This window comes from Pseudomonas sp. GW822-FHT04C11 (genome assembly GCF_058800905.1).
The window spans coordinates 57,672-113,810 of the sequence record NZ_JBXAMS010000005.1; the positions used below are offsets into that span (position 1 = coordinate 57,672).

The following is a 56,139-nucleotide window of genomic DNA, read 5'->3' on the forward strand; positions in this document are numbered from 1 at the left end:
TGCCCGGCTGGCCCGAGCGCCTGCGCATCGAGGTGAGGGATTATTCGCACGACGGCACCTTGCGCGACAGCATTGGCCAGGCCGACGCGCCGATCCTCAGAACGCTGGTGCTTGCTGATGACTTCACCTACCAGGTGCACGAGAACAAAAAACCATCCGGCGACTTTTATCACGCCATCCTTCTGGCGTTGCCGGATGCAGATCGCACGGCATTGGGCTTCACCCTCGACGACGGTGAGGCCCTCAAACAGCGCATCGCCGAACACGCTGCGGACCAACCGACGTTACGCACCCTGCTCGCAAAACACCCTCATCGAAAACCGTTCTACGACCCGACAACCATGCGCCTGCCGGGTGGCACGCAGGGTTACAGTCGCAACAACCGCACGACGCCAACCCTCAACGACAGGGTTCGCGAGGTTTACCCCAGCCTTTCAGCGGAAGAACTCGAGCCCATGGTCCTGGCACTACAGCGTCATCCCGACGGCGCTCGCGTAGAGCTCTCACGCCTGGCCAACGAGCTCGAACAACTGCATCGGGACCTGGGAACCTGGGTAACCGATACGCCCACCGCCCACCCCGAAACCAGGGTTGCGCTCAGCGATCTGGAGCAACAGGTCGCACAACACAATCGCCGGTTACTGGCCCAGGAAATCCAGCGTAGCTGGCGCCGACAATCCGATCGGGACTTTGACGCCCCAGATGGCACCGGCCGGTATGTGCTCAGGTTCGCAGAACCATTACTCGGTGATCTGCCGACACTGACTGCCGATTTCAGTCATGTGTCACTGCTGTCTCTGGAGGGCAGTCGTGCGGCACATGGCCTCCACGGATTTCTGCAGAACTTCAAAGGTCTGCACCGTCTCGATTTGCGCCGTTTCTCCCTGACCACCCTCCCCGACGCCATTACCCGAATGCCCAACCTCGACGCACTGGTGCTCAGTGATTGCGGCATCCAGCTCGACGCTGTCACCTGGTCGAAACTGTCTTCATTGAACAAACTGGTCATGCTGGATCTGTTCAACAATCCGTTCAGTGCGGTGCCCAGCGTCGAATCGATGCCCGAACTCGTTCACCTTGACCTGAGCCATACCGGCCTGACCGACATTCCCGCCGGCATCATGCACCACCCCAAGCTCGACACCGCCAGACTTTCCGGCAACAGGATCAGCGAACTGCCTCGCGAATTATTCGACAGTCCGGCGTACCAAAAACACAGCGTGTTTCTTACGCATAACCCACTCTCCGAGAATGCGCGACAACGGATCAAGCGCCACTACGTCGACTCCCTCTTTGACCTGGGGGTCTCTGCCCCTGAGGCGGATATCGAACGAGTCAGGGCGCTGTACCCGAATCTGGAGGTCGAGCAGGCGAGCGACTTTGTGTACGAGTTGCCCGGCACACTGAAAGACGGTCGACTTGAACTGGCAAGCCTGGAAGCAGAGCTCAGTCGGCTCAGCACTGACTTGTCTGCCTGGACGGCCGATCTGCCGGCCCGACATCCGCTGACCGGTGAACCTTTCAATGCACAGCAACAGCTCATCGAGCACTCGAGTCGCGACGAGTTCAAGCAATTGCTGGAACAGTGCTGGCGACATGAAACCGATCTGGATGATTTTAATGAGGCGCTTGAGCCCACGTTTGAACTCGTCATCCCCCTCCTCATCAATGGAGAGCTGCCGACCCTGAGCGCCGACTTCAGCCATGTGACGTCACTGGAGATACTGAGCGCCGATGGCATAACCCGCATCGGAAGTTTTCTGGAGTCCTTTCCCAAGCTCAAAAGCCTCAGGCTTCGCGACTGCAACCTGGGCAACATTCCCGATGCCGTGTTCAAGATGGGGCAACTGCGGTCGTTGTCGTTTCCGGAATGCCGCATCAGTCTGTCAGCGGAATCGGTAAGCGCGCTGGCGGGCATGGAACAGCTCGATTATCTCGATCTGGCCCGCAATCCTCTGGGGCGAACGCCTGACCTCAGCCAGATGACAGGGCTGGCGACCGTGCTGCTGAATGAAACCGGCATCACCGAAATTCCGCACGGCCTGCTGCAAATGACAGAGCTGGACTGGGCCGACCTCAGTGACAACGCCATCACCGAAGTTCCCAGCGATGTATTGGAACTGCCGGTGGAGCTCGCTGAAAACATCACGTTAAGAGGCAATCAATTTTCCGAGGAGAGCCTGTTACGGCTGATCGGTTTCTTCGAACGGACGGGCACCGACTTCGGCGTGCAAGAGGTGATCGATCGAGGTGAAATGGAGGTTTCGTCCACTGACGGCACCGAGATCGACGAGTAAAGCAGCCTTCAGCTCAGGGCGTGGCGTGCCTGATCACCCACGCTCCGACGGCACCGAAGACAATTCGAACGGGCTGCTGCTGCGCCGCTGGTTACGATCTTCCCGCGGCGTGGCGCCGAAGAAGTTGCGGTAGGCGCTGGAGAAATGCGGTCCCGAAGAGAAGCCACACGACAGGCCGATCTGGATGATCGACTTGCTGGTTTGCATCAACATCTGCCGGGCCTTGTTCAGGCGCAATTCCAGGTAGTACTGGCTCGGCACGCGGTTGAGGTACTGCTTGAAAATCCGCTCCAACTGCCGACGGGACACGCACACATGCTGGGCGATTTCGTCGGTGGTCAGCGGCTCTTCGATATTGGCTTCCATCAGCAACACGGCTTGCGTGAGCTTCGGATGGCTGGAGCCAAGGCGATTCTGCAACGGAATGCGCTGACGCTCACCGCCTTCACGAATGCGCTCGACCACCAGCTCTTCGGACACCGCACCGGCCAGTTCAGCGCCGTGGTCACGGGCCAGCACCGCCAGCAACAGATCGAGCACCGACATCCCGCCGCACGCGGTCAGGCGATCACGATCCCAGTCGAACAGATGGCTGGTAGCGATGACCTTGGGGAAACGCTCGGCGAAATCATCCTGCCAGCGCCAATGCACCGCTGCACGATAGCCATCGAGCAAACCGAGCTGGGCCAACGGATAGACACCGGCCGACAGACCGCCAATCACACAACCGGCACGCACCAGTTGCTTGAGCGCGCTGCTGAGCGCTGGCGCCAGCGTCGTCGGTGGCTCATCGGCCAGCAGGAACAGCTTCTGGAAGTTTTCCAGCTTGCCGGTCCACGCCTCACCCGGCAATTGCCAAGCCCCTTCGGCAGGCGTTTCGGCCTGCAGGAACGAGAGTTCGTAAACAACCTCCGGATGCACGCGCTGAGCAACACGCAAGGCCTCCTCGGCCAGCGCCAGCGTCAAGGCTTTAGTGCTGGGCCAAATCAGGAAACCAATTCGATGGGCAGTCATGGCGGGCAGTCCGAAACGAAAACAGTGTTAAAGCCAAAGGCGGCTGCAACCAAATTAGACCATCTGGCGCGCGGTGCGCAGCATGACCTAATTTGGTGCGTAACGGGAGCGATTACTTCAGGCTACCCGAGAGGAATTGTTGCAGACGTTCGGACTGTGGATTGACCAGCACTTCACGCGGGTTACCGCTTTCTTCAACCACGCCTTTGTGCAGGAACACCAACTGGTTCGACACTTCACGGGCAAAGCCCATTTCGTGCGTCACCACGACCATGGTCCGACCTTCCTGGGCCAGCGCCTGCATCACTTTCAACACGTCGCCCACCAGCTCCGGGTCGAGTGCCGAGGTCGGTTCGTCGAACAGCATCACCTCAGGTTCCATCGCCAACGCACGGGCAATCGCCACACGCTGCTGCTCACCGCCGGACATATGGCCAGGGTAGGCATCTTTACGATGGGACACGCCGACCTTGGCCAGATACAGCTCGGCCTTTTCACGGGCTTCGGCCTTGGACATGCCGAGGACGTGAACCGGCGCCTCCATGATGTTTTCCATCGCGGTCATGTGCGACCACAGATTGAAATGCTGGAACACCATCGACAACCGCGAACGCATGCGTTGCAGTTGCTTCGGGTCGGCGGCTTTCAGCGCGCCGTCCTTGTTCGCCACCAGTTTCAGCTCTTCGTTGTTGAGCAGAATCTTGCCGGCGTGCGGTTGCTCAAGCAGGTTGATGCAACGCAGGAAAGTACTTTTGCCGGAGCCACTGGAACCGATGATGCTGATCACATCGCCGGCCGCCGCTTTCAGGGACACGCCCTTGAGCACTTCGTGACTGCCATAGCGTTTATGCAGGTCTTGGACTTCAAGTTTGTACATGCTGTCGGTTCTCACAAAAACAGTCAGTCAGTGGTTTCAGTGCTTGCGCGGGGCGAGGTAGCCCAGCCAGCGGTGCTCGGCCATCTTGAACAGGCGCACCAGAATGAACGTCATGCACAGGTAGAACACGCCTGCGGTGATGTAGGCTTCGAACGGCAAGTAGTACTGAGCGTTCACGGTACGCGCGGCACCGGTGATGTCGATCAAGGTCACGATGGACGCCAGACTGGTGGTCTGCAGCATCATGATCACTTCGTTGCTGTACTGCGGCAGCGCCCGGCGCAGGGCCGACGGCAGCAGGATGCGTTTGTACATCTTGAAGCGCGACATGCCCATGGCCTTGGCCGCCTCGATCTCACCGTTTGGCGTAGCGCGCAGGCTGCCGGCGATGATTTCAGCGGTGTAGGCGCTGGTGTTGATCGCGAAGGCCAGGCACGCACAGAACGTCGCGCTGGACAGCCACGGCCAGAGGAAGCTTTCACGGACCGCTTCGAACTGCGCCAGACCGTAGTAGATCAAGAACAGCTGCACCAGCATCGGCGTACCGCGGATCACGTAGGTGTAGAGCCAGGCCGACATGTTGACGATCGGCTGCTTGGAAACCCGCATCAAGCCCAGCGGCAACGCGGCCAGCAAACCGAACAGCAGCGACAGCGCGAGCAGTTTGAGGGTGGTGACCAGGCCGCCGAAGTACAGCGGCAAGGCCTCCCAAATGACGTTGTAGTCGAAGATCATAGATCAGCCGCCCTTACGCCTACCGAGTAGCGCTTCTCAAGGTGACGCAATGCCAGCAACGAGACACTGGTGATCACCAGGTACATCGCGGCCACTGCGAGGAAGAAGGTGAAAGGCTCGCGGGTGGCATCTGCCGCCTGCTTGGCCTTGAACATCATGTCTTGCAGACCGACCACCGAAATCAGCGCAGTCGCCTTGGTCAACACCAGCCAGTTATTGGTAAAGCCCGGAATCGCCAGGCGAATCATCTGTGGCACCAATACCCGAAAAAACACCTGAAAACTGCTCATGCCGTACGCCGCACCGGCTTCTGCCTGGCCTTTGGGGATCGCCATGAAGGCCCCACGGAAGGTTTCCGACAGGTACGCACCGAAGATGAAACCCAGGGTGCCGATACCGGCGACCAACGGGTTCAGGTCGATGTAGTCGTCATAGCCGAGCAATGGCGCAACACGGTTGAGCAAGTCCTGACCGCCGTAGAAAATCAGCAGGATCAGCACCAGATCGGGAATCCCGCGGATCACCGTGGAATACAGATCGCCCAGCCTGGCCAGCCAGCGTATCGGCGACAGGCGCAATGCGACCCCGATCAGACCCAGAACAATGGCCAAGGCCATGGACGACAAGGCGAGCTGAAGCGTCAGCCATGCGCCATCGAGGATGACAGCCCCGTAGCCTTTCAACATGATTCAGGTCCTCGAAAGTTGGGATGAAAAAATGGCGCAAACCTCAGAGATCCTGTTGCTTGCGCCATTTCGGACTGACAGCTGCGACTATTTACTTACCGTAAATATCGAAGTTGAAGTACTTGTCCTGGATTTGCTTGTACTTGCCATTCGCACGAATGGCGACGATGGCGGCGTTGATCTTGTCCAGCTCAGCCTTGTCGCCTTTACGCACGGCAATACCAATGCCGTCGCCGAAGTATTTCTCGTCGGTGAAGGCCGGGCCGACAAACGCGAAGCCCTTGCCCGAGTCGGTTTTCAGGAAGCCGTCATCCAGCAGGGTGGCGTCGGCCACGGTGCCATCGAGGCGACCGGCAGCCACGTCCAGGTAGATTTCGTTCTGCGAGCCGTACGGCTTGATTTCAGCACCCAGCGGTTTCAGGACTTCTTCGGCGAAACGGTTGTGGATCGAACCGCGTTGCACGCCGATTTTCTTGCCCTTGAGCTCGGCCAGGTTGTCGCTGACCTGCGTTCCGGCCTTCATGACCAGACGTGCCGGGGTGTTGTAGTACTTGTTGGTGAAGTCCACGGACTTCTTGCGGTCGTCAGTGATCGACATGGACGACAGGATCGCGTCGATCTTGCGCACTTTGAGTGCCGGGATCAGACCGTCGAACTCTTGCTCGACCCAAACGCACTTGACCTTCATCTCTTCGCACAGGGCGTTGCCGATGTCGTAGTCGAAACCGACGATGCTGCCGTCCGGTGCTTTGGATGCGAACGGAGGGTATGCCGCCTCGATACCAATTTTCAGAGGCTTTTCATCGGCGAACGTCGGCAGGGACAGCACGGACAGTGCCAGGGCGCCAAGAAGCACGAGTTTCTTCATCTTAGGACTCCATCGGTATAGGGCGAAAACGGCAGAGTGAGCGACAGCCCAATATGCGAATGGGTGGAAATTGAAAGCGGCGCTGCGTCGTAGGATTGTTGCGTTGAGTTCAGCTCTGATTTCAACGCAGGCAACGGCGAGCGAGTGATCGGCATTCTAACGACAGGCCCGAAGCCGATATTTCTTCAATGCGACAACAAATTACAGAAGCACTGAGAAACCCGACCAAGCACATTGACAGCCCTGCAAATTCATGCAAGAGCAAAAGACAGTGAACCGATCTATGCTGCAAATTGCGGGCCTATTATTCGCAAACCCTTCTAATCCGGCAAGCGCAGCGTTGTGTCTTATTTTTTAAGTGGTCTGGAGAGGCCCTGGAATGGGGCTTGGCGTTTCCCAATGCCTCGAAAGCGGGCGTGCGGTTACACATTTAGTTACTTGAGGCGGACCGGGTAACAGTGGGAAGACTCCTACGAAAGAAGCCGATAAATATTGGTTGCTGATTACACCGTTGTTGATGTGGTGCCCGATAGACCGCCATCGCGGGCAAGCCTTGCTCCTACAGGCTTGAGTCGATCAAAAAGTTGCGAACGACACCAATTTGCAGGAGCAAGGCTTGCCCGCGAAGAGGCCCGCACAGCCACCGACGATCCCAATCCGATCACCACAAAAAAGCCCCGCCAGGCTCAACACCGGGCGGGGCTTTCGATGACTCAAGAACCGCTGTTACGCGACGTTCATGGTCTTGTGCGTATCAATCAAATGCTGCACCACACCCGGATCGGCCAGGGTGGAGATATCCCCCAACCCGTCGTATTCACCCGTGGCGATCTTGCGCAGGATGCGGCGCATGATTTTCCCCGAACGGGTTTTCGGCAGGCCTGGCGCCCACTGGATGACATCCGGCGAGGCAATCGGACCGATCTCTTTGCGCACCCAGTTTTTCAGCTCCAGGCGCAGCGCTTCGCTCGGCTCTTCGCCACCGTTGAGGGTGACGTAGACATAAATGCCCTGCCCTTTGATGTCATGCGGCACACCGACCACCGCCGCCTCGGCGACTTTCGGGTGAGCGACCATCGCGCTTTCAATCTCGGCCGTGCCCATACGGTGACCGGAAACGTTGAGCACATCATCCACACGCCCAGTAATCCACCAGTAACCATCGGCATCGCGGCGCGCGCCGTCACCGGTGAAGTACATGCCACGGAAGGTCTTGAAGTAGGTGTCGACGAAGCGGTCGTGATCGCCGTACAGCGTACGCGCCTGACCTGGCCACGAATCGAGAATCACCAGGTTACCCTCGGCAACGCCCTCGATGATGTTGCCCAGGTTGTCGACCAACGCCGGCACCACCCCGAAGAACGGCCGCGCCGCAGAACCCGGCTTGAGCCCGTGAGCGCCCGGCAGCGGGCTCATCAGGGTCGCGCCGGTTTCGGTCTGCCACCAGGTATCGACGATTGGGCAACGGGATTGGCCGACGTTCTTGTAGTACCACTCCCACGCTTCCGGGTTGATCGGCTCACCGACCGAACCCAACAGGCGCAAGCTGCTGCCATCAGCACCTTCAACCGCCGCGGTGCCCTGCGCCATCATGGCGCGAATCGCGGTTGGCGCGGTGTAGAGGATGTTGACCTTGTGCTTGTCGACGATCTTCGCCACCCGGGTAATGTCCGGGTAGTTCGGCACGCCTTCGAACAGCAAGGTGGTCGCGCCGTTGGCCAGCGGGCCATAGACAATATAGGTGTGGCCGGTGACCCAGCCGACGTCGGCGGTGCACCAGTAGATTTCGCCCGGACGGTAGTCGAACACGCGCTCGTGGGTCAGCGCGGCGTACAACAGATAACCGCCAGTGGTGTGCTGCACGCCCTTCGGCTTGCCGGTGGAGCCCGAGGTATAAAGGATGAACAGCGCTTCTTCGGCGCCCATCTCTTTCGGCGCACACACGGTGCCCGCGACTTTCATCAGGTCTTCGTACCAGATGTCGCGGTGCTGGTTCCACTTGATGTTGCCACCGGTGCGCTTGCACACGATGACCTTCTGGATGCTGCTGGTTTCCGGGTTGGTCAGCGCGTCATCGACGTTGGCCTTGAGCGAGATCTTTTTGCCGGCACGCAGACCTTCGTCAGCAGTGATCACCACTTTCGATTTGCAGTCGATGATCCGACCGGCCAGGGCTTCCGGCGAGAAGCCGCCGAACACCACCGAGTGAATCGCACCGATCCGGGTACAGGCCAACATGGCGACCACGGCTTCGGGAATCATCGGCATATAGATAGTCACCACGTCGCCGCGGTGCACATCCTGGCCGCGCAAGGCGTTGGCAAACTTGCAGACTTGTTCGTGCAACTCGCGGTAGGTGATGTTGCGGCTCTCGGCCGGGTCATCGCCCTCCCAGATGATCGCGATCTGATCGCCACGCTCGGCGAGATGGCGGTCCAGGCAGTTGTAGGAAACGTTCAGGGTGCCATCGGCGAACCACTTGATATCGACATGGTGATCGTCGAAGGACGTCTGCTTCACCGTGGTGAAAGGCTTGATCCAGTCGAGGCGCTTGGCTTGCTCGCGCCAGAAACCGTCCGGGTTGACGACCGACTGCTGGTACATGGCCTTGTAGGTCGCCTCGTCAGTCAGCGTGTTGGCTGCAACCTCGGGACGAACGGGATACAGAGAAGCCGCACTCATCTTTCTTACCTCGGTGGAATAGTTGTTTTTGTATGGCCCCGTTGTAGCCCGAGGCGGGCCTATAGAACCATTCGACGATGGTAGTAACAAGCCCCTACAAAATGTCGTATTTACCGAGCAAGCCGCTCAGACGCCGCGGTTTGCGCGGGTTTCAGGCGTTTTGAGAAAGGTGATTCTGGAGCCTACAAGGTCGTTTTTACGAGATTGTTACAGAAAATGCCAAAAGTGTTTATCAAAAGCACACCTATATACGGGCAACTCGCACACCTAAAATCAGCCTCGCCAACACGGCAAACGTGATTAACTCAGTTGCAGCCCCCACGAAGGCAGTTAATCCAACACTTAGTTATCAAGTTCCACACGCAGCCCCAAAAAGGTTGCGTGACCCCACTCGACCTTAGAAAGGTAAAATTGAAATGAAAGCTTTATTGGTTCTGGCCCTCAGCAGTCTGTGCGCAACCGCCATGGCAGACGAGATCCCGACTGATGTTGCCAGCAACACCGTACCGGTAGAGGAATACACTTACTCGACTCACCTGGACATCGCCAAAGTTATCTCCATGAGCGAAGTACCCAGCGTTTGCGAAGTTGTACCGGCCCGCATGGAATATGAAGACTCGAAGGGTCAACGGCATATTCTGCGCTACAGCGTAATGGGTAACGGCTGCTCCAACGGCTGATCATCAACGCTGAGGTTTGGCTTGCTGCCGAACCCGACATCACCGCCCGACCTTCGTCGGGCGTCGTTGTGTCTGGGGACACAGAAATCCGGAGCAAAACACTACATGTAGTGTAAAAAGCGATTCTTGGTTGTTTTTTGAACAGATCATCCGATCAACAATTGCCAGCCGAAACTGCACACAATCGCACCCCGAAAAACACCCCATCTCCCCTGTAAGTCCCATCCCATCGGGCTTGCGGCGTTTTGACAACAAACACCGGCGTCATCAGCGCTGCCGAGTCGCCAAAAACCGGCAAAAAAAATCTTCATCGGCCAAAGCCCTGTAAACCCTTGCTCCGCCTTGATTACGCGCCCTGCCGAGGGTTCTCTGAGCCACTTCGTCGCACCACAAGCGTGAAAAAACACCTATAATGCGCCCGTAAATCGGGCCTGCAACATCCCCTTACAGGAGGATGCAGGACGCTGAGGCCACCGCAGGAGCTGACGACGTTATCTCCGCCCTTAGCGACTTCAGGACACCCGTACACATTTCTGTTTTTTGCCTGCGTACTGCTGCAACAAACGATTCCTTTTAGAGACAACGCGGCCAGCGGGCCGTGTGAAAAACCGACCATCAGTGTTTTCACACGGGCGACTGGCCCTCACGCAGGAGACGACACGTCATGCTGAGCTGGGACGAATTCGACAAAGAAGACGGCGAAGTTGTCGCCAAAGGCGCCAATGCTGGCCACGCTACTGAAGCCAACATGGACCGCCTCGACAGCGCCGGTGGTGCCGCAGCCCTTGAAGCTCGCGCCGTAACCGCCACCGACTCGGCTGCGATCGTTCGCGCCAAGGCCGCCCTCGACAAACTCGACGTCGCCGAAGGCCTGGCCGAACTCGAAGGCGCTTCCGCCCGCGTTGCGGTCGACGAAAAGCGCATGATCAACTGCCGCGCCGACCTCAACCAACTCGTCCCGTTCAAATACGACTGGGCCTGGCAGAAGTACCTGGACGGCTGCGCAAACCACTGGATGCCGCAAGAAGTCAACATGACCGCCGACATCGCCCTCTGGAAAAACCCGGAAGGCCTGACCGACGACGAGCGCCGCATCGTGATGCGCAACCTCGGCTTCTTCTCCACCGCCGACTCCCTGGTTGCCAACAACCTGGTGCTGGCCGTGTACCGCCTGATCACCAACCCCGAATGCCGTCAGTACATCCTGCGCCAGGCGTTCGAAGAGGCGATCCACACCCACGCCTACCAGTACTGCATCGAATCGTTGGCCATGGATGAAGGCGAGATCTTCAACATGTACCACGAGATCCCATCGGTCGCGAAAAAAGCCACCTGGGGCCTGAAGTACACCCGTTCGATCTCCGATCCGAAGTTCGAAACCGGCACCGTCGAAACCGACAAAGAACTGCTGCGCAACCTGATCGCCTACTACTGCGTTCTGGAAGGCATCTTCTTCTACTGCGGCTTCACCCAGATCCTCTCCATGGGCCGCCGCAACAAAATGACCGGCGTCGCCGAGCAGTTCCAGTACATCCTGCGCGACGAATCCATGCACCTGAACTTCGGCATCGACGTGATCAACCAGATCAAAATCGAAAACCCACACCTGTGGGATGCTGAAATGAAGGAAGAAGCTTCGCAGATGATTCTGCAGGGCACTCAGCTGGAGATCGAATACGCTCGTGACACCATGCCTCGCGGCGTGCTGGGCATGAACGCGGCGATGATGGAGGATTACCTGAAGTTCATCGCTAACCGTCGTTTGTCGCAGATCGGTTTGAAAGAGGAATATCCAGGGACGACTAACCCGTTCCCTTGGATGAGCGAGATCATGGACTTGAAGAAAGAGAAGAATTTCTTTGAGACGCGGGTTATTGAGTATCAGACTGGTGGGGCGTTGAGCTGGGATTGATTTCTGGCGCTGGCCGCGATTTACCGTTGCGTATCTAAACCGGTAGATCGAAAAACCAAAAAGCCCTGATTTGATCAGGGCTTTTTTATTGCCTGCAGAAAACACTTAATTCCTACACAAAGTAGGGAGCATGCCGCATGGATGCTCAGCGATAGCACTTCTAAACTCCATGACAGGTGCCTAAGAAACACCCAACGTAGAAGCAAGCCCATCACACAGACTTGAAAATGATAGCCCCAGGGTGCTCGTCATTTGATATCGGTGGAAGGCTTAGCTCGTTGGGATTTCTTAAGCCCGCTCTACGTTGGGTTCTGGCCCTGCCCAATTCATACGTAGAGGTCACGGAATATGACGACTCGAGTCTTACCCCATGTATTTCCCTCGTTAACAGATGACGTAGCGGAGCCCATCACCTCCACCCTCTTCACTCGCAACAACATCCACCTCCATGCCCTGCTCTTGGAAAACCAAGCCTGGTTTTACGCACGCGATATTGGGCGGTTGATGGGCAAATACCTGGACGAACGCATGTCCCGAAAGCTCGATGCGGATCAGCGGCGGATGCTGCTTGTGCAAGCCCATGGCACCGCAGAAGAGCGATTGATGCTCAGTGAATCCGGTGTGTATGCGTTGCTGGTCTATCACTATTGCCCGGAGTACCGCTCGCTACGCGAATGGCTGACTCATCAGGTGGTGCCGACGTTAAGAGATGCGCGGCCGTTGCGTGCGGTGGAGCGGCCGACCTTAAGTGTGTTGGATTGGCCGCAGATGCAGCTGAGTCTGTTGCATTGGCAGGATGAAGGCTGGATTCGGTTGCGGGATATGCCTTATTTGCTGCTCAACCGTACGCGGCGACGGGTGCCGGTGGTCCGGCCTTGGTGGCGGAAGGTGGTGGATTGGTTTCAGTGGTCCAAAGCTTCGGCGGGTTAGGCGACAGAGTCTTGCGTAGGACCAATCGAGCGAAAAATTGGTCTTTCCTGTAGGAAATTTCGTAGACGTCGTAATGGCCACTCAGTATCGTCCGAGGGTTTTCAACCCTCGGCGATTGTATGGATACTCCAAAGGAAAAAAGTGGCTGGACTGATCAGGAGCTTGAGGCTTCGGTCCATGCTTATCTGAAAATGCTGGGCCTTGAGCAAAGCGGCCAAACATTTAAGAAATCCGTTGAGAATCAGCTTTTGCGTAAAGGGCCGTTGAGCAAACGTAGCGCCTCTTCGGTTGAGTATCGTATGCAGAACATTTCCGCCGTAATGGAGCAAATGGATTTGCCGCGAATAGTTGGCTATGTCTCCGCAAAAAATATTGGCACTAAGATAGGTGGCCGAATTCGAGAAATCCTTATCGATAGGAATGCTGAGGCTTTTCGTAAAAGCACCAAGCAAACTAGTCCCGCTACCATTTTTAGGCCGGTAGAGCTCAAACCATCCAAACTCAACGATGCGCCCGAAGGAATCTTGAATCCTAGTAGGACCAGCTCTGCTAGCACAAAGCTTGCGCGAACGTTGAGGATCAAAAATTGGGTGCTGAACCAATCTAGCGGTGTCTGTGAAGGATGCGATCAAGCAGCCCCTTTCCTGAGACCTGATGGGTTGCCGTATCTCGAGGTCCACCACGTCAAGCACTTGGCTAATCACGGCTCTGATGAAGCTAGCAATGCTGTAGCACTATGCCCGAACTGTCATCGACGTTGTCACCATTCAAGTGATCGGGAGGACTTCACCGCTTTGCTTTATACAAAGGTGAAACGGTTGAAATCCGAATGATCGAGCAGAACAAAAAACCGTGGCGAGGGGGCTTGCCCCCGTTGGGCTGCGAAGCGGCCCCAAATGCTGAAGCCGGGAGCATCAGACAAACCGAATTGTGCGGATTGACGACTGCTGCGCAGCCGAACGGGGGCAAGCCCCCTCGCCACAGGGTTGGTGGCTGGCTTAGTTGCTGTGTTGGTTTTGCGAATCGCGAGCAAGATCGCGCACAGGGGTTTGGCGGTGGGGTTGGGATTCGGTGTTATCAGGGCCGCAGGAATATCCTGCGGCCCTTTTCTTTGGCTGTAACTACGGCTACGAGATCATTTCCCCAACCCACTAATCTTCCACGGGCACACCGCTTCCCTCACCCCGCTCGGCCCGACAATCTCCGGTGTCTGCCCCAACGACCTCGCGCTGAGCACTTTGCCGACCTGATCGATCAACTTATCAAAGCCCAACGTCACATTTTCCTGGTGCAGTTTGCGCAGTTGCTCGACCACGGCGTAGGTGAAGGCGCCGTAGCTGGTGGAGCCCACCTCATATTCGTTGGCCTTTTCGTTTTCTCGGGCGGCGTAGAGCATTAGCGGCATGTAGGGGCCGTGATGGCCGTAGAGTTTGCCTTGGCGTACGAGCTGGGCTTTTTTCTCGGGGCGTAGGCCGGTGGCGGCGCCTTGGGTGCTGCGGGTGCGGGTGAGTGCGCGGGAGGTGTGGTCGTGTTCGCTGAAGTCGCGGCCGTCGCTGTCGGCGGCGTATACCCGGCGGTCCCAGTCGCCGGCATAGGGGTCCCAGCGCAGCATGCGGTGGCGGATGTCGCTGGGTGGGGTGATGCCGCGTACGCGGCCGTTGCCGCGGGTCATGCCGCCGGCGTAGCAGCAGTCGAACATGACGGTCAGTTTGGCGCCGTGGCCGTTCGGGTCGAATGGCAGGTGGCTGTAGAACTGGCGGAACAGTTTGTCGGTGAAGTGGGTGTTTTCGTCGTCCCAGTCGAAGTCGTAGAGCACCAGGGTTTCGTCCATGCGGTCGGCTTCGCCGCTGCTGCTGTAGGCCGGCAGTTGGGTGCCGTGGCCGGAATAGAACAGCACGCGTTCATCGCCGGCGCGGGCGCCTTCTACCAGCCATTCGAGGCGCTCGACGAAGTTCGCCCGCGTCGCTCGGGCGTCGTGCAGCAAACGGATGTCGCCGGCGTCGTAGCCGCTTTCCTGGAGCATGCGGCTGATCAGGTAGGTGTCGTTGATGCAGCCGTCGAGGCGTGCGCCCGGTTCGGGGTAATCGTTGATGCCGACCACCAGGGCGCGGCGTTTGCGTTGGCCGCTGCGGGACAGGAATGCCGGCACTTCCAGAGCGCTTGCCGCCACCACATCGCGAGCCAGTTGTGGCCAGAGGCCGGTCTGGCTGGTGGCGGACGACAAGTAGGCTTGCGCTGCGTGATTAAGGTCCAGCAGGTCATCACGCAGCGGCACGCTGAACTCGGTTTGCAGGTCGACCCGTGCCGAGTCTGGCGAGGTGATCGGCCGGGTCAGCAAGCCGTCGTTGGGGTTGTAGAGGTGGAACCAGCGGCGAATGCCTCGACCGTTTTCACTCAGGCGCATGACCCGCCCGCCCCACACTTCGCGCATCACCAATGGCAGTGCGATGGGCGAGCCGAAGCTGACGAATACCCGGCCATCGACGAGTTTCAGCGCCGAACCTTTCTTGGCCACCGAACGGCGCAAGGCGTCGTAACCGATCAGGCTGCCCAGCCCTTGGGCGAAGATGATCTGCGGGTTGAACGCGTCGATTTTTTCCAGCAGATGTTGGGTCAGTGCGGTGCGTAAATCGGCGTCTTCGATCCATTGCACGATGGCGCCGACGGTGGTGCGCAGCATCTGATTGACCGGCAGGCCCCAACTGCCGAAATCTTCGTCGGCCTTGCCCCTGGCATCGTCCCGCAACATGGCCAGGCCGCGGGTGATCTGGGCGAAGTCCGGTCCATCCTTGAGTTGATCATCGAAGGGCAGAAAGTCGATGTCCTGGTCGTCGATGACGCGACCGTTCTGCGCCAGTTGGTTACGGATCAGCGTGCGCCATTGTTCCTGCCAGTTCGCGTCGGTACTGCCCTGCCCATTGGCGGGCTGCGTGAATCCCACACCCGGCAGGCACAGGACTCGCAGTTGCGCAGGCACAACAGCCGGCACCGCCCCTGCTTGCAAGGTTTTGACGGCGGGCGCACCAACGGCAGCCACCGTTTGACCGTGGGCGGTGGCCATCAAATCCTGCAGGCGCCGCAGTTTCGCTTCCAGGCTGTCGGCACTGGGCGCGGCGGACGTGAGGGCGGCCTGGCCGGGATCAACCAGTGCACGGCTGCGGCTGTCGAGGAAACGGCTGACGCCTTGGGCGCTGTTTTTCCAGATCTGCTCCGGATCAAGACCATCGAGGTAACCGGTGGCGCTGTCCACCACCTGCCGGCTTTGGGTCGCCAGTTGGGACTCGATCAAGGGCAGCCCGGCGCGGCTTGGCACGGCGGTGGCGGCCAGTTTCGGCGCAGGAGCAAGGTTTGCGGCAGTGCGCCAGATCGGCGCGTTGCCGAAGTGCTGGGCCGCGACCACCCTTGCACCCAGGGCGCTGCGCGGCAGTTGGAAATGATCGCAAAGAAAGGCCAGCAAACTGGTGTGATCGTAATGTTGCGCCTGGAGATTGTCGGTCCACGGAATCAGGCCGGGATTGAGCCAAGGTGAAGCGAGGATCGCCGGTACGCGGATGCCGAGCCGAGTGAAGGGATTGGGCCATTCGACATCGACCGTTGACCCCGTCGCCACGCAAGTCGGTGGCACCACATGGTCATGGAAGCCGCCGTGCTCGTCGTACAGCAGCACGAACAAGGTTTTGCTCCAGAGGTCGGTGTTGGCCGACAAGGCGTTGAACACCTCGCCGACAAACTGATCGCCAAAGCGCAGGTCTTCCGGTGGATGATGCGACACATTAGGCCCGAGCTTACCGTTGAGCAGGCCATAGCTCGGCTCGATCCACGACAGTTCGGGGAGCTTGTTGCCGGAGACATCTGACTTGAAGTCGTCGATGCTCATGTGTTGCAAGCCACCTTTGACCAGCGCCGCCAGCGGGATCGCGCCGTCGGAATAAATGCGCACGTCGTGGCCCTTGTCGCGCAGCAGCGAAAAAATGCTGTCGCCACCAAATTGCGCGATCAAGCTCTTGATACCGGCCAGCACGGTGCCCGTGGAGGGCATCAGCAAGTGGCCGTTGCAACTGCCGAGCATGGCGAAAAAACGGTTCGGCCAGGTCGGGCCCGGAACCGAGGCGAACCAGCGGTCGCACACGGTGAAATAGCGCGCCAGCCCCTGGATCGCCGGCAGCGGATCGGCGGCAGGCGTGGCGCCAAACGGGATGTAGTTCATCGCCCGCTGGGCCATGGATTGCGAGTAAGTTTTGTACACCTTCAGATCGTTGCGGGCCTTGTCGTAGGCGTCCTGCGCAAAGCCATCGAGCTTGGGTGCGGTCAGGCTGGTCTTGAGTGACACGTCCAGTTGTTTCACCACATCGACGAACTCGTGACCGAGGTCGAAACCTTCGCAGTCCTTGGCCGGTAGCGCCGGTGGCGAAGGCGCGGGCGGCGCCCACAGGGCAAAGTAGTCAGGTGTTTCCGCCGTTTGAGTGATCACCGCTGAGTTGCCACTGGCGTCCTTCAGCGGGTTGGTGCTGGGCGCTTTACGGTTGATGCCATCGCACGCGCGGTTGATGCTGGTGTAATCCCCCAGCAGATGATCGAACGAGCGGTTTTCCATCATCAGTACAACGACGTGCTTGATCTCGTCGGGCCAGTTGTTCGCCATGCTGCTCTCCCTGAGTTGTTGTGCCCGATCGCGCTCAGGGCTTGGGCTGTGGGACTGTTTTGCTGCCCGTCAGGCGAATCATCTGGCTCAACATCTTGAACCAGAAATCACCGCCCAACGAGGCAGCCAACGCCGCCGTCATGACCCCAAGCAACCAGTAGCCGAACCAGGCGATTTTGTTTGTCTGATCGTTGTGTAAAAAAGCCGGCGGGTTGTTCCAGCCGATAGCGCCCTGAGGCAGCGCCTGCAAACTGCTCAATGCCGAATCGAACTGACACTGGGCCTTGTCGTCCCGATTCGCGCAGGCTTGATCGAGTGCTGCGGATGCGCTGTTCGTCACCAGATTGTTGGCCATCTGCATGCCTGCTGCGTGCAACGTGTCATTGCGCACCATGCCTTGCATGAGGTCGAACGCGTTGACGTTGAGCACCAGGCAAATCACCAAAGAGCAAACCAACGAGACGACTTTGGCATTACGCCGCATCCAGCCTTCGGCGCGGTCCATCACCGCATTGATCCAGTGCTCCAGCCGGGTCTTGAACGCGCATAGCAGCTCCTGGGCCGTGGTGACTTTGGCCTGGGCCGCCGCAAGCATCGTCGACAGTGCACGGCGCAAGTGCTCGGACGGGACCTGCGCAATGCCCTTGGTCAGGGCTGCATTGAGTTCGTCGAGGGGAATATCGAGGGTCGTGGTGTCGTCTTTGTGCAGCAGCAGCGTGATCACCACCTGCGCCAGCATCGCCGGGTCCAGGTAACTGGGGCGATTGCCGGGTGGCGCCATGGACTGGATCATCGGGTGATCGAGCACCTGCTGGAAGAACGCCAGGTCGCTGTCGTTCAGCCCCTTCAATTTGCCGGTGAACAACAGCTTCAGGGCGTTATAAAGGTACTTCGCCCGGACCTTCTGGAAGAACGATTGAATGATTTCAGTGAGGGTGGTGACGAAAATACCCAGCAGCGTGAACAGCGCCAACATCCCGAGAATCGCGTCCAGAACGACCGACCCAAACATCCTTACCTCCTTGTAGATGCAACAGATAGTCAGCCCGCAACGGCGCCTCAGTCTGAGGCATGGAGCCCTACGCTCCATCTGACAACGCTAGTCAGGCTATGGGGTCTTGTCCAATTGCAGAGGGCGTTGATGCGACAAACGTGAATCAACAGGTGCGCCATCACGCGCCACCCGCTATTAATACGCCACCTACCTCTCAAGGACCCGAGCGCGCATGAAATTCGACACCGCCTACTGCATCAGCCTCGACGACAAGCTGTCGATCTATGACGTGCGCGATCTGAACTTCGACGAGACCATGGACTTCGACTCGGCCAAGGAGCGCTTTCAGTGCCCCAACGACGACTGTCGCACGGCGTTCGACGAGGCGAATGGGCTGGGGACGTTCAACGCGAAAAACGTCAATTACATCCGCACGCCGCACTTCAAGAACCTGCCCGGCACCCGGCATATCGAGGGCTGCCCTTATGTCAGCCTCAGAGCACCGGCGTCAGAAGGTGCAGAAACGGACGACGGGCCAGAGGAGCACTTTCCGTCAGAACTGCTGCTGACCCGGCGTCAGTATGTGCGTAAGCCATCCACCTCAACGCCGGATGTCGATGCGCCTCGGGAACAGCCACAACCGTCTGCCACGACCAGCACTACCGAGCACCCGACTCGCGAGTCGGCACCGGACAAGACCAGCGTCTTCGCCCACCCGGTGGAGTGCTTCGTGTCGAATTTCGATAACAAGGACCTGCTCAAACGCATGCCGCTGAAGATTGGCGAGCACACTGCGTCCTACAGCGCATTCTTCAAGAAAATCGAATACCTGCAGGACAACAAGGGGCTGATTTACTGGGGCAAGATCAAGGCGATCAAGGACTACAACACCAGCTTCCGCATCGATTTCGAGAAGAAGGTCTGGCTCGACAAGAAGCCCTACTCGGTGAACGTCTACCTGAGCAAAAAACTGATCGAAAACTACCGCAAGCGCAAAGCCTTCCTGGAGGAAATAAAGGGTGCCATCGGCAGTGAGCGGGAGCTTTATTGCTTCTTCTATGGTGTGACCCCGGAGTTGAAGCAGGTGCCGAGCAAGAAAAACCCCGAGCAGACGTTCGGGGTGTTCAGTGGTGATATCGAGAATCTGGATCACTTCATTATTCGCGAGGTGCCGGGGTTGGAGGCGACGTAGAACCAATCAAAAAATTGAGTTTGATCCGGGTCGAAAACAACTGTACAAAAACACAGTACTCATTGAATAACCCATTTCGAACCCGGAGAAAACCATGGCCTCTCTTGCGATGAAAATCACCCTGGAACGTATCGCCCTTTTCCAATTCACCCCCGCACACAGCGCACAAGCCCGTGCGATGCTGGGCTGGTCGCTGGAGGAGTTTTCCAGGGAATCCGGGGTTACCGTTGAAGCTATCCGCCGGTTTGAAGCGGGCGGTGAAGTGCTCGACGTCACCCGTCTGGCCCTCGCCTACCGGTTTGAAGCCGAAGGCCTGGTGTTCTTCCCAGGCTTTGCACCGGGCCGAGGCATGAGCGTCAGAGGCTCTACGCCAGACCCGGTGGGACGGGCGGATTACGCGATGATTGAGTGATATCCAATCATCCGCTGGGGCCCCTTCCCCCAACACTGGCAGAGTCTGCTGTACCAGCATCTGCGCAGAACAATCCGTGGAATAGGCGTACGTCCCTAGCTATTAACGATCAACTGAACGGTCGTCTCTTCAACTTCCAGCCACCAGGCCTCCCCACGCTGCGGCTGGCCAAGGCTGAACGCTTCGCCCATTTGTGGTGTGGTGATGGAAACACTGCGCTCCCAGGCCAAGGCCAAGATGCGGTCGAAGGGTTCATGCCAAGCGTGCATCGACAGGTCGAAGGTGCCGTTGTGAATCGGTAGCAGCCAACGACCCTTGAGGTCGATGTGGGCTTGCAGGGTTTCTTCTGGTTGCATGTGAATGTGCGGCCAGTCGACGTTGTACGCGCCGGTTTCCATCAGGGTCAGATCAAAGGGGCCGAACTGTTCGCCAATCGCTTTGAAACCGTCGAAGTAACCGGTATCGCCACTGAAGAAAATCCGTTTGCCGCCATCGATCATCACCCACGAGGCCCAGAGCGTGCTGTTGCCATCGAACAGCCCGCGACCGGAAAAATGCTGCGAAGGCGTGGCAATGAAATGAATGCCCTCGATCTGAGTGCCTTCCCACCAATCCAGTTGACGCACTTTGCTCGCATCGACGCCCCATTTGATCAGCGTCTCACCCACGCCCAGCGGCGCAAGAAAGTGCCTGGTTTTGTCCGCCAGCTTGAGAATCGACTGACGATCGAGGTGGTCGTAATGGTCATGGGACAGAATCACCGCTTCAATCGGTGGCAACGCCTCGAGGCTGATCGGTGGTTGATGGAAGCGCTTGGGGCCGGCCCACTGCACCGGTGATGCGCGCTCAGCGAAGACCGGGTCGGTCAGCCAAAACTTGTCGCGCAGTTTCAGCAGCACGGTGGAATGCCCCAGGCGGAATACGCTGTGGTTCGGTGCGTCGAGAAGCTGTTCGAGTGTCAGTGCTTGAACCGGAATAACACCGGTCGGTCGCGTGTTACTCGGCTTGTGGAAAATCATGTTCCAGAAAATTCGCAGGGTCTTGCGAAAGCCTTGCCCCGGTACGGCCGCATGGTTTTGGTATTGCCCCTGCTCTTGCCGGGACGTTTTCAGTTCAGTGGCGCTATCCGCCTGGTAAGAGAAAGTGGCCATGTTTAAGTGACTCCAGAAAAACCGACGAGGTGCGGCGTTTCTTTTTCGGACGATAAATGGCCAATGCACGCACGCGTCAGCCGCAAACTCTATTTTTCAACCGTTCAACTACACTGCACAGTGTAGTTTCAAGATTGCAACAAAGCCGTGAGCAAGTAAACTGCCGAGTGTAATTCTCCCTTTTTTCTACCGACGCGTATTTATGACAGCTCCGCAGCGCCTCACCGACCGTAAACGCGAAGCCATTGTTCAGGCGGCGATTGCCGAATTCCGTGCCAACGGTTTCGACATCACCAGCATGGACAAGATCGCCGCCACCGCGGGCGTGTCGAAGCGCACGGTGTACAACCACTTCCCCAGCAAAGAAGAGCTGTGGACTGAAATCCTGCAACGATTGTGGACCAACGTCACCGCTCAGCAGGACAACTGTTATCGCACAGACCTGCCGCTTCGCGAGCAGTTGGGCCAACTGCTGCACTGCAAATTGCAGTTGCTGGGGGACACCAATTTCCTTGATCTGGCACGAGTTGCCATCGCCGCCACCATCCATTCGCCAGAACGGGTCCAGGACATGGTGGAGCGCATTGGCGAACGTGAAGAAGGGCTGACCACCTGGATTCGCGCGGCTCAGGCTGACGGTCGGCTCAAGCCTGTAGACCCGGCCTTTGCTGCCCAGCAGGTGCAGGGAATGCTCAAGGCATTTGCCTTCTGGCCGCAGATCTCTCTGAACTGTCCACCACTGTCACCCGAGATGCAGACAACGGTTGTAGAGTCGACGCTGGACATGTTTCTGGCCTGCTATCAACGGCAGGCATGAAGGGCACGCAAAAGGACACATGGAACAAATGACACTATTCACGTGTTTATCCGCTGGACCGAAGCGCTGAATAAAACACTACAAAGTGTTTCAAAGCGACTCGGGCGCTGGAAGCTGTGGGGGTTATAGTGAGCCTCAGTCCCATGGCATTGCAGAGAGCATCATGAATTCAGCCAAGCCCGAAGAAAAAGATCCCGCCGCCCCCATCGATCACTTGCGCTTCCACCGGCCGCACGCTCATCTGGCATCGACGTTCGGCAATGACACTTTCGCATTGAAGGCCGAAGCCTTTGCACGCTTCTTCGGCACCCCGACCTTCCTCGGCGCGCAAACCCTCATCGTCGTGGTCTGGATTGCCCTGAACATCACGGGGTTAACGACCTTCGACGTCTACCCGTTCATCCTCCTCAACCTCGCGTTCAGTCTGCAAGCGGCCTATGCCGCGCCGTTGATTCTGCTGGCGCAAACCCGTCAGGCCGCTCGCGACAAAGCCCAGTCCGAAGCCGACGCGCTACACCGCGAGACGTTGGCGATTGCCAACAGCGAACGGCAAGCGCAAGCCGCGAAGACCTCCGCACAGTTACTGACGTTGCTTGAGCAAAACACCCGACTGACCGAGATGACCAAAGAGCTGACCGAACGCATCGAGAACCTGACATCAGAGATGCATCAACACATTTTGAAAGATCAGCAACGCTCCTGATCGGGCAATTGCACCCAGCGTGATAACTCGTCGAACAGCGTCACCACCGAGCGCAATGCTCGACAGTCCGGGCGAGTCAGCAACCACAGACTGGTGTCGTAACCGAGCAGGGGTTCGCTCAAAGGGCGCAGCCCCTGCGCGGGGTCGATCAGAAAGTCCGGCAACGCGGCGACCCCAAGCCCGGCGCGTACCAACTCGGTGACCGAGTGCATGCTGTTACAGCGATAGCTCGGCAACACACCGGGAAATTGCTGACGACGCCAGATCACGGTTGGATGGTCGGGCAGAAAGTCATCCGGAGCGATCCAGCTCAACCGTGTCAGATCACTCGGCTCGACCGATTTCAGATACGCCGCACTCGCGCACACCCGATACGACACAGCGCCCAATCGCCGCCCAACCAGATGCTCCGGAGGTGAGCGGGTCAGGCGCAAGGCGATATCGGCATCGCGGCGGCTGAGGTTGGCGAAATCGTTGGAGGTGCTCAGTTCCAGGGTCAGCGCCGGGTACGCCGGCATGAATTGCGTCAGTGCCGGCAACAGTAACGCGTGCAACACCGAATCGGTGCAGGTCAGGCGCACGGTGCCGCTGATCACGTCACCGCCCTGCTCCACGCCAATACGCGCCGCTTCCAGCGCCTGCTCGGCGCGTTCGGCCTGCTCGGAGAGTGTTCGGGCCAGGGCGGTCGGCAAATAACCTGCACGACTTTTCTCGAACAGCGCTTGGCCCAACGCCGCTTCCAGGCGCCTGACCGCACGAAACACCGTCGAAACGTCGACCTTCAATAGCGCCGCCGCCCGTGCCAGAGAGCCGCCGCGCACCAACGCAAGAATCAAGGCGAGGTCCGGGTAATCCAGCTGATAGTGCGTTACTGCATTGAACACTTGGCTAAACGCCTCTATTGATTGCGTGAACGCCACTCTATAGTCGGCTCCAGCAATCAACAAGTCTTGGGAGACACCATGCAAGAGAGCCCTCAACTGCGTATTGCACTGATCGGTGACTACGACCCACAGGTCACTGCCCATCAGGCAATTCCCCTGGCGCTGAACATGGCCGCACAACACGCTGACGTCGATGTGCAGTTTGAGTGGCTGGCCACTGACCACATTGACGCAAACACCCCGCTGGCTGACTTCGACGGCTTCTGGTGCGTGCCTGCCAGCCCTTACCGCAACATGGACGGTGCGCTATTGGCGATCCGCTTTGCACGAGAACAACAGCGGCCGTTCCTCGGCACTTGCGGTGGTTTTCAACACGCGGTGCTTGAATACGCACGCAACGTTCTGGGATGGACCGATGCCGAGCATGGTGAAACTTCGCCAGACGCCGCGCGCGCCGTGCTCACGCCGCTCACCTGCTCGCTGGTGGAGATCGTCGACAGCATCCGGTTGGTTAAAGGCTCGCTGATTGCCAACGCCTACGAGTCCACAGCGATTCATGAAGGCTATCACTGCCGTTACGGCGTCAATCCAGCGTTCGAAGAGCAATTGCTGACACACAACCTGAGAGCCACCGGCCACGATTCGGCGGGTGATCTACGGGCCATGGAGCTCAGCGATCATCCGTTCTTCGTCGCGACCTTGTTTCAACCAGAACGCGCAGCGCTAACCGGCACCCGTCCACCCTTGGTCGATGCCTTTATCCAGGCCTGCGCAAGGAACGCCAGATGATCGCCAACACACCTTCGCCGCCTTACTACGCGGTAATTTTCACTTCACTGCGCACCGCCACCGACCAGGGTTACGAGCAAGCAGCACAGCGCATGGTCGAACTCGCCCGCGACCAACCAGGGTTTCTCGGGGTGGAGTCGGCCCGGGGTGAGGACGGGCTCGGCATCACCGTTTCCTACTGGTCCAGCGAAGACGCGATTCTCGCCTGGAAACAACACGCTGAGCACAGTGCAACCCGCGAACGCGGACGCTCGACCTGGTATGAAGCGTTTCACACGCGGGTCTGCAAGGTAGAACGCGCTTATGCCTTCGAGCGTCAGCCGGCCTGAACCAGACGACGCAGCGCGCTGATCTCCGGTAAATCCTCACGCCGCATATAGACCCGCAGTGGTTCAGTGATGTTGATCCGCTCGTCGATGTTCTGCTCCAGCAGCAAGCGGATCAGCTCGCGCTTGAGGGTCATGGCTTGACCGTCCTCAGGCGCCCAGACGAACTCGCTGGCGGGGATGATCGCGTCGTCTGCGACGTCCATGCCAAAGGCGTCTTCGCTGAAGCGGACGATGTATCGGGCGGTCTTGCGATTGAAACCGACGAAGCCGTTGAGCTGGTCGGCGGCCTGGCAGATAAGTTCGGACGTGATGCGCATGGTAAACCTCACGGATGCGTCCCGAAGGACGGCTGAACGATGGTTTACACGCAGAGGGCGGGATAACGGATGTTTCGGGATTTCCCTCTGGAGGGGAATTTGCCGAAGTGGATCGTACTGCAAAGGGCTGCACAAAAGCGCAGAAAAATCGCCCCTCACACACGTTAATGTCGGTTTGGCGATAGCGCATCCGGCGCTCAATTGTTAAAAGATAGGTCTTTGAAATCGCTTCTTACGAAAGGACCTCGACAATGCCTGTTACCTACACCAAAAGCGCCCTGTTGCTGAGTCTGATGCTCGGCCTTGGCCAGGCACAGGCGACCAGCCAGCAGAGCCCGACCGCTCTGTCCACCGCCAGCGGGATCCCGCACCCGGCAGTGATCGCCCACCGTGGCGCCTCGTTCGATGCACCGGAATCCACTGCCGCCTCCTACAAACTGGCGCGCGACCTGGGCGCCGATTACCTGGAAATGGACCTGCAACGCAGCAAGGACGGCGTGCTGTTCGCCTTGCATGACAACAACCTGCAACGCACCACCGACGTTGCCACCAAGTTTCCTGAACGCAAGGACAGCCCGGCCAACGCGTTCACCATCGCCGAACTTAAAACCCTGGATGCCGGCAGCTGGTTCAATACCGCTCACCCGGATCGCGCACGTGCCAGTTACGCCGGTCTGAAAATCCTGACCCTCGACGAAATCATCGATATCGCCGAAGGCAACCCGCTGCACAAGCCAGGGCTTTACATCGAAACCAAAGAACCAAAGCAGTTTCCCGGCATCGAGCGCGACCTCAAGGACAAGCTTCAAGACCGTGGCTGGTTGAGCCCGGCGGGTTCAAAACTGGCTAAAAGTGAACTGAGCGTCGGCCAGGGTAAAGGCAAAGTGATCCTGCAAACCTTCGAGAAGAGCAGCCTTGAACTGCTGCAAAAAGAAATGCCGCAAGTACCGAAAATTCTCCTGCTGTGGGTGGGCGAAGGCAGCATCGAGCCCAAGTCGAAAGTGACCTTCGCCGAATCCGGCGACAAGGATAAAGCCACCTACTACGCCAAACAGGAACCCAAGGACAAAGCCGAATTCGAGCAATGGGTCGACTACGCCAAGTCTCAGGGCGCCATTGGCACGGGCCCTTCGGCAGCGCTGACCAACGGCGGCGATCAAAGCTATTCGGACCTGGTGCAACCATGGATGAACCAGTACACCCACGACAAAGGCATGTTGGTGCACGTCTACACCATCGACGATGCGGTGGATTACAAGAAGGTCATGGACGCCGGTGTCGATGGCATCTTCACCAACCGCGCCAGCGAACTGCTCAAGTACTACAAGCGCCCGGCAGCAGGCAGCGTTGCGCAGTTGCTTGAGAACAACGGCTTCTGAGTGGCCACCCGCTATTGATCGCTCCCGAGAGGGAGCGTCACGGGTGGTACGGCAAAACCAGAGGGGCCACGCAATTCCCGCAGGCTGCGCCAGCTGCTACAGGTTCGGCAGCACGCAGTCTCGTGATGATTTGCGCGGGAACGACCAGGCTCAGGCGATGTTAAGGATGAATTAAGTTGCGCTGGTTAACCTGACGCCACTTAAACAGTTCACCCAAGGAATGCCCCATGAAGACGTTGACTGCCCTGTTCACCGCCGCTGCCCTGACCCTGACAGCCGGTTTCGCCATGGCCGATGTGCGCCCGGACCTGATCCCGGGTCTGCTCAAGGACGGCACTGTGATGGACATGCAGAAACTCAATCAGGCGGCGCTCGCTGAGCATCCTGGCAGCACGGCCGCAAACATCACCGACACCGAGCTGGAGCACAATGCCAAAACCAGTGTTTATGAGTACAAGGTTGAAATCCGCGACGCGAAGAACGTTGAGTGGGATGTGAAGCTGGACGCAAAAACCGGCAAAGTACTGAGCAACACGCAAGACAAGTAAATCGCCCCAGGAAAAAGCCGCGTGACCTTCGGGTTTCGCGGCTTTTTTGCGCTTTGAGCATGAGAGAGGTGGCCGGGTCTAGTGGATAGCGACGCAAGCACTACGCATCCGGAATAGCCGGATTAACCTTAAGATGCAATTCATGTGAGTCGGTGATTTCTCCATCCACATGACTGATGATGAAGTATTTAAGCGTGGCATCACCCGCTACAACGTATCTTTTTTCTATTTCAACCTCCACGCCAGCTTCAACTTCCGCGCTTTTGATATCTTGCCGAAACACGGTTGTGCCATTCCAGCGTACCTGAAGATGATCCTCTGCTTCATAGCCTTGCCCGCCCAAGACCAAAGCGTCCAGATGCACGCCAATCAACTGTTCATCGATTTGTCCATCGTAACCGACCGCCGGCTTCATGCTTGGAACATCCAACTTCTCCCATTTTTTTTCCGATTGTTCCGACTTTCCCCGTTTTTCCAACTTTTCCAACATTTCCAACTTGCTCAAAGACATGGGATCGCTCCTGACAGAAAAGTAGCGCAGGCTGCGCTGACCGTTCCATACAATCCTCAGGGCACCACCCCGTCTACTGTCAGAACTAACAGGTAGGCGGTAAATCAAGGCCTTTTCTGCCCCTGAATCCGACCGGTGGCACGAGCTTCATGGGACATGGGATATCAAAGGCGCAGCCAGGCAGGCCGAAACATTACGCCGTTGTACTGACCAACGATCCCGACGTGCTGCTGCCTGACTCTTGCAGCGCTTGCGTCAACGCCGCCGTAGCGGTTTCCAATGAACCCGAGGTGGTTGCGATCTGCGATTGGGCGGCGGCGACTTTCACCGCTTTGGCATCCGCACTTTCCTGACTGGCCTGAGCGGCCTGCAGTTGTTGCAGTTGCTCCTGCAATTGCTTTTGCAATTCGGCGATCTGCTTGCGCAGCTCTTTCACCGTATCCGATTCACTGCTACTGCTGCTCGAACTGCTGCCACCCGACGCAGGTGCACCACCGGCCGCGACTTTGCCACTGTCGGTGGTCGAACTGCCCGTCGTGGTTGTGCTTTGCGTGGTGTCGGTATCGGTGCTGCCGCTGATGGCAGTCTTGCTGGTGGAAGTGGACAGAGTCTGATTGATCGAGACCGATGTGAGGCTGACCATGGGCGTTTCCTTCGATGAGGTTAGGGATAACCGAATCATCGACGTGCAACACCCACACTTGAGATCAATCGTGTACCGACACGGTTAGCGTGCCGATACACATTTCAGTTGGCTAGGCGCCGAGACGCGCCGTCACCGCGTTCAATTGCCCCGACAACCCGTGCAGGTTGTTGCTCGCCGCTTCAGTGCGCTGCACGTTGTCCAGGTTGGTACTGGCGATGCTGGTGATCTCGGTCAGGTTGCGCGAAATGTCTTCGGCCACCGAGGTCTGTTCTTCAGCAGCGGTGGCGATCTGGCGGTTCATGTCGCGAATCGCCTCCACCGATGCAGTAATGCGCTCAAGCATGGCCCCGGCCTGAGTGACCTGCTCGACGCTTTCTTCGCTGCGCGACTGGCCACTTTCAATGGCCTGCGCCGCATCTACCGCACCGGTCTGCACGCTCTGGATGATCTGGTTGATTTCGATGATCGACGCCGCCGTGCGCTGGGCCAGGCTGCGTACTTCATCGGCCACCACAGCAAACCCGCGTCCGGCTTCTCCGGCCCGAGCGGCTTCGATAGCGGCGTTCAATGCCAGCAAGTTGGTTTGCTCGGCGATGCCGCGAATCACTTCCAGCACCTTGCCGATACGCCCGCTATCGGTTTCCAGTTGGCGGATGACCGTCGCGGTGTTGGCGATTTCGCCGCGCATCTGAGTGATGGTGTGAATCGTGCCTTGCATGACCTTCTCGCCCTGTTGTGCCGACTGATCGGCATCATCGGCGGCCCGTGCCGCGTCGGCCGCATGACGAGCGACTTCCTGGGCAGTGGCGGACATTTCGTTCATCGCCGTGGCGACTTGATCCGTGCGATTGAACTGTTCGTTGGTGCCATGGGCCATCAAGGTCGCAATCGAGTTCAGCTCACCGCTGGCGCTGTCCAGATCCGAGGCGCTGCGCTGCAAGCGACTGAAGGTCTCGGCAAGGAAATCGCGCAGCGTGTTGGCAGCCACCGCCAGCTTGCCCAGCTCATCCTGACGATCACTCGCCACCCGCTCGGCAAACCGGCCCTGGCTCAAGTGCGCGACGTATTCGATCAGCTTGCGGATCGGTTCCACCAGATTGCGGTTGACCAGCCACAGGCTGAGCAAGCCAATCAACAGGCCCGAAGCCAGCATCACCAGGATACCCAGCAACACCGTGCGATCGGCGCTGGCGCTGATCAGCGTCGATTGTTCGCGGCCCTGTTTACGCAACTCGTCGACCAGTTCGCTCATCTGCTCGCTCGTGGCGCGGTCCACACCTTTGACCGCGTTATCACCTGCCGAAGGATCACCACCGGCTGCCAGATAAGCCTCTCGACCTTTTTGATACGCGCCGCCAAGCACCCGGTGCGCATCACGCAGGCTTTCAAGGCGGGTTTTAAGTGAGGCGTCGATGCCCGGTTGGCGGGTCAATTCACCGAGGATGTTCTGTACGTCGCCCTGACGGTCCTCGAATTGCTTCCAGTATTTGTCCAGCTCAGCCGGTTGCTTGCCGCGCAACAGGACGTTTTTCCATTCCTGGACCTGAGCCTTGAATTGCAGGTTGGCTTCGTCAATCAGTTGCGAGGTACGTAACGGGCCTTCGATGAGGTTGCGGTAGTTCTGCACCCCGCTGGAGAGTAAGTGAAAACAGGCCAGGGCAATCAGCAACATCGCGATCAGACTGCCGCTCAGCAGTGCCAGGATTTGCGCTCGCAGGGATTTTTGCAAAAACATCGAGTGATACTCATAACAGGGATAAGACTCGCATCGGTAGGGCATGCGAGATGTCCGGACCTCCCTGTCGACAACATGCGGGCCGGACACCAAAGTGCCTGAGCCAACTTAGGCGTCATCGGCGTGTGCCGCGTTTTCTTGAAGCCAATCCGACCACTGGTAAAGGCTCTATTACGCGAGCCACCAAACCGTCACAAAACTGTCAAACCGCGTTGCCATGATGCCGCTCATGTGAGCCTGTGAAACGTACGACAGGCGCCTCCCTTCAGCGAGACTCCATGAACCACAGCATCGATCAACGCCACCGCGATTCTGACCTGTTCGGCCTGCTCTACGGTTTCAGCTTTCGTCCCGGCGAACGCGGTCGCGAGATCGATTCGGCCAAGGCGCTGCAGCTGCTGCAACAACCGGGCGCCGAGGACGAGTTCCTCTGGCTGCACCTGAACCTCGCCCACGCCGCGTGCGAGCGCTGGATGAAAGCGCACCTGGAGTTGCCGGAAGAATTTTTCGAAGCCTTGCATGAAGGCTCGCGCTCGACGCGCATCGAGCACGTCGATTCGGCGCTGCTGGCAGTGGTCAACGACGTGGTGTTCAACCTCAGCAGCATGGTCTCGTCAGACGTCTCGACCCTTTGGGTCTGCGCCCGCAGTCGGTTGATCATCAGCGCACGCCTGCAACCCCTGCACTCGGTGGACAAGCTGCGCTCCTCGGTCAAGGCCGGCGAATGCTTTCGTTCGCCACTGGAACTGCTCGTGCATTTGCTCCGCGACCAGGGCGAAGTGCTGACGCAGATCGTGCGCAAGACCAGCCAGAGTGTCGACCAGATCGAAGACGAGTTGCTGTCATCGCGACTGTCCACCAACCGTGCCGAACTGGGCGCCAATCGTCGAGTGCTGGTGCGTTTGCAACGGCTGCTGGCACTGGAGCCGGGTTCGCTGCTGCGCCTGCTCAACCGTCCGCCGCAATGGTTGCAAAAGGACGACGTCAAGGAGCTGCGCAAATCCACCGAGGAGTTCGCGCTGATCATCAACGACCTCACGGCGCTCGGCGAACGGATCAAGCTGTTGCAGGAAGAGATCGCCGCCAACCTCAACGAGCAAAGCAACCGAACGCTGTTCACCCTGACCGTGGTCACGGTGTTGGCGCTGCCAATCAACATCATTGCCGGTTTCTTCGGCATGAACGTCGGCGGGATTCCCCTTGCCGGCGACCCGGAAGGATTCTGGATTCTGGTGGCACTGGTCGCGACGTTCACGGTACTGGCCGGGCGTTGGGCGTTTCGCAAGCGGGCGGATTATTGATCCAGGTTTCCAGGATTCACAGCCCCATTGTGGCGAGGGGGCTTGCCCCCGCTGGGTTGCGAAGCAACCCTGAAACCTGCCACCTGTTTTCCCCAGACACACCCCATTTACCCAATTTACGACTGCTTCGCAGCCGAACGGGGCGGTGCGGCGTTCCGACAAGCTCCCTCGCCACAGGTTCTCAAGCGAAGCAACAGTTCGGCAATTAACCAAACACTGACCCAAAGCAGTCTCGCTGTAACATTCGGCAACGATCATGACCGGCACTCCTCCCTGACACAGGATTGTCCGGCCATGGCTACGCCTTCCTTGACCGCCGCCTCCAACGCCCCCGCCAGCAGTGCCGGCCCGCAACTCGATAAAAAACCCGGCGTATTTACCGCCGTGGTGTTTTTCGCGGTGCTGGCCATGGGGCTGCTGTTCACCGCCTACAGCCTGATGCACGACATGCATGACCTCGGCACCACGGTGACCACCTGGACGCCGTTTCTGCTGCTGGGTGTGGCGCTGTTGATTGCCTTGGGTTTTGAGTTCGTCAACGGCTTCCACGACACCGCCAACGCCGTGGCAACGGTGATTTACACCCATTCGCTACCGCCGCATTTCGCGGTGGTCTGGTCGGGGATCTTCAACTTTCTCGGGGTGTTGCTGTCCAGCGGCGCCGTAGCCTTCGGCATCATCGCCTTGCTGCCGGTGGAGCTGATTCTGCAAGTCGGTTCAACCGCCGGTTTCTCGATGATCTTCGCCCTGCTGATCGCGGCAATCCTGTGGAACCTCGGCACGTGGTGGTTGGGCTTGCCGGCCTCGTCATCCCACACCTTGATCGGCTCGATCATCGGCGTCGGCGTCGCCAATGCGCTGATGCACGGACGCGACGGCACCAGCGGTGTCGACTGGGCGCAAGCCACCAAGGTCGGTTACGCGTTGCTGCTGTCACCACTGATCGGCTTCGCATTTGCCGCGCTGTTGCTGCTGGCGTTGCGCATCTTCGTCAAACATCGCGCGCTGTACAAAGCCCCCAAAGGCAACACTCCACCACCGTGGTGGATTCGCGGGATGTTGATCCTGACCTGCACCGGCGTGTCCTTCGCCCACGGCTCCAACGATGGCCAAAAAGGCATGGGCCTGATCATGCTGATTCTGGTCGGCACCCTGCCGATGGCCTATGCGCTGAACCGCACCATGCCAGCCGACCAGGCGTTGCAATTCGCCGCCGTGGCCGAAGTGACCCAGCAAGCGTTGGTCAGAAGTGCTCCGCTACCGGCCCCGGCCGACCCGCGCCCCGTGCTGTCCGAATACGTGCGCAGCAAGGAAGCGACACCGCAACTGATCCCTGCCCTCGCCGCCCTGGCGGGCAACATCGGCAACGAAGTGAAAGGTTATGGCTCGCTCGCCAAAGTCCCGGCGCAAGCCATGGGCAACGTGCGTAACGACATGTACCTGACCAGCGAAACCATTCGCCTGATGGACAAGAACAAGGTCGGCGACTTCGATGCCGACACCACGGGCAAACTGCAATTGTTCAAACAGCAGATCGACAACGCCACGCGCTTCATTCCGCTGTGGGTGAAAATCGCCGTCGCGATTGCGCTGGGCCTGGGCACCATGGTCGGCTGGAAGCGCATTGTGGTCACGGTCGGTGAAAAGATCGGCAAGACCCACATGACCTACGCCCAGGGCGCCTCGGCAGAAACCGTGGCGATGCTGACCATTGGCGCGGCGGACATGTTCGGCCTGCCGGTATCGACCACTCACGTGCTGTCCAGCGGCGTGGCCGGGACCATGGTGGCCAACGGCGGCGGCTTGCAGATGAAGACCATCCGCAACCTGCTAATGGCCTGGGTGCTGACCTTGCCGGCGGCGATTCTGCTGTCCGGTAGTCTGTACTGGTTGTTCACCCAACTGTTCTGAACCCGACAACACGTAAAAAAACTCCCGAACCGGGCAATCGGTTCGGGAGTTTTTTTATAAGAGCCATCGGCGGCACGCTCACTCGACAGGCATTTCGTCGCAAAATCAGTGGATTAAGCACTAATTGGTTCAGCACCCGCTGGATCGGGCTTCAGTTTGTTACCTTGGTGCCGACTCTTAAGAGACCCGATGCATTCAGGAGGGGGAACCGTGAATCTGTACATCAATCAGCTTCAGAAGAAAGCTGACTTCAAAAGCGCCATCTACGCTGGCGATATCTTCCTGAACACCCAGCTCAACGCAGCGAAAGAACTCTGTGCTTTCGCTCAGGAAAGCATCACCGCCGCATTTGACGGCGAGACTGACCACCAGGCCCTGCACCGCCTGATGCCGGTGGAAGAGTTCGTGGTGCTGGTGACCCGCCTCAAAGGCCAGTTCACCAATAGCCTGCGGGCCAAAGAATTGATCCGTGGTTTCACCGAAGAAATCGGTGCAGCCCCCGAAGAGTTCATCTTCGACGTGCCGCGGATTCGTGTTGTGCCCAACTACGATTACCTGCATGCCGGCGTCAGCTACGCCTACAAACCCCATCGCGACACCTGGTACGGTGGCGTCGACTGCCAGATCAACACCTGGATGCCGGTTTATACGATCCAGCCGGACCAGACCATGATGATCAACCCGGCGTACTTCGATAAGCCGGTGAAGAACACCTCGGCGCAGTGGAGCCTCTCCGACTGGATCGACGTGCAACGCCAGCGCGCCAAGGACAACGTCAAGGAAGAAGCCCGTCAGCACCCGGTGCCAACCGAGGACATCGACGCGGCGTCCGAGATCCGCATTGCCGGCAACACCGCCGACATGCTGATTTTCTCGGGTTCACACCTGCACGGCACGGTTCCCAATTACACCGAACAAACCCGCTTCAGCGTGGATTTCCGCCTGATGCACCTCGATGACCTGAAGCACAAGCGCGGCGCGATCAACGTCGACAGCGCCTGCCCGGATGTCGGCGCCGGCTTCAAAGACTATTTCCACGCCCACGACTTCTCGAATTTCCAAGGAATCCAATCATGACCAAGCGTCGCATTACGCCTGCCGAGGCCCAATACAACGAAACCCGCGCTGGCGTTCTCAAGCGGGTCGACGCCGAGTACGTGGCCGACGCCCCATACGTGTTCGCCAACCGCATCGGCGTGACCGCTGCGCTGTCGCGCATGGAGCTGTTCAAGAAGGTCGCCGAAATCCCGGGCGCGATCATCGAGTGCGGCGTGTACAAGGGCAACTCGCTGATGCTTTACATGCACCTGTCGATGATCCTGGAACCCTACGCGATCAACCGTTCGATCGTTGGCTTCGACACCTTCGAAGGCTTCCAGAGCATCAACAAGGACGAAGACCCGGCCGACGTCAACGAGACCATGTTCTCCGACACCGACCAGTCGCTGATCCAGGACATGATCGACGCCAACGACCTGCTGCGTCCGGTCAACCGCATCCCGCGTTGCGAACTGGTCAAGGGCGATATCTGCAAGACCGCGCCGGAGTGGGTCAAGACCCGTCCGGACCTGGTCGTGGCGATGCTGATCCTCGACACCGACCTGTATGAGTCGACCAAAGTCGCGCTGGAAACCTTCCTGCCGTACATGCCAAAAGGCGCCATCGTGGTATTGGACGAAGTCGCTTATCGCAACTTCCCGGGCGAAACCAAAGCCCTGCGCGAAGTGTTCGACCTGAACAAGATCGAACTCAAGCGCCTGCCGTTCGACTCCTGCGTGGGTTACTTCCACATCTGACGCATGACCTCGTAGGAGCGGGGGGCGCCTAGCTCTTGCCCGCGATAGAGATTTCACAGTCAACCGTTGCGTTGAATGTGAAATCGCTATCGCGAGCAAGCTCGGCTCCTACAAGTCAGTGGGTTGCCTGGATCACCTGCCCCAGCCAGTCCATGAATGCCCGCACGCGTAATGGCATATGCCGTTGCCGGGCATAGAGCAGCGAAACCTCCATCGACGGTGCGTTGAACTGTGGCAAGACGGCCACCAATTCACCGCTCAGCAGGTACGACTGCATCCCCGTCAGCGGCACCTGGATCAACCCGAAACCACCCAGACACGCGGACTCGTAAGCGTCGGTACTATTGACCGTCACACTGCCGCTCATCGGCATTCGACGCAGCTTGCCTTCCTCCTCGTACACAAAACCTTCCGGGCGCGAACCCAGTACGCCGACGTAATGGACCAGCCGATGCTGCGCCAGGTCTTCGAGCCGCTGCGGCACACCATAGCGCTGCAGATAGGCCGGGCTGGCGCAGTTGACCATGGCAAAGTCGCACAGGTGACGAGCGACCACCGTTTGATCCGGTTGCGCGCCGACCCGCAGCACGCAATCAAACCCTTCGCCGAGCAAATCGACCCGGCGGTCGGTGCTGCTGATTTCCAGTTCCAGATGAGGGTGCCGAGCCATGAACTCCGGCAGGCGCGGCATCACCACCCGACGGGCCAGAATGTTCGGCATATCGATGCGAATCCGCCCGGTCAGCGAGGCTTCGTCCTGGCGAAACAGCCCTTCGATTTCATCCATGTGCGACAGCAAATCCTTGCTGCGCTCGTACAAGACCAGCCCGTCCTGAGTTGCCTGAACCTTGCGCGTGGTGCGTTGCAGCAGGCGTGTACCGAGCAGGGCTTCCAGGGCCTGGACGTGTTCGGAAACAGTAGAACGGGGCAAGCCGAGGCTTTCGCCCGCGAGGGTGAAACTCGACATTTCACTGACCCGGACGAAGGTGCGCAACAGTTCCAGTTTGTTCATGGGGGGGCCACTCTTTATTGTTCGGTTATTCCGACCAGTGATTCCGATTACAGCCTGTTTATCACCACAATACGGATAAATAAACTTTCTCCCATCATCACTCACTGCTCTGGAGAACGTCCCATGAACCGCAAAATCGCATTGATCACCGGCGCCAGCCGTGGCCTTGGCAAAAGCACCGCCCTGCATCTGGTGACTCAGGGCATCGACATTATCGGCACCTACAACAGCCGCGCCGATGAAGCCCAGGCGCTGGTCGCACAGATCGAAAGCCTTGGTGGTCGCGCCGCCATGCTGCAACTCGACGTCGGCCGGAGTGAAGGTTTCGGCGCGTTCGCCGCAGAGGTCGGGAAGGTCCTGAAAAATCACTTCGATTGCCAGCACTTCGACTTTCTGATCAACAACGCCGGGGTCGGCGTGCACGCGAACTTCGCCAACACCACCGTCGAGCAGTTCGATCTGCTGATGAACATTCACCTGAAGGGGCCGTTTTTCCTGACCCAGAACCTGCTGCCGCTGCTGAATGACGGTGGCCGGATCATCAATATTTCCAGTGGCCTGACCCGCTTCAGCCTGCCGGGTTACGGCGCCTATGCAGCGATGAAAGGGGCGATGGAAGTGCTGACGCGCTACCAGGCCAAGGAACTCGGCGCGCGCAACATCGCGGTGAACATCCTGGCACCGGGCGCCATCGAAACCGACTTCGGCGGCGGTGCGGTGCGCGATAACGCGGACATCAATCAACTGGTGGCCAGCAATACGGCGCTGGGTCGCGCCGGCAAACCTGACGACATTGGCGCCGCCATTGCCCTACTGCTGGCGCCGGGTGGCCAATGGATCAATGGGCAGCGGGTCGAAGCGTCGGGCGGGATGTTTTTGTAATCAGGATTAAAAGATCGTCCGGACGCGGTTCGGACGATCCTGGCTTTTATCCCTCGCAAGACTCGCGCATTACCAGTCGCTCACGCACCACGTCATACGCCCAGTGGTAGAGGTAGGTGTACGGCAGGAAAAACAGCAACACGCCGATGTCCAGAATCAACGCCTGCAACAGGCTGACGTTCAGCCACCAGGCAATCAGCGGCACGCTGACCGCCACCAGCCCCCCTTCGAACAGCAAAGCGTGCACGACTCGGGTAGCGGCGCTGTGGGTAAGCGCCAGATGCTTGAGCAGACGGTCGAACAAACCGTTGAACAACACGTTCCAGGCCAAGGCGATCAGACCGATAGCAATGGTCACGGCGCCCATCTCGAGCATCGGCTTGTCCATCAGCCACGCCAGCAATGGTGTACACAGCATGACCGCCAGCAGCTCGAAGCCAATGGCCTGAAAAACACGTTCGGTAAAGGATTTGTTGGTGCTCATCATCAAGCTCCCTGGGTGAATGTGGTTGCCATCATCTACCACCACACCGATACTTCATAACTAGTAACCATCGATCAAGGCGATAGTTCATGGCCTCACATGAAGTGCTGCTGGCGTTTGTCCAGGCAGCGACCCAAGGCTCGTTTTCTGCGGCGGCGCGAAAACTCGGCAAGAGCCAGTCGACCATCAGCGCGGCGGTTGCCAGCCTGGAAATCGACCTGAACGTGACACTCTTCGATCGCAGCAGCCGCAAGCCCAGACTGACCTCGGCCGGGCATGTCATGCTGCAACGCGCCGAAGACATTCTGGCCGCCACCAGCCGCCTGGAAATGACCGCCGCGCAACTGTCCCAAGGCGTTGAGGCGAAGCTGACGGTGGCGATTTCCGACACCTACCAGTCCGATCGTTTTGAAGCCGCGTTGAGTGACTTCGAGCAGCGCTACCCGGACCTGGAACTCGAATGCCTGATAGCCGAGTGCGACGATTTGATCGCCCTGGTGCAACGCGGGCGCGCGCATATCGCCTTCGCCGAAATGCAGTCCGACTACCCGGCCGACCTGAACAGTGTGACGGTCGACGAGCGCACGGAAATTGCCTTGTTCGTGTCGACCGAACATCCGCTGGCGGCGCTGCAAAAAGTCGATAAGGAAACGTTGCAGCAGCACCGTGAATTGCGCCTGGCAACCATCATCAATCCCTACGAAACCCGTGCCCAAGGCCGAGTCTGGTCGGCGCCCAGTTACCTGATGCTGCTGGAAATGGCCCAAGGCGGTTTTGGTTGGGCGCCTTTGCCGCGCTGGTTGGTCGGGCGTTTTGGAGCGGGCTCGTTACAGGAACTCAAGGTCCGCGGTTGGCCGAAACCGGTGTCGGTCGACGCCCTTTGGTCACGCCTGCATCCGCCTGGGCCGGCGGGGAGCTGGTTGCTGGCAAAGATGCTGGAGTGAAACAGGGTGTTGGGCGCCCCCGTACCCGAATCCTCATCCATATCCGTAACCTGCATCCCGTATCCGTAATCTGCATCCCGTATCCGTAGCAGCTGCCGAGCCCGCGAGGCTGCGTTCGAGGACGAAGTCCTCGCAAATCCTGCGCACGCGGTTTGCCTGGAAGAACGCGTTGCCTGATTCACGACCGCTTCGCGGCCGAACGCAGCCTCGCGGGCTCGGCAGCTGCTACGGATACGGGATACGGATGCGGATGCGGATGCCGATGCGAATGCCGATGCGGGATACGAATACGGATGCGGGATCGGATACAGATACGGATGAGGTATGCGGTGCAGCCATCATTTGAGCTCACTCAACCGCCGCTCGATAAACCGTCGCTCCGGCGCTTGCCGAGTCAATTCAAGGGCGCGCAAATAAGCCGCCCTTGCCTCTTCAACACGTCCCAGTTGCCGACAGAACTCGGCGCGCGCCGAATGGGCCAGGTGATAGTCAAGCAGCTCGCCTCGCTGCAGAATCCCTTCGACCAGCGTCAACCCCGCCAGCGGCCCATCGCGCCGGGACAGCGCCGCCGCGCGATTGAGTTCAATCACCGGCGAAGGCTGCACTCGCAGCAACACGTCATACAGCCCGACAATCTGCGGCCAATCGGTTTGCTCGGCCGTTACGGCTTCGGCATGCACTGCCGAGATCGCGGCTTGCAGGCAATAAGGTCCAAAGCCACGCGTGCTCAACGCGCGCTCGATCAAGGCACAGCCTTCGGCAATCATCTGGGTATTCCACAGCGAACGATCCTGCTCATCAAGCACGATCAACTCACCCGACGCCGAGGTTCTGGCCGGGCGTCGCGATTCATTGAGCAGCATCAGCGCCAGCAGCCCCATCACTTCTGCTTCCGGTAACAGCTCCATCAACAAGCGGCCGAGACGGATTGCTTCGCGGGTCAGGTCTTCGCGGGTCAGCTCACTGCCGACCGACGCCGAATACCCTTCGTTGAACACCAGGTAAATCACCCGCAATACGCTGTCGAGGCGCTCGGGCAATTCGGCAACGGAAGGCACTTGATAGGGGATTTTCGCGTCACGGATTTTGCTTTTGGCACGCACGATGCGCTGAGCGATGGTGGACGGTGCAACGAGAAACGCCCGGGCGATTTCCTCAGTGGTCAGGTCGCAGACTTCGCGCAGCGTCAACGGCACCTGCGCATCCGCCGCGAGGGCCGGGTGGCAGCAGGTGAAGATCAGCCGCAAGCGATCGTCTTCCACATCCTCAGCACTCCAGTCGGTCTCTTCGAGCTCTTCCAGTTGCGCCACCAACGCCGCTTGGGAGGCGGCAAATCGTGTCCGACGACGCAAACCGTCAATGGCCTTGAAACGCCCGGTCGACACCAGCCAGGCGCGTGGATTATCGGGCACGCCATCGCGCTGCCAGCGTTCGACTGCGACAAAGAAGGCTTCATGCAAAGCCTCTTCGGCAAGGTCGAAATCCCCCAGCAAGCGAATCAACGTGGCGAGGATGCGCCGCGATTCGTTGCGATAAACCGCCTCGACCAGCGCCTTGACCGACTCGCCCGGCATCAGTTTGCCATGCCTGTAATCACCCTAGGTTCAACTCACGGACGGGTCGTACTTCAACGCTGCCGACCCGAGCTGCCGGGATGTTGCCGGCGACCTGAATGGCCTCGTTCAGGTCCTTCGCATCGATCAGGTAAAAACCGGCCAGTTGCTCCTTGGTTTCGGCGAACGGGCCATCGGTGATCGACAGCTTGCCGCCGCGCATACGCACCGTGGTGGCGGTCTGAACGGATTCCAGCGCCTCGGCGGCGAGCATCCGGCCGCTGCCCTGAACCGACTCGGCGTAGGCTATGCACTCGGCGTCGTGGGGACTGTCGGGCGAGGTATGCAGGAGCTGTTCGTCGCTGTAGACCAGGCATAGGTATTTCATAAGACTCTCCGTCATCAGGCTGATCAACTATGGCTGCAGATTGAGTATTTGGCGAAAATCCCGACGATCAGGGTGGCCGCTTGAACAGCGTCTGAACATCAGTGTGCTTTTTGTGTGAAGACACTCTTAGTCGTCTGGCGACGAGCCAAATCGACCGCTCAAATAAAATAAATGTCGAAGAGACAAACTGGCTAAAATCCGCAGTTCACCTTTGTCGGACCACGGACACCGCCAGTGACGACCCAACTCGTTCCCTACGAACAGCTGACACCCTTTCAATGCCAGCAACTGGAAGCCATTGAGATCCCTGACCGGCAGAAGCAATTCTCCGGCGATATCGACATGGCCCTGCACACCTTGTTGTCAGCACCGCGTGACGGCATCAAGGGCTTTGCCCTGCTCGTCGATGAGATTCCGGTAGCGTTCCTGCTGCTCAAGCGTCCACCGTTCCTGCCGCACTGGGCTCATGAAGACACCGCGACCCTGCACGCGCTACAGGTCGATCACCGTCACCAGGGCAAGGGTTATGGCAGCGCACTCCTGCAGGCCCTGCCACTCGCTGCGCGCCAGGCCTGGCCAGAAATCAAGGGGCTGGAGCTGTCGGTGGATGCACACAACGAATCGGCGCTCGGGCTCTACCTCAAGCAAGGCTGGGTCGATAGCGGCAACGCCTACAAAGGCCGGATCGGCTATGAGCGGCGCATGGCCCTGGCGTTCTGAACACCCGATAACCTTTCATGGATGAAGTGCACAATGCTGACCACTATCGAACAACTTGAAGCGATTTACGGCCGCCCTCACGACCGCGCCGTGCGCAAGGAAATCCCCTTTCTCAACCTCGATTACCAGGCGATGGTGCGCGCCTCGCCGCTGGTCATCCTGAGCTCGGTCGGCCCCGATGGCATGGACGGTTCACCGCGTGGCGATACACCCGGTTTTGTGCGGATCATCGATGAACGAACCCTGGCGATTCCCGACCGTCCGGGTAATAACCGCATAGACACCTTGCGCAATATCGTCCTCGATTCGCGGATCTCGTTGCTGTTCATCATTCCGGGAATTGGCGAGACATTGCGGGTCAATGGCCGCGCGCGGATCAGCGCCGAGCCCGCTCTGCTGGAAAGCTTTGCGGTGAACGGCAAACCGCCGCGCACGGTGATTCTGGTGGAGGTCGAAGCCGCCTATTTCCACTGCTCCAAGGCTATCGTCCGCTCTGATTTGTGGAACCCGGAAAAGTACCTGGAGCGCTCGGCCCTGCCCACCGCAGGCGCCTTTCACAAGCGCCTGAATGACGGCCAGTTCGATGCCGAGGCGTATGATCGAGAAGCCCCTGTCAGGCTGCACGACAGCCTTTATTGAGAATCGCCATCTCCAACGTCGAGGCTCCTACAGGGGATATGAGGCGTTGGCAGAACGGGCGCTCGGCGCAAAATCTGTAGTGGACGTTACAGATCCAGCGCCATTTCATGCCAGGCCATGCCGCCGTGGTCGGATGCGGACACGTTGAGGTAGGCGAAACCAAACCCGGCATACAGCGGTATGTGCCGCTCCTTGCACATCAGGTTGATGCGGATTTTGCCCAAATCACGCATGCGGACAATGAACTCGCTCATCAAGCGCTTCGCCAATCCCAGCCCTTGAAAGTCCGGGTGTACCACCACCGACATGATCACCACCTGCGGGCCATCCGGGTCATGGCCGATCATTTCCTTGAAGGCCTCATCCGCCATTTCCACCTGATACGCCGCCCCCGAATTGATAAACCCGGCGACGACACCGTCGACCTCGGCCACGATAAAACCTTGCGGCCAGGTGGCAATGCGCGTGGCGATTTTCTCGCGCGTGGCCGCTTCATCACCTTCATACGCTTCGATTTCGATGGCGAAACAGCGATCCAGATCAGCCGGCGTGACCTGGCGAATGACAGTCGTGGGGGAGTTCATGGCGTGGCCCGATCAGCGAAAAAGAGGGAGCGAATCATAAATTAATAAGGTCTGCATATCGATCATCGGCACGCCCGTAAAGCCTTCGTATAGCGGCTTTCTTTCGCGCAAGGTTCGGGCTATTGCTTGTCCCTGTCTTTCGCCATGAAGAGGGAAACTCACCATGACTAGCGTTCAGGTCGGTCTTCTTATGCTGTTCACTATCAGTGCTTTTGGCTTTATCACGCTGACGATCGATGTGTTGCGAGCGCGGCGAATCAGCAAAGATAAATAGTGCAGATGCCGAGTGGCGGCGGCGCTTGAGTGCGCCGCCTCTCAACCCGTTCAGGCCGTTTTGAGCGGGACCCAGATTTCCAGCACGCCGGTATTGAGCTTCGGGTTGAAGTCGTCACTGTAGCGCTCGAACTCCGGGGCATCGGCGGCCTCGTAACCCGACGTTGGCAACCAGGTTTTCCAGATGTACTGAAAGGTTTGCGGCAGGGTGTCCAGCGCACCTTCGTGCTTGAACACCGCATAGTGCTGAGGCTGTATTTCGATCCAGCGGTAGAGTTCTGGCAGGTCATCGAGCTTGCTGATTTCGACACCGGCGATGTACTCAAATCCACCTTTACCGTCCGGATTGCAGCAGACGCCGTAGGTTACCTCCCCAATCTGCCCAGGAACGTTACCGATGTGCGGTACGAATTTCTCCCAGAGCTTGGGAATGCCTTCGGTGGTGTCCGCGCTAAACCGCCCACCAAGTCCTGCGATCAGCAGAAAATGCCCCGCTTCGAAGCGCGGCTCAGCGACTGCGCCCTTTTTTGGATCATCCATGAATCAACTCCTGCAACTGAAGGTGGGTTCGGCTGCAAGTATAGAAGCCAAACCGGATTCCCCCAGTCAAAGGCCCGGAAGTTCTGCAACAGCCGCCGGAAGGATAAACTCCTGATAGCCAGAAACGATCACGTAGACCGCGAAATAACAGAAGATCGCAGCAGATGCGAGGTAAGAGTAGCGCAGCAGCTTGTCACCCAAGAGTTTGCCGCCCTGGGTCGCCGCCAGGCACAGGGCAACGCACCACAGCAGCCCGGCGCAAAAGAACCCTGCCAGAAACAGTGCGGCATTGCTCAGGCTACCGCCCCCGGAACGGGCAATCAGCGTACCGCCGACGGCAGCGAACCAGAGAATCGCGCTAGGTGACGACATTGCCAGAAAAATCCCACGGAAAAACTCCCGCCGATGGGAACCGGCACTGACCTCACCGGCCTCTGCCAATACGGCGCTGTGATAAATCGCCGAGTGAATCATCTTCGCCGCGAAGTACAGCAGCAATGCCGAACCACCGACCCACAGCACCCAGCGCACTGCCGAGTACTGCAACAGTACCGTCATGCCGGCCAGCGCCAGCACCGCGTATACCAGGTCGCCGACACAGGTGCCGAGCCCCAACGCAAAACCCTGAAAATACCCGCGCTGCATGGCCAGTGTGATCATCGCAATGTTGGCCACGCCGATGTCCAGGCACAAAGAAAGGCTCAGTAAAAAGCCGCTGGAAAACTCCATTTTTCATCTCGTTTAAAGGTGGTAGTTGAGTAAATTCAAACTTCTGCAAGAAGCATGCGCACGCGGGTTGAGAGTGAAAACTTGCGCATGCGATCAACCGCGTGGTGAAAAATAGTTGAACCTCGCCACTAGACAATCGGCCATCAGCGCCCTTATCTTCCGCCACAGGCCACCGCAGTGGCCAGCGTCGCTCGGACGGTTCCGGGCGCTTACGTTACTCGAGGCAACAATGGCCGAACAAGGTTCGCCGCGCCGCTTTGCGCGCATAGATCGACTCCCCCCTTACGTATTCAATATCACTGCCGAGCTGAAGATGGCCGCCCGTCGTCGTGGCGAAGACATCATCGATTTGAGCATGGGTAACCCTGACGGCCCGACTCCACCGCACATCGTCGAAAAACTGGTGACCGTTGCCCAGCGCGAAGACACCCACGGCTACTCCACCTCCAAGGGGATTCCGCGTCTGCGCCGGGCGATTTCCAATTGGTACAAGGATCGCTACCAAGTTGATATCGACCCGGAAAGCGAAGCCATTGTCACCATCGGCTCGAAGGAAGGCCTCGCGCACTTGATGCTCGCCACCCTCGACCAGGGCGACACGGTGTTGGTGCCGAACCCGAGCTACCCGATCCACATCTACGGCGCAGTGATTGCCGGCGCACAAGTGCGCTCGGTGCCGCTGATCCCCGGCGTGGACTTTTTCGCCGAGCTGGAGCGGGCCATTCGCGGCTCGATTCCGAAGCCGAAGATGATGATTCTCGGCTTCCCGTCCAACCCGACCGCGCAGTGCGTCGAACTGGATTTCTTCGAGCGGGTGATCGCCCTCGCCAAGCAGTACGACGTGCTGGTGGTGCATGACCTGGCCTACGCCGACATTGTCTACGACGGCTGGAAAGCCCCGTCGATCATGCAGGTGCCGGGCGCCAAGGACATCGCGGTGGAGTTTTTCACCCTGTCCAAGAGCTACAACATGGCCGGCTGGCGGATCGGTTTCATGGTCGGCAACCCGGAACTGGTCAACGCTCTGGCACGGATCAAGAGTTACCACGACTACGGCACCTTCACCCCGCTGCAAGTGGCGGCCATCGCCGCGCTGGAAGGTGATCAGCAGTGCGTCAAAGACATCGCCGAGCAGTATCGGCAACGGCGCAACGTGCTGGTCAAAGGCCTGCATGAACTGGGCTGGATGGTCGAAAACCCGAAAGCCTCGATGTACGTCTGGGCCAAGATTCCAGAAGCCTATGCGCATATGGGTTCGCTGGAGTTCGCCAAGAAACTGCTGGCCGAAGCCAAGGTCTGCGTATCGCCGGGCGTGGGCTTTGGTGAATACGGGGATGATCATGTGCGCTTTGCCCTGATCGAAAACCAGGACCGGATTCGTCAGGCGGTCCGCGGGATTCGCGGGATGTTCCGGGCGGATGCGGCGGCGGGTTGATCCCTGCGTTTAAGCCAGTAGAACGAAGAATGCCCCTGTGAGTGTATTGCGCTCACAGGGGCATTTTCGTATCGGGAAGTTGATCGCTAGCGTTATGGCTGTAACGTAGTCGCGCCTTTGTAGTAGAAAGGTTTCATGTCGATAACCTCCTCCAGTAACGTACAGCCGACCCCTTCACGCGCAGCGTTGTTCATCAGACCTGGGTCATGATCAATCATCCAGCTGAATAGCCCCCCAAGCTTATGCTCCACCACGTATTCACCTTTCAATTTTACGGTTCGAGGCGTATCCAGTGACATAAATACTTTGGTTGTTCGATTATAGAGAAAGTCTGCGTTTGCTCTTTCATCGGTATACAAGATAAAGCCATTCCGGGGTTCGCGCGTCTCCAGATCAAGATAGTGTTTCAACATACCAGGCATTTCTGTCACGCCAGGCTCAAAACATCCAGGTGTCGAATTAGAAACATCGTCGCTTCCCGGGCGTTGCTCGTATTTCCCCACCAGTGGTGACACGCTTGTCAGTTCAGCTTGCTGAGCATTTCGACTGTAGTTGGCGTACCCGACATAAATCATATTGGAGGGCACGCCAAGTCCCAATAGGTACTGCACCGCCGCATCAACAGAGTTCTCGTTAATGTCATCAGGGTCACTGCGATATAGATTGCAATGGTGCTGAAGCTGTGTCGCCCAAGGCGTACCAAAAAAGTCATAAGCCATGACGTTAACACCATCAAGGCCTGCCTTAATAAGCGCCGGAATACTGGATTTGGCCAATTTGGCCGGGGCAGCAATCGAAGCAATGCTTATTTTTACCGCAGGCAACCTGGCCTTCAACTCTCGTATCAATTCAGCAAAGTAAGCCGCATCATCGTCATCGTAGGGATTACCCAACCAAGTATCACTCGGCCCAGGTTTATTACCTTCCACCCCTGGATATTCCCAATCGATATCAATGCTTGTGAACATGGGAAATGTTGTGAAAATAGTCGCAATTGAATCAATAAAAATCTTTCTTTTTGCAGGGTCTCGCTCGCGCGCGACGGCATAAAAGGCATAGCTCATAGACCAACCGCCAAGGCTCAGGGAAAGCTCCAGGCCAGGATTAGACTGATAAATTTGAAGCAAAGCCCCCAGCACACCTTGCGCTTTTTCGGGTCGATAAAGATCTGAATAGTCTTCGCTGGCATACCCTGGGAAATTGCAGTTGATATAGGCTGCTAGATCATTCCAGGGATCAATAAACCTCACATGCCCACTCCATTGTGCTTCGGCTGCCTCCAATTCAGCCTCCGTCGGCTCGCCGGGGATTGCTGGCGGACTCACAAGCCCCCAGAGGACTAGAGAGTTGTAGATCGGAATCCGATTAACACCTTTGTCCCCCACAATGGCTAAAAAACCGAGAATCAATTTGTGGAAGGTCCCGGTTTTGCCCAGGAATCTCGTCAAGTTGGTTCCACGTCCTCCCCTGGCGTAGCTCGGGTCAGGTTCACCAGGTCCATTGCCATAACGGGTATCGCCAATCAACCAATCGCCACTATAACCAAAACACTTAAAGCCATTGTCTGCGTACTTATTGAACACATATTTTGTCGTACGATCTGGCCCCGGGGCATAGGACAACTGATCGTCTCGCGTGGCGGGATCAAATTTATTGACCGCATAGGTTTTTTCGGCCGCGCCCTCCGCCCATACAACACCGTTGACTAAAGTGCCTGGATCGGTGTCATTGATAAGCTCGCTCACTGTGACTTTTCGGTTTGCCTGCGTTGCACCTGGTTCTTTAGCGGTCATGATTTTTTCTCCCTGCACGCATAAATGAGTCACGAATTCATGAGCAACTTTTACGCGCGGCTCAACACAGCGCCTACCTGTCAAAGTTGACAGTGCCGACGAGTGGTATTCAGGGATTGAGGATCGCAAAGAAGAAAGCCGCGACAAGGATTGAATATCCTCTCGCGGCTCAGATGACTCTGTAAGTCCGGCACCCGCACAACGTGCAGGCACCGCGATAAATCAAACCACCAGCGACAACAACAAAATAAAGCCCAGCGCAACGACGGACAGGATGGTTTCCATCGCGGTCCAGGTCTTGAAGGTTTCGGCCACGGTCATGTTGAAGTACTGCTTGACCAGCCAGAAGCCGGCGTCGTTGACGTGCGACAGGATCAACGAACCCGCGCCGGTGGCCAGCACCAGCAACTCGCGGTTCACGCCCGGAATCATCCCCACCACCGGCACCACAATGCCTGCACCGGTAATGGTCGCCACGGTCGCGGAACCGGTCGCCACGCGGATCACCGCCGCGACCAGCCAGGCCAGCAGGATCGGCGAAATCTGCGCGCTCACCGCCATGTGGCCGATCACATCGCCCACACCGCTGGTCACCAGCATCTGCTTGAAGCCACCACCGGCACCGATGATCAGAATGATCGCCGCGGTCGGCGCCAGGCTGGCGTCGAGCAGTTTGAGGATCTGTTTGGAACCGATGCCCTGACGATGCCCGAAGGTGTACAGCGACAGCAGCAGCGCCAGCAGCAACGCCGAGATCGGGTGGCCGATCATGTCCATCCAGGTGCGGAAGAAATGCCCGTCCGGCAGTGCGATGTCGGCAAAGGTTTTCAGCAGCATCAGAAACACCGGCAACAGCACGGTGATCAGCGTGATGCTGAAGCTCGGCAAGGTGCTGGAGTGCGGCTCGCGAGCCAGTTGATCCACCAGTTCCTGGTTAGGATGGCCGGGGATGTACTTGGCGATGAACGTGCCGTAGATCGGACCGGCAATGATCGCGGTCGGCAGGGCAACGATCAGACCGTAGAGAATGGTTTTACCGATGTCCGCACCGAACACCCCGATGGCCAGCAATGGTCCCGGATGCGGCGGAACCAGACCGTGCACGGCAGACAGACCGGCCAGCAACGGGATACCGATCTTGATGATTGAAACGCCGGTGCGCCGGGCAACGATGAACACCAGCGGGATCAGCAGTACAAAGCCGATTTCGAAGAACAACGGGATACCGACCAGGAAGGCCGCAAACATCATGGCCCATTGCACGCGCTCTTTGCCGAACGCGCGAATCAGGGTCTGGGCGATCTGATCCGCCCCACCCGACTCGGCCATCATTTTGCCAAGCATGGTGCCCAACGCAAGGATGATCCCGACAAACCCGAGTACCCCACCAAAACCGTCCTGGAACGCCTTGATGATGGTGCCAATCGGCATGCCCGAGGTCAGCCCGAGAAAAGCCGCAGCGATGATTAATGCAATGAAAGGATGAAGCTTGAACTTGGTGATCAGGACGATTAATCCAATCACGGTGATCACTGCATCAAGCAGCAAAAACGACTCGTGGGACATGCCAAACATGGGGGGTATCTCCTGTTTGTTGTTGTTATTGAAGCGGGTTATTCAGAAGCCGTCAGGACAGCGCTATCTCTTGCAACAACACTCAGCCGGCGAGTTTCAAACCATGACTGAGCCACCAGGCGTGAGCCTGCCGGGCGAGTTCATCGACGTTGTGCTTCGAGGCATCGAGCGCCAGGGTCAGTGGCTCGCCAACGGGGGATTCAAGGGTCGCGAACTGGCTGGCGATCAAGGTCGACGGCATGAAATGCCCCGGACGATGAGCCACGCGGTCGGCGGCGACTTCAGGGGTCAACTCGAGGAACACAAAACCCAGGCCCGGCAAGGCGCTGCGCAAGCGTTCACGGTAACTGTGTTTGAGCGCCGAGCAGGTCAACACCGGGCGTGCGCCCGAGGCATCGACGCGACGCAACTCCTCGCACAGGCTGTCGAGCCAGCCGGCACGATCGTCGTCGTTGAGGGGAATACCCGCGCTCATCTTTTCGATATTGGCGGCAGGGTGAAAGGTATCGCCTTCAATGCCGGTTGCACCGCTCAGCTGGCACAGGGCCTCGCTGACGCTGGACTTGCCGCAGCCGGCCACGCCCATGATGACCAGGGCGGTGATGGGTTGACTCATGTAACACCTCAGCGCGCAGACAGCGCTACCTTTGCTACGTGAAACTCTAGTGCAAAAGCAGGCATTGCCGACGCCTTCTTGTCATTTTTATGGGTTGCAGCACGTTCTTTCCCAACGCCAAACAACAGGGATCAGGCAATCCCTGCTCAAGCATTTGCAGCCGCATCGAGACAGCGCTACCTTAGTGCCTTGAATTTTGTTTGGCAAGCTGCCCGATGACCTCCACTAAAAACGATAAAAATACTCGCACCACCGGCCGCCCTACCCTCAACGAAGTCGCCCGTCTGGCAGGCGTGAGTCCAATCACCGCGTCCAGGGCCTTGCGCGGCATCAGCACCGTCGCCACCGAACTGGTGGAAAAGGTCCAGCAGGCCGCGCTCGAACTGAACTACGTGGTCAACCCCGCTGCCCGCGCCCTGGCCTCGGCCCAGAGCCATTCGGTGGTGGTGCTGGTACCGTCGCTGTCGAACCTGCTGTTCATCGAAACCCTTGAAGCCATCCATCAGGTGCTGCGTCCCAAAGGCTTCGAAGTGCTGATCGGCAACTATCACTATTCCCGTGATGAAGAAGAAAACCTGCTGCGCAACTACATGGCCTATCAGCCAAGAGGGTTGCTGCTGACCGGTTTCGATCGCACCGAAAGTGCCCGCCGGATGATCGAAACCAGCAATATCCCCTGCGTCTACATGATGGACCTGGACCCGGGCGCCGGCCTGAACTGCGTCGGCTTCTCGCAATTGAGTGCCGGCGAAACCGCCGCACAACACTTGATCTCCCGCGGTCGGCGACACCTCGCCTACATTGGCGCACAGCTCGACCAACGCACCTTGCTGCGCGGCGAAGGCTTCCGGCGCGCCTTGCAGCAAGCCGGCCTGTACGACCCGGACCTTGAGTTGCTGACACCGCGTCCCTCTTCGGTGGGCCTTGGTGGCGAATTATTCCTGCAGCTGATGGCCAGCCATCCGCAGGTCGACGCGATTTTCTTCGGCAACGACGACCTGGCCCATGGAGCCCTGCTCGAAGCCATGCGTCACGGGATCAAGATCCCCGAACAAGTCGCCGTCCTCGGCTTCAACGACCTGCCGGCCTCGGCGCACATGGTGCCGCGCCTGAGCAGCATCAGCACCCCGCGTGAAGCCATCGGCCGGCGCGCCGCCGAACACATGCTGGCGTTGATGGCCGGCAACTCGGTGGCCAATCCGGTGGTCGATATGGGGTTTGAATTAAAGGTTCGCGAGAGTACCTGAGCCCGACAGCTCTACGTGCAAATGTGAGCGTTGCCCTTGACCCCGCTGCGTCGAGGGCAGCCGGCCAAACGTTGAAACATCATTATCCGGCACACCCGCGATCCACGCTTGATGCCGGCGATCAAAAACTGCCTTGCCGCCCATCCAAAAGGAGACGGTCCGGCGCTTGTGATGAATGCAGGGCACGCCAACCTCGATGAAGTGTGGGTAATGACCACCGACCTCACTATCGAGTATTTAAGATCGCCCAATGCAGGGGGGGCTGATAGATTCCAGACGCTCGCCTCCTCCCCAGAAAGAGACAGACATGAACGGACTCAAGGTACTGCTGACCGGCGCCTGCGGCAGAATTGGCAAAACTTTTTTCGAGGCTTCGAAAGACCGCTACACCTTCACCCTCACCGACCGGGTCGAGCCCGGCTTCACGGTCAACGCGCCACATCGGTTTTTCTGCCTCGACCTGAGTGACGCGGCAGCCGTCAGTGCCGCGCTCGAAGGCATCGACGTCATCGTGCACCTGGCCGGCATTCCTCACGCCACGGCATCGTTCGACGAGTTGTTACCCAACAACATCCTGGCCACCACGTATCTGTTTGAGGCCTCGGTGGCGGCCGGTTGCAAGCGGTTGGTGTTCGCCAGCAGTGCGCAAACCATCGAAGGTTACCCGGTGGACCGGCAGATCACACCGGGCATGCCCGTCATGCCGGCCAATCTCTACGGTGTCAGCAAATGTTATGGCGAAGCCCTGTGTGCTTTCTATTCGGCCAAGCGTGGTCTGTCGACTATCGCGCTGCGCATTGGCGCATTCGAGTTCCCGGATCGTCATGAACTGACCAATGCCCGGGACCTGAGTGCATGGCTCAGCCCCCGCGACGCGGTGCAGTTACTCCAGCGCTCGGTGGAGGTTGAAGGTGTGCAGTACCTGATCGGCCACGGGATTTCCAATAATCGCTTCAAGCGTCTGGACCTGAGCGAAACCACGCGGGTGCTTGGCTATGAACCAGTAGATGATGCATTCCAGCTGTTTGACATCCCCATCGCGCCCCTCTGAGTACCTCGCCCGACAATGAGCGAAATGCCTCGCGCAAACCGCTCTCGGACCTTCCCGCCAACAGCATCGGATGCGTCCCACAGATTTGTCGGAAACGCTTGCCATCGTTTTTTTTGCGCGTGCCGTAGCCTGTTTGGAGCTGCTTTTAACCGCCCCAAGGAGTCTTATGTCATGCACACGGACCCGCAAAAACAGCAAGGGTTACTCTCACGCTGGAGCGAAGCCCTGGCGACCGAGGCGTTCACGTCTCGCCGGATAAGCCTCGGCCATCTGTCCGATACACTCGAGTTCAGCACCCGCGCAAGCTTTCAGCGCTTATTGCAGGCGCTGCTGCGCGAAGGCCTGCTGAATCCAAAAAGCCTGAAAGCCGAAGGCTCGGTGCATTGGCTTACGCTGCTCGATGGTGCCCGGTTGTGTTTCGAAGGGCTTATCCCGGCGCGGATGAACAGTTGGGACCTACAGGGCGACATCACGCTGCATCGCTCTGAATGCCCAGCACAAAAACTGCTGTTTCCTTCACAGTTGCTAAACCTGCTCTGCACGCAACTTGAGCCTTTACCGTCACCCGAAGTCCTCGTTCGCCTGTGCGAGGAGCTTGATGACAGCTTCTGCAACGCCACCTTGTGCCAGGCCTTTCACCACGGCTGGAGCCGGCAACTGCGTGAACAGTTCAAGCTCGCCGATGACGATAATCTGCTGACCTGGCTCAAGAGCAACACCGCCCACCCGAACCCGACATCGGTGCTTGAACAGTGGGGCACGCTGGGTCATCCCTGGCACCCGAACTACAAGACCAAGCTTGGCTTGGGCACCACGGAGGTCATTGCTCTATCACCGGAATTCGAAGCCTGCGTGCCAGTCGTCCTGTGCGCCTTGCACCGGCAATGGACTCACGTCGAATCGTTGATCGGACCTGAGCATTACCGCGGCTGGTGGCAAGGGCATTTCCCGCTCGCGGCCGAACAATTGATCCAGCACCTTCTAACCCAAGGTCTCGACCCGGATGACTACCTGCCCATCCCCGTCCATCCGTGGCAAGCCGCAGAGGAACTACCGCGCTCGTTTGCTCGCGAAATTGCCGACCGCGTGCTGGTCGTGACCACCATCATTGCGTTCAACGGTCAGCCGACCATGTCGTTTCGCACCCTGGCGCCCAACGCAAACCGCTGTTCACCGATGGTCAAGCTTCCGGTGGCGCTACGACTGACCAGCGTGCAGCGCACCCTTTCGCCACGCTCTGCGCGGATGGGGCCAAGGGTTAGCGGATTGTTGCTGCAAATACTCAAGCAGGAGACGCAGATTCGAGCCGTGTTGAACATCGTGCCGGAACGTATTGGCGTGCATTACTCGCCGCAACCGGCAGATGATCAACGCTCCCGGCACCTGGCGGTGCTTTACCGGGACAACCCGTCAAGCGTGTTGCAGCCGGGCGAGATGGCCGTTCCCGTTGGCAGCCTGTTTGCCCTGGATGAACACGGACAACCGTTACTGCGCCAGTGGGTCCGGTTGGCCCAAGGAGGCGACGGCAGACCGGAACTGCTGCGTTTTTGCCGTGACTATCTATCGATCGCCGTTCCCGGATTGCTCGGTCTGTACCTGATCTACGGGGTCGCCTTCGAGGCACACCAGCAGAACAGCTTCATGGTCATGAGTGCCGAGGGACAGTTAAGCCGACTGCTGGTACGTGACTTCGGCGACATTCGGATTCACCGCCAGACTTTGCACCGGCAAGGCCTAGACCTTCAGTTGCATGACCCGCAGATGACGCTGTATGACGATGCGGACTTCGTGCGCGACAAACTCTTGCACACCACCTTCATGTGCCATCTCGGTGAGCTGGTTCTGCTCTGCGCCCGGCATTGGAAGATGCCGGAAGATGCACTTTGGAATGAGTTGGCCATTCAGGTCAGCGACTGCTTTGACCACCTGCGCGAACGGGTCGAGCCTCAACGCTGGGCAATCGAGCGTCTGGCCTTGCTGAAACAGGACTGGCCGGCCAAATCGTTCATGCGCATGCGCTTGCTCGACAGTGCGCTCGATATCGTCGGTCGCCTGAGCAACCCGCTTCGCGTGCACTCTTAAATAGTCGCTGGAACGACAAAAAGGATTCTCGATCAAGTAATGACACTTGATCGAAATCCTTTTAGTTGCATGACGTTTTAACCAAGTTGCAATGTCGAGTTGAATTGACTGATGGCGTCCACCACATGCCGTGAACCCTGTTGAATTTCCAGGATCACCTCGCCCGCTTCATTGGCCAGTTCCACACCAAGTCCAGTACGACTCAAACTTGATTGCATGCTCGACACTGCACTCAAGGACAAGTCGTGGTTCTTGCGCACTACTTCCACAATTTCCACGGTTGCGTGGCTGGTTCGTGCCGCCAGGCTACGCACCTCGTCGGCAACCACCGCAAATCCTCGCCCATGTTCGCCGGCCCGCGCAGCCTCGATTGCGGCGTTGAGTGCCAGCAGATTGGTCTGATCGGCGATACCGCGAATGGTCTGAACAATGGTGCCGATGATATCGGACTGTTTGCTCACCGCATCGATGCTGAGGGCCGCTTCGTTGAGATCCCTGGAGATCTCTTCGATGATCTGCACGGTTTGCTGCACCACCTGCGAACCTTTCTGGGCGCACGCGTCGTTTTGCACCGAGGTTGAATGGGCCGACTCGGCGGCAGTCTGCAACGTGGTCATTTGCCGGGTGATGTCGCTGGCGAACTTGACCACTTTGTACAAGCGGCCCTTGGTGTCGAAGATCGGGTTGTACGAAGCTTCGAGATAGACCATGCGACCGTGTTTGTCGACCCGTTCAAACCGACGCGAATGGAATTCACCTCGGTTGAGCGAAGCCCAGAATGCCTTGTAGGCCGCCGACTCGCTCTCCGAGCGATGACAGAACAGGCTGTGGTGCTGACCCACTACTTCGTTAAGTGAATAGTGCATGGTCTGCAAAAAGTTATCGTTGGCAGTAATCACCCTGCCATCGGGGGAGAATTCGATCACCGCCATGGCACGGCCCAAGGCATTCACTACGCTCTGGTTTTCATGCTCTTTATTGATTCGGGCCGTGATGTCCGAGGCCACCTTGATCACGCTTCGTACGTGCCGGTCAGTCCCGATCACCGGCATATAACTGGCCTCAAGCCAGACTTCCTTGCCACTCTTGTTCATGCGCAAGAAGGTGCCACTGTTTGATTCGCCACGACCCAATTCACGCCAGAAGCGCTGGTAATCTTCGCTTTTGGCGTAATCCTCTTCACAAAAAATCCGGTGATGCTTGCCGCGTAACTCCTCGATGGAATAGCCGACGGCCTTACAAAAGTTTTCGTTGGCCTCGAGGATCACACCGGTGGGGTCAAACTCGATCATTGCCATGCAGCGGCTGATCGCCGCCAACTTGGCATTGGCCTCGGTCAATGCGCAGCTAAATCGCTCTATCTCAAGCAAGTCAGACTTGTGGTGTCGATTGAACATGGTGGTATCACCTTCAGCGCTGTCTTTTGATGAACGGAAGTTCCTAGTCTTTCACTGGACTTACGACGACTTTCCACAGAACAGGCAAACGCATCCTCAGACGAAGGATAAGAGTCAGGTGATCAATGATGATTAATCGGAGTGTCCATAACGCAACGCTCTTATCAAGCCATCCTTTTCTTGACGCCCCGTGCAGGGGCCAACCCAACATTCACAAGTAATTCCCTCTAAGAAACACTCCTTTTCACCGCAGTGCCTTAAGTGGCGCACTCTTATCGATCATTCAATTTACAGCCGGCCGCAAAACACTGACTCAAGCACAATCGGGCTGAGGCATCGAGACTTTCACGCTTTATAAATTGACCGGCATCAGTAGCTACGAGTGAGCATAGACAGCAACGCCACGGATGCAAGGCCATCAATAGGCCATCTTTTTATCGATGGTCAGAGCGCCGCAGGATGGAGCATCGCCAGCAGCGCCTGCACCGCCGCAGAGGGTTCCCTCAACGGTGTCGCGACCAACGCAAACTCTCGATGAACAGGCACCGCCAACGGCAGCACGCGCAACCCCTTGCGATTGGCTGGCAAGGTCATTTCCGGAACCAGTGTCACCCCGACGTTTTCCCGAACCAGCGCGAACGCACTGCCCCACTCTCGAACTTCAACCCGGACATCCAGCAGCGCAAGACCTGCATCCGCTGCCAGACTGCGGGCATTGACGCTGCATCCACCAGTGGCCAGCACGAATGGCTGCCCGACCAACGTCTCCAACCTCAATCCGTGCTCGTGGTTTCCTCGAGCCAATGGGTGCGCCATCGGCAGCACCGCAACCCAGGTATCTCGCCCCAACATTCCGGCATTGCGTTCAGGTGGAGGATTGAGCACCACGCCCAGATCAACCAGGCCAGCGCCGAGTAACGCTTCGACTTCGTTGTCGCTGACCTCCAGCGCCACCACCTGAATACCGGGATAAAGTTGCTTGAACTGGCGCAACAGCGGCGGCAGAAACGTTGCAAGCACCATCGGAAAACTGGCCAGGCGAATCGTGCCACGCTGAATATCCCGCGCCGCGTCGGCAGTAGCCCGGATGGTCTCAAGGGCCTGAAGCATCACCCGCGCCTGGTCGATCACGTGGACTCCGACCGCGGTCGGCAAGGTCTGACGGTTTTCCCGGACAAACAGTTGAATACCGAGCACGTCCTCAAGCAAGGCCAGCGCTTGACTGGCCCCCGACTGAGTCATGCCGACACACTCGGCAGCGCGAGTAATGTTGCCCGTGTCGGCGATAGCCACCAGCATCCGCCAATGCATCAGGTTCATCATGGCAGTAGCTATCCTTATGGCTGATGTCTGAAAGATTAATTTTACGACATGCGCGGGCGACTATGACACTGATCAAAATCCTCACCTGGAACCCTGATCATGAAGTTGTATTTTTCGCCTCAAGCCTGCTCCCT

At 58.3% G+C, this 56,139-nt stretch carries 52 protein-coding genes and 1 pseudogene (2 of these 53 running past the window's edge); 26 read left to right on the top strand and 27 right to left on the bottom strand.

The features are described from left to right. Nucleotides 1-2,297 carry the 3' portion of a dermonecrotic toxin domain-containing protein gene (locus AC1RJ3_RS09995; RefSeq protein ID WP_493078701.1) on the top strand. It extends 2,419 nt beyond the left edge of the window, so only the last 2,297 of its 4,716 coding nucleotides appear in the window; its start codon lies beyond the left edge, outside the window; it ends in the stop codon at nucleotides 2,295-2,297. 33 nt (nucleotides 2,298-2,330) lie between these two features. Here the strand turns inward: AC1RJ3_RS09995 and argR are convergent, their stop codons facing one another. The 6 genes from argR to acs form a co-directional block, all read right to left on the bottom strand. After that, on the bottom strand, nucleotides 2,331-3,311 hold the full coding sequence (argR, locus tag AC1RJ3_RS10000; protein WP_054593622.1) for a transcriptional regulator ArgR: 981 nt from the start codon (nucleotides 3,309-3,311) through the stop codon (nucleotides 2,331-2,333). Between the two features lie 112 nt (nucleotides 3,312-3,423). After that, nucleotides 3,424-4,188, bottom strand: a complete 765-nt coding sequence (locus AC1RJ3_RS10005; RefSeq protein ID WP_019693166.1) for an ABC transporter ATP-binding protein — start codon at nucleotides 4,186-4,188, stop codon at nucleotides 3,424-3,426. Between the two features lie 36 nt (nucleotides 4,189-4,224). Beyond that, complete coding sequence (locus AC1RJ3_RS10010) at nucleotides 4,225-4,923, bottom strand: ABC transporter permease (RefSeq protein WP_019693167.1); 699 nt, start codon at nucleotides 4,921-4,923, stop codon at nucleotides 4,225-4,227. Beyond that, a complete protein-coding gene (locus tag AC1RJ3_RS10015) occupies nucleotides 4,920-5,609 on the bottom strand; it encodes an ABC transporter permease (protein WP_019693168.1) in 690 nt (229 codons plus the stop codon). Before AC1RJ3_RS10015 ends, AC1RJ3_RS10010 begins: the two co-directional genes overlap by 4 nt. Before the next feature lie 91 nt (nucleotides 5,610-5,700). Then, the gene (locus tag AC1RJ3_RS10020) at nucleotides 5,701-6,477 is read right to left on the bottom strand and encodes an ABC transporter substrate-binding protein (RefSeq protein ID WP_054593623.1); all 777 of its coding nucleotides are present in this window, start codon (nucleotides 6,475-6,477) and stop codon (nucleotides 5,701-5,703) included. A 726-nt stretch (nucleotides 6,478-7,203) separates the two neighbouring features. After that, nucleotides 7,204-9,159, bottom strand: a complete 1,956-nt coding sequence (gene acs, locus AC1RJ3_RS10025) for an acetate--CoA ligase (protein WP_493078705.1) — start codon at nucleotides 9,157-9,159, stop codon at nucleotides 7,204-7,206. 416 nt (nucleotides 9,160-9,575) lie between these two features. Between acs and AC1RJ3_RS10030 the strand changes: the two genes are divergently transcribed. The 4 genes from AC1RJ3_RS10030 (at nucleotide 9,576) to AC1RJ3_RS10045 (ending at nucleotide 13,514) form a co-directional block, all read left to right on the top strand. After that, complete coding sequence (locus tag AC1RJ3_RS10030) at nucleotides 9,576-9,839, top strand: DUF2790 domain-containing protein (RefSeq protein ID WP_054593625.1); 264 nt, start codon at nucleotides 9,576-9,578, stop codon at nucleotides 9,837-9,839. A 664-nt stretch (nucleotides 9,840-10,503) separates the two neighbouring features. After that, complete coding sequence (locus tag AC1RJ3_RS10035; protein WP_054593626.1) at nucleotides 10,504-11,751, top strand: ribonucleotide-diphosphate reductase subunit beta; 1,248 nt, start codon at nucleotides 10,504-10,506, stop codon at nucleotides 11,749-11,751. Between the two features lie 348 nt (nucleotides 11,752-12,099). Then, nucleotides 12,100-12,681 (top strand): BRO-N domain-containing protein, encoded by a 582-nt coding sequence (locus AC1RJ3_RS10040; RefSeq protein ID WP_493078707.1) that lies wholly within the window; start codon nucleotides 12,100-12,102, stop codon nucleotides 12,679-12,681. Nucleotides 12,682-12,800: 119 nt separating this feature from the next. Then, nucleotides 12,801-13,514, top strand: coding sequence for an HNH endonuclease (locus AC1RJ3_RS10045; protein ID WP_493078709.1), 714 nt, complete (start codon nucleotides 12,801-12,803; stop codon nucleotides 13,512-13,514). Nucleotides 13,515-13,816: 302 nt separating this feature from the next. On the opposite strand, the gene AC1RJ3_RS10050 is transcribed toward AC1RJ3_RS10045, so the two are convergent. Both AC1RJ3_RS10050 and AC1RJ3_RS10055 read right to left on the bottom strand, forming a co-directional pair. Continuing rightward, nucleotides 13,817-17,323 carry an alkaline phosphatase family protein gene (locus AC1RJ3_RS10050; protein WP_493078711.1) on the bottom strand — a complete coding sequence of 1,169 codons (3,507 nt, stop codon included), beginning with the start codon at nucleotides 17,321-17,323 and terminating at the stop codon, nucleotides 13,817-13,819. A gap of 34 nt (nucleotides 17,324-17,357) precedes the next feature. Further along, the gene (locus AC1RJ3_RS10055) at nucleotides 17,358-18,335 is read right to left on the bottom strand and encodes a hypothetical protein (RefSeq protein ID WP_477773971.1); all 978 of its coding nucleotides are present in this window, start codon (nucleotides 18,333-18,335) and stop codon (nucleotides 17,358-17,360) included. A gap of 214 nt (nucleotides 18,336-18,549) precedes the next feature. On the opposite strand from AC1RJ3_RS10055, the gene AC1RJ3_RS10060 reads away from it, so the two are divergent. Next, the gene (locus AC1RJ3_RS10060) at nucleotides 18,550-19,509 is read left to right on the top strand and encodes a hypothetical protein (protein WP_054593631.1); all 960 of its coding nucleotides are present in this window, start codon (nucleotides 18,550-18,552) and stop codon (nucleotides 19,507-19,509) included. A 94-nt stretch (nucleotides 19,510-19,603) separates the two neighbouring features. Continuing rightward, on the top strand, nucleotides 19,604-19,921 hold the full coding sequence (locus AC1RJ3_RS10065; RefSeq protein ID WP_054593632.1) for a helix-turn-helix domain-containing protein: 318 nt from the start codon (nucleotides 19,604-19,606) through the stop codon (nucleotides 19,919-19,921). Nucleotides 19,922-20,016: 95 nt separating this feature from the next. Here AC1RJ3_RS10065 and AC1RJ3_RS10070 read toward each other — a convergent pair whose 3' ends face one another. Next, nucleotides 20,017-21,072 carry an MBL fold metallo-hydrolase gene (locus AC1RJ3_RS10070; protein WP_054593634.1) on the bottom strand — a complete coding sequence of 352 codons (1,056 nt, stop codon included), beginning with the start codon at nucleotides 21,070-21,072 and terminating at the stop codon, nucleotides 20,017-20,019. A gap of 202 nt (nucleotides 21,073-21,274) precedes the next feature. On the opposite strand from AC1RJ3_RS10070, the gene AC1RJ3_RS10075 reads away from it, so the two are divergent. Both AC1RJ3_RS10075 and AC1RJ3_RS10080 read left to right on the top strand, forming a co-directional pair. After that, nucleotides 21,275-21,889 (top strand): TetR/AcrR family transcriptional regulator, encoded by a 615-nt coding sequence (locus AC1RJ3_RS10075; RefSeq protein WP_054593635.1) that lies wholly within the window; start codon nucleotides 21,275-21,277, stop codon nucleotides 21,887-21,889. Between the two features lie 163 nt (nucleotides 21,890-22,052). Beyond that, a complete protein-coding gene (locus AC1RJ3_RS10080) occupies nucleotides 22,053-22,592 on the top strand; it encodes a DUF1003 domain-containing protein (RefSeq protein WP_493078712.1) in 540 nt (179 codons plus the stop codon). Here AC1RJ3_RS10080 and AC1RJ3_RS10085 read toward each other — a convergent pair. Beyond that, on the bottom strand, nucleotides 22,577-23,539 hold the full coding sequence (locus AC1RJ3_RS10085; RefSeq protein ID WP_493078714.1) for a LysR family transcriptional regulator: 963 nt from the start codon (nucleotides 23,537-23,539) through the stop codon (nucleotides 22,577-22,579). The genes AC1RJ3_RS10080 and AC1RJ3_RS10085 overlap by 16 nt on opposite strands. A gap of 15 nt (nucleotides 23,540-23,554) precedes the next feature. Here AC1RJ3_RS10085 and AC1RJ3_RS10090 point away from each other — a divergent pair, with 15 nt between their 5' ends. Together AC1RJ3_RS10090 and AC1RJ3_RS10095 are read left to right on the top strand one after the other, a co-directional pair. Next, nucleotides 23,555-24,265, top strand: coding sequence for a CTP synthase C-terminal region-related (seleno)protein (locus tag AC1RJ3_RS10090; RefSeq protein WP_493078716.1), 711 nt, complete (start codon nucleotides 23,555-23,557; stop codon nucleotides 24,263-24,265). After that, complete coding sequence (locus tag AC1RJ3_RS10095; protein WP_493078717.1) at nucleotides 24,262-24,594, top strand: antibiotic biosynthesis monooxygenase family protein; 333 nt, start codon at nucleotides 24,262-24,264, stop codon at nucleotides 24,592-24,594. The genes AC1RJ3_RS10090 and AC1RJ3_RS10095 overlap by 4 nt, the downstream gene beginning before the upstream one ends. Here the strand turns inward: AC1RJ3_RS10095 and AC1RJ3_RS10100 are convergent. Continuing rightward, the gene (locus tag AC1RJ3_RS10100; RefSeq protein ID WP_493078719.1) at nucleotides 24,582-24,911 is read right to left on the bottom strand and encodes a DUF2025 family protein; all 330 of its coding nucleotides are present in this window, start codon (nucleotides 24,909-24,911) and stop codon (nucleotides 24,582-24,584) included. The two genes, AC1RJ3_RS10095 and AC1RJ3_RS10100, sit on opposite strands and share 13 nt — an antisense overlap. 251 nt (nucleotides 24,912-25,162) lie before the next feature. On the opposite strand from AC1RJ3_RS10100, the gene AC1RJ3_RS10105 reads away from it, so the two are divergent. Both AC1RJ3_RS10105 and AC1RJ3_RS10110 read left to right on the top strand, forming a co-directional pair. Next, on the top strand, nucleotides 25,163-26,290 hold the full coding sequence (locus AC1RJ3_RS10105) for a glycerophosphodiester phosphodiesterase (protein WP_347927786.1): 1,128 nt from the start codon (nucleotides 25,163-25,165) through the stop codon (nucleotides 26,288-26,290). Between the two features lie 227 nt (nucleotides 26,291-26,517). After that, complete coding sequence (locus AC1RJ3_RS10110) at nucleotides 26,518-26,838, top strand: PepSY domain-containing protein (protein ID WP_103314954.1); 321 nt, start codon at nucleotides 26,518-26,520, stop codon at nucleotides 26,836-26,838. A gap of 100 nt (nucleotides 26,839-26,938) precedes the next feature. On the opposite strand, the gene AC1RJ3_RS10115 is transcribed toward AC1RJ3_RS10110, so the two are convergent. From AC1RJ3_RS10115 to AC1RJ3_RS10125, 3 genes are all read right to left on the bottom strand, one after another. Continuing rightward, entirely contained in the window at nucleotides 26,939-27,349 is a 411-nt protein-coding gene (locus AC1RJ3_RS10115) for a hypothetical protein (RefSeq protein WP_347927787.1), read from the bottom strand. Between the two features lie 193 nt (nucleotides 27,350-27,542). Further along, entirely contained in the window at nucleotides 27,543-27,992 is a 450-nt protein-coding gene (locus AC1RJ3_RS10120; protein WP_347927788.1) for a hypothetical protein, read from the bottom strand. A gap of 112 nt (nucleotides 27,993-28,104) precedes the next feature. Then, a complete protein-coding gene (locus tag AC1RJ3_RS10125; protein ID WP_493078722.1) occupies nucleotides 28,105-29,730 on the bottom strand; it encodes a methyl-accepting chemotaxis protein in 1,626 nt (541 codons plus the stop codon). 278 nt (nucleotides 29,731-30,008) lie between these two features. On the opposite strand from AC1RJ3_RS10125, the gene AC1RJ3_RS10130 reads away from it, so the two are divergent. From AC1RJ3_RS10130 to AC1RJ3_RS10145, 4 genes are all read left to right on the top strand, one after another. Next, a complete protein-coding gene (locus tag AC1RJ3_RS10130) occupies nucleotides 30,009-31,031 on the top strand; it encodes a transporter (RefSeq protein WP_019693178.1) in 1,023 nt (340 codons plus the stop codon). A 294-nt stretch (nucleotides 31,032-31,325) separates the two neighbouring features. Next, nucleotides 31,326-32,942, top strand: coding sequence for an inorganic phosphate transporter (locus tag AC1RJ3_RS10135; protein ID WP_489110913.1), 1,617 nt, complete (start codon nucleotides 31,326-31,328; stop codon nucleotides 32,940-32,942). A gap of 210 nt (nucleotides 32,943-33,152) precedes the next feature. After that, nucleotides 33,153-34,019, top strand: coding sequence for a phytanoyl-CoA dioxygenase family protein (locus tag AC1RJ3_RS10140; RefSeq protein WP_347927792.1), 867 nt, complete (start codon nucleotides 33,153-33,155; stop codon nucleotides 34,017-34,019). Next, nucleotides 34,016-34,738, top strand: a complete 723-nt coding sequence (locus tag AC1RJ3_RS10145; RefSeq protein WP_103314960.1) for a TylF/MycF/NovP-related O-methyltransferase — start codon at nucleotides 34,016-34,018, stop codon at nucleotides 34,736-34,738. The genes AC1RJ3_RS10140 and AC1RJ3_RS10145 overlap by 4 nt, the downstream gene beginning before the upstream one ends. A 115-nt stretch (nucleotides 34,739-34,853) precedes the next feature. Here AC1RJ3_RS10145 and AC1RJ3_RS10150 read toward each other — a convergent pair whose 3' ends face one another. Next, nucleotides 34,854-35,750 carry a LysR family transcriptional regulator gene (locus AC1RJ3_RS10150; RefSeq protein ID WP_493078726.1) on the bottom strand — a complete coding sequence of 299 codons (897 nt, stop codon included), beginning with the start codon at nucleotides 35,748-35,750 and terminating at the stop codon, nucleotides 34,854-34,856. A gap of 123 nt (nucleotides 35,751-35,873) precedes the next feature. On the opposite strand from AC1RJ3_RS10150, the gene AC1RJ3_RS10155 reads away from it, so the two are divergent. Next, nucleotides 35,874-36,632: an SDR family NAD(P)-dependent oxidoreductase gene (locus AC1RJ3_RS10155; RefSeq protein ID WP_493078728.1), complete on the top strand. Its 759-nt coding sequence runs from the start codon at nucleotides 35,874-35,876 to the stop codon at nucleotides 36,630-36,632. 46 nt (nucleotides 36,633-36,678) lie between these two features. Here AC1RJ3_RS10155 and AC1RJ3_RS10160 read toward each other — a convergent pair whose 3' ends face one another. Further along, nucleotides 36,679-37,116 (bottom strand): multidrug/biocide efflux PACE transporter, encoded by a 438-nt coding sequence (locus AC1RJ3_RS10160; protein WP_054593648.1) that lies wholly within the window; start codon nucleotides 37,114-37,116, stop codon nucleotides 36,679-36,681. A gap of 89 nt (nucleotides 37,117-37,205) precedes the next feature. Here AC1RJ3_RS10160 and AC1RJ3_RS10165 point away from each other — a divergent pair, with 89 nt between their 5' ends. Next, on the top strand, nucleotides 37,206-38,060 hold the full coding sequence (locus tag AC1RJ3_RS10165) for a LysR family transcriptional regulator (RefSeq protein ID WP_493078730.1): 855 nt from the start codon (nucleotides 37,206-37,208) through the stop codon (nucleotides 38,058-38,060). 338 nt (nucleotides 38,061-38,398) lie between these two features. Here AC1RJ3_RS10165 and AC1RJ3_RS10170 read toward each other — a convergent pair whose 3' ends face one another. After that, on the bottom strand, nucleotides 38,399-39,634 hold the full coding sequence (locus AC1RJ3_RS10170; protein ID WP_493078732.1) for an RNA polymerase sigma factor: 1,236 nt from the start codon (nucleotides 39,632-39,634) through the stop codon (nucleotides 38,399-38,401). Nucleotides 39,635-39,653: 19 nt separating this feature from the next. Next, complete coding sequence (locus AC1RJ3_RS10175; RefSeq protein ID WP_347927799.1) at nucleotides 39,654-40,001, bottom strand: YciI family protein; 348 nt, start codon at nucleotides 39,999-40,001, stop codon at nucleotides 39,654-39,656. 234 nt (nucleotides 40,002-40,235) lie between these two features. Here AC1RJ3_RS10175 and AC1RJ3_RS10180 point away from each other — a divergent pair, with 234 nt between their 5' ends. Beyond that, the gene (locus AC1RJ3_RS10180; protein ID WP_493078734.1) at nucleotides 40,236-40,721 is read left to right on the top strand and encodes a GNAT family N-acetyltransferase; all 486 of its coding nucleotides are present in this window, start codon (nucleotides 40,236-40,238) and stop codon (nucleotides 40,719-40,721) included. 33 nt (nucleotides 40,722-40,754) lie between these two features. Continuing rightward, entirely contained in the window at nucleotides 40,755-41,360 is a 606-nt protein-coding gene (locus AC1RJ3_RS10185) for a pyridoxamine 5'-phosphate oxidase family protein (protein WP_347927801.1), read from the top strand. Nucleotides 41,361-41,446: 86 nt separating this feature from the next. Here the strand turns inward: AC1RJ3_RS10185 and AC1RJ3_RS10190 are convergent, their stop codons facing one another. From AC1RJ3_RS10190 to AC1RJ3_RS10200, 3 genes are all read right to left on the bottom strand, one after another. Then, nucleotides 41,447-41,944, bottom strand: a complete 498-nt coding sequence (locus tag AC1RJ3_RS10190; protein ID WP_493078736.1) for a GNAT family N-acetyltransferase — start codon at nucleotides 41,942-41,944, stop codon at nucleotides 41,447-41,449. A 324-nt stretch (nucleotides 41,945-42,268) separates the two neighbouring features. Further along, nucleotides 42,269-42,757 carry a GyrI-like domain-containing protein gene (locus tag AC1RJ3_RS10195; protein ID WP_054593655.1) on the bottom strand — a complete coding sequence of 163 codons (489 nt, stop codon included), beginning with the start codon at nucleotides 42,755-42,757 and terminating at the stop codon, nucleotides 42,269-42,271. A gap of 66 nt (nucleotides 42,758-42,823) precedes the next feature. Continuing rightward, complete coding sequence (locus AC1RJ3_RS10200; RefSeq protein ID WP_347927803.1) at nucleotides 42,824-43,486, bottom strand: LysE family translocator; 663 nt, start codon at nucleotides 43,484-43,486, stop codon at nucleotides 42,824-42,826. Between the two features lie 229 nt (nucleotides 43,487-43,715). Between AC1RJ3_RS10200 and alaC the strand changes: the two genes are divergently transcribed. After that, complete coding sequence (gene alaC / locus AC1RJ3_RS10205; RefSeq protein WP_103314971.1) at nucleotides 43,716-44,921, top strand: alanine transaminase; 1,206 nt, start codon at nucleotides 43,716-43,718, stop codon at nucleotides 44,919-44,921. A 92-nt stretch (nucleotides 44,922-45,013) separates the two neighbouring features. Here alaC and AC1RJ3_RS10210 read toward each other — a convergent pair whose 3' ends face one another. From AC1RJ3_RS10210 to AC1RJ3_RS10220, 3 genes are all read right to left on the bottom strand, one after another. Next, on the bottom strand, nucleotides 45,014-46,714 hold the full coding sequence (locus AC1RJ3_RS10210) for a glycosyl hydrolase family 18 protein (RefSeq protein WP_493078739.1): 1,701 nt from the start codon (nucleotides 46,712-46,714) through the stop codon (nucleotides 45,014-45,016). 222 nt (nucleotides 46,715-46,936) lie between these two features. Further along, a complete protein-coding gene (locus AC1RJ3_RS10215) occupies nucleotides 46,937-48,289 on the bottom strand; it encodes a GntP family permease (RefSeq protein WP_054593659.1) in 1,353 nt (450 codons plus the stop codon). 82 nt (nucleotides 48,290-48,371) lie between these two features. Continuing rightward, the gene (locus AC1RJ3_RS10220) at nucleotides 48,372-48,905 is read right to left on the bottom strand and encodes a gluconokinase (RefSeq protein ID WP_054593660.1); all 534 of its coding nucleotides are present in this window, start codon (nucleotides 48,903-48,905) and stop codon (nucleotides 48,372-48,374) included. Between the two features lie 215 nt (nucleotides 48,906-49,120). Here AC1RJ3_RS10220 and gntR point away from each other — a divergent pair, with 215 nt between their 5' ends. The 3 genes from gntR (at nucleotide 49,121) to AC1RJ3_RS10235 (ending at nucleotide 53,285) form a co-directional block, all read left to right on the top strand. Further along, a complete protein-coding gene (gene gntR, locus AC1RJ3_RS10225) occupies nucleotides 49,121-50,152 on the top strand; it encodes an HTH-type transcriptional regulator GntR (protein ID WP_493078742.1) in 1,032 nt (343 codons plus the stop codon). 307 nt (nucleotides 50,153-50,459) lie between these two features. Next, nucleotides 50,460-51,203: an NAD-dependent epimerase/dehydratase family protein gene (locus AC1RJ3_RS10230; RefSeq protein ID WP_054593662.1), complete on the top strand. Its 744-nt coding sequence runs from the start codon at nucleotides 50,460-50,462 to the stop codon at nucleotides 51,201-51,203. 171 nt (nucleotides 51,204-51,374) lie between these two features. After that, nucleotides 51,375-53,285, top strand: coding sequence for an IucA/IucC family protein (locus tag AC1RJ3_RS10235; RefSeq protein WP_493078745.1), 1,911 nt, complete (start codon nucleotides 51,375-51,377; stop codon nucleotides 53,283-53,285). Nucleotides 53,286-53,362: 77 nt separating this feature from the next. Here the strand turns inward: AC1RJ3_RS10235 and AC1RJ3_RS10240 are convergent, their stop codons facing one another. From AC1RJ3_RS10240 to AC1RJ3_RS10250, 3 genes and pseudogenes are all read right to left on the bottom strand, one after another. Continuing rightward, entirely contained in the window at nucleotides 53,363-53,902 is a 540-nt protein-coding gene (locus AC1RJ3_RS10240; protein ID WP_371917621.1) for a methyl-accepting chemotaxis protein, read from the bottom strand. A 9-nt stretch (nucleotides 53,903-53,911) separates the two neighbouring features. Beyond that, a pseudogene (locus AC1RJ3_RS10245) lies at nucleotides 53,912-54,682 on the bottom strand (PAS domain-containing protein); the annotation flags it as partial. A 444-nt stretch (nucleotides 54,683-55,126) separates the two neighbouring features. Beyond that, entirely contained in the window at nucleotides 55,127-56,005 is an 879-nt protein-coding gene (locus AC1RJ3_RS10250) for a LysR family transcriptional regulator (protein ID WP_493078747.1), read from the bottom strand. A gap of 99 nt (nucleotides 56,006-56,104) precedes the next feature. Here AC1RJ3_RS10250 and gstA point away from each other — a divergent pair, with 99 nt between their 5' ends. Next, a protein-coding gene (gene gstA, locus AC1RJ3_RS10255; RefSeq protein WP_493078749.1) for a glutathione transferase GstA crosses the window boundary here: on the top strand, nucleotides 56,105-56,139 show its start. It continues 574 nt past the right edge of the window; only the first 35 of its 609 coding nucleotides appear in the window; its start codon is at nucleotides 56,105-56,107; its stop codon lies off the right edge, out of view.

What these genes read in the sequence shown, in the direction of transcription:
- argR (WP_054593622.1), bottom strand. Translation starts at nt 3,311, where the DNA reads ATGACTGCCCATCGAATTGGTTTCCTGATTTGGCCCAGCACTAAAGCC.
- AC1RJ3_RS10005 (WP_019693166.1), bottom strand. Translation starts at nt 4,188, where the DNA reads ATGTACAAACTTGAAGTCCAAGACCTGCATAAACGCTATGGCAGTCAC.
- AC1RJ3_RS10010 (WP_019693167.1), bottom strand. Translation starts at nt 4,923, where the DNA reads ATGATCTTCGACTACAACGTCATTTGGGAGGCCTTGCCGCTGTACTTC.
- AC1RJ3_RS10015 (WP_019693168.1), bottom strand. Translation starts at nt 5,609, where the DNA reads ATGTTGAAAGGCTACGGGGCTGTCATCCTCGATGGCGCATGGCTGACG.
- AC1RJ3_RS10020 (WP_054593623.1), bottom strand. Translation starts at nt 6,477, where the DNA reads ATGAAGAAACTCGTGCTTCTTGGCGCCCTGGCACTGTCCGTGCTGTCC.
- acs (WP_493078705.1), bottom strand. Translation starts at nt 9,159, where the DNA reads ATGAGTGCGGCTTCTCTGTATCCCGTTCGTCCCGAGGTTGCAGCCAAC.
- AC1RJ3_RS10030 (WP_054593625.1), top strand. Translation starts at nt 9,576, where the DNA reads ATGAAAGCTTTATTGGTTCTGGCCCTCAGCAGTCTGTGCGCAACCGCC.
- AC1RJ3_RS10035 (WP_054593626.1), top strand. Translation starts at nt 10,504, where the DNA reads ATGCTGAGCTGGGACGAATTCGACAAAGAAGACGGCGAAGTTGTCGCC.
- AC1RJ3_RS10040 (WP_493078707.1), top strand. Translation starts at nt 12,100, where the DNA reads ATGACGACTCGAGTCTTACCCCATGTATTTCCCTCGTTAACAGATGAC.
- AC1RJ3_RS10045 (WP_493078709.1), top strand. Translation starts at nt 12,801, where the DNA reads ATGGATACTCCAAAGGAAAAAAGTGGCTGGACTGATCAGGAGCTTGAG.
- AC1RJ3_RS10050 (WP_493078711.1), bottom strand. Translation starts at nt 17,323, where the DNA reads ATGGCGAACAACTGGCCCGACGAGATCAAGCACGTCGTTGTACTGATG.
- AC1RJ3_RS10055 (WP_477773971.1), bottom strand. Translation starts at nt 18,335, where the DNA reads ATGTTTGGGTCGGTCGTTCTGGACGCGATTCTCGGGATGTTGGCGCTG.
- AC1RJ3_RS10060 (WP_054593631.1), top strand. Translation starts at nt 18,550, where the DNA reads ATGAAATTCGACACCGCCTACTGCATCAGCCTCGACGACAAGCTGTCG.
- AC1RJ3_RS10065 (WP_054593632.1), top strand. Translation starts at nt 19,604, where the DNA reads ATGGCCTCTCTTGCGATGAAAATCACCCTGGAACGTATCGCCCTTTTC.
- AC1RJ3_RS10070 (WP_054593634.1), bottom strand. Translation starts at nt 21,072, where the DNA reads ATGGCCACTTTCTCTTACCAGGCGGATAGCGCCACTGAACTGAAAACG.
- AC1RJ3_RS10075 (WP_054593635.1), top strand. Translation starts at nt 21,275, where the DNA reads ATGACAGCTCCGCAGCGCCTCACCGACCGTAAACGCGAAGCCATTGTT.
- AC1RJ3_RS10080 (WP_493078712.1), top strand. Translation starts at nt 22,053, where the DNA reads ATGAATTCAGCCAAGCCCGAAGAAAAAGATCCCGCCGCCCCCATCGAT.
- AC1RJ3_RS10090 (WP_493078716.1), top strand. Translation starts at nt 23,555, where the DNA reads ATGCAAGAGAGCCCTCAACTGCGTATTGCACTGATCGGTGACTACGAC.
- AC1RJ3_RS10095 (WP_493078717.1), top strand. Translation starts at nt 24,262, where the DNA reads ATGATCGCCAACACACCTTCGCCGCCTTACTACGCGGTAATTTTCACT.
- AC1RJ3_RS10100 (WP_493078719.1), bottom strand. Translation starts at nt 24,911, where the DNA reads ATGCGCATCACGTCCGAACTTATCTGCCAGGCCGCCGACCAGCTCAAC.
- AC1RJ3_RS10105 (WP_347927786.1), top strand. Translation starts at nt 25,163, where the DNA reads ATGCCTGTTACCTACACCAAAAGCGCCCTGTTGCTGAGTCTGATGCTC.
- AC1RJ3_RS10110 (WP_103314954.1), top strand. Translation starts at nt 26,518, where the DNA reads ATGAAGACGTTGACTGCCCTGTTCACCGCCGCTGCCCTGACCCTGACA.
- AC1RJ3_RS10115 (WP_347927787.1), bottom strand. Translation starts at nt 27,349, where the DNA reads ATGTCTTTGAGCAAGTTGGAAATGTTGGAAAAGTTGGAAAAACGGGGA.
- AC1RJ3_RS10120 (WP_347927788.1), bottom strand. Translation starts at nt 27,992, where the DNA reads ATGGTCAGCCTCACATCGGTCTCGATCAATCAGACTCTGTCCACTTCC.
- AC1RJ3_RS10125 (WP_493078722.1), bottom strand. Translation starts at nt 29,730, where the DNA reads ATGTTTTTGCAAAAATCCCTGCGAGCGCAAATCCTGGCACTGCTGAGC.
- AC1RJ3_RS10130 (WP_019693178.1), top strand. Translation starts at nt 30,009, where the DNA reads ATGAACCACAGCATCGATCAACGCCACCGCGATTCTGACCTGTTCGGC.
- AC1RJ3_RS10135 (WP_489110913.1), top strand. Translation starts at nt 31,326, where the DNA reads ATGGCTACGCCTTCCTTGACCGCCGCCTCCAACGCCCCCGCCAGCAGT.
- AC1RJ3_RS10145 (WP_103314960.1), top strand. Translation starts at nt 34,016, where the DNA reads ATGACCAAGCGTCGCATTACGCCTGCCGAGGCCCAATACAACGAAACC.
- AC1RJ3_RS10150 (WP_493078726.1), bottom strand. Translation starts at nt 35,750, where the DNA reads ATGAACAAACTGGAACTGTTGCGCACCTTCGTCCGGGTCAGTGAAATG.
- AC1RJ3_RS10155 (WP_493078728.1), top strand. Translation starts at nt 35,874, where the DNA reads ATGAACCGCAAAATCGCATTGATCACCGGCGCCAGCCGTGGCCTTGGC.
- AC1RJ3_RS10160 (WP_054593648.1), bottom strand. Translation starts at nt 37,116, where the DNA reads ATGAGCACCAACAAATCCTTTACCGAACGTGTTTTTCAGGCCATTGGC.
- AC1RJ3_RS10165 (WP_493078730.1), top strand. Translation starts at nt 37,206, where the DNA reads ATGGCCTCACATGAAGTGCTGCTGGCGTTTGTCCAGGCAGCGACCCAA.
- AC1RJ3_RS10170 (WP_493078732.1), bottom strand. Translation starts at nt 39,634, where the DNA reads ATGCCGGGCGAGTCGGTCAAGGCGCTGGTCGAGGCGGTTTATCGCAAC.
- AC1RJ3_RS10175 (WP_347927799.1), bottom strand. Translation starts at nt 40,001, where the DNA reads ATGAAATACCTATGCCTGGTCTACAGCGACGAACAGCTCCTGCATACC.
- AC1RJ3_RS10185 (WP_347927801.1), top strand. Translation starts at nt 40,755, where the DNA reads ATGCTGACCACTATCGAACAACTTGAAGCGATTTACGGCCGCCCTCAC.
- AC1RJ3_RS10190 (WP_493078736.1), bottom strand. Translation starts at nt 41,944, where the DNA reads ATGAACTCCCCCACGACTGTCATTCGCCAGGTCACGCCGGCTGATCTG.
- AC1RJ3_RS10195 (WP_054593655.1), bottom strand. Translation starts at nt 42,757, where the DNA reads ATGGATGATCCAAAAAAGGGCGCAGTCGCTGAGCCGCGCTTCGAAGCG.
- AC1RJ3_RS10200 (WP_347927803.1), bottom strand. Translation starts at nt 43,486, where the DNA reads ATGGAGTTTTCCAGCGGCTTTTTACTGAGCCTTTCTTTGTGCCTGGAC.
- alaC (WP_103314971.1), top strand. Translation starts at nt 43,716, where the DNA reads ATGGCCGAACAAGGTTCGCCGCGCCGCTTTGCGCGCATAGATCGACTC.
- AC1RJ3_RS10210 (WP_493078739.1), bottom strand. Translation starts at nt 46,714, where the DNA reads ATGACCGCTAAAGAACCAGGTGCAACGCAGGCAAACCGAAAAGTCACA.
- AC1RJ3_RS10215 (WP_054593659.1), bottom strand. Translation starts at nt 48,289, where the DNA reads ATGTTTGGCATGTCCCACGAGTCGTTTTTGCTGCTTGATGCAGTGATC.
- AC1RJ3_RS10220 (WP_054593660.1), bottom strand. Translation starts at nt 48,905, where the DNA reads ATGAGTCAACCCATCACCGCCCTGGTCATCATGGGCGTGGCCGGCTGC.
- gntR (WP_493078742.1), top strand. Translation starts at nt 49,121, where the DNA reads ATGACCTCCACTAAAAACGATAAAAATACTCGCACCACCGGCCGCCCT.
- AC1RJ3_RS10230 (WP_054593662.1), top strand. Translation starts at nt 50,460, where the DNA reads ATGAACGGACTCAAGGTACTGCTGACCGGCGCCTGCGGCAGAATTGGC.
- AC1RJ3_RS10235 (WP_493078745.1), top strand. Translation starts at nt 51,375, where the DNA reads ATGCACACGGACCCGCAAAAACAGCAAGGGTTACTCTCACGCTGGAGC.
- AC1RJ3_RS10240 (WP_371917621.1), bottom strand. Translation starts at nt 53,902, where the DNA reads ATGACCACGTTGCAGACTGCCGCCGAGTCGGCCCATTCAACCTCGGTG.
- AC1RJ3_RS10250 (WP_493078747.1), bottom strand. Translation starts at nt 56,005, where the DNA reads ATGATGAACCTGATGCATTGGCGGATGCTGGTGGCTATCGCCGACACG.